Origin of the sequence: Pseudoteredinibacter isoporae (assembly GCF_040372805.1) — a bacterium.
GTDB classification, from domain to species: domain Bacteria; phylum Pseudomonadota; class Gammaproteobacteria; order Pseudomonadales; family Cellvibrionaceae; genus Pseudoteredinibacter; species Pseudoteredinibacter isoporae_A.
In genome coordinates this window covers 1-57,671 of record NZ_BAABWJ010000014.1, presented here as the reverse complement: position 1 = coordinate 57,671, position 57,671 = coordinate 1, and the positions used below count along the sequence as shown (strand labels likewise).

General features: G+C 50.4%; 51 protein-coding genes and 2 tRNA genes (1 of these 53 running past the window's edge). 23 read left to right on the top strand and 30 right to left on the bottom strand.

Annotated elements, in window-relative coordinates; translation table 11 throughout:
• The 6 genes from rodA to ABWW03_RS19395 form a co-directional block, all read right to left on the bottom strand.
• Positions 1 to 841, bottom strand: the 5' portion of a protein-coding gene (gene rodA / locus ABWW03_RS19420; RefSeq protein ID WP_353411247.1) for a rod shape-determining protein RodA. It extends 305 nt beyond the left edge of the window; only the first 841 of its 1,146 coding nucleotides appear in the window; it begins with the start codon at positions 839 to 841; its stop codon lies off the left edge, out of view.
• Positions 841 to 2,766, bottom strand: coding sequence for a penicillin-binding protein 2 (gene mrdA, locus ABWW03_RS19415; protein ID WP_353411245.1), 1,926 nt, complete (start codon positions 2,764 to 2,766; stop codon positions 841 to 843). Before mrdA ends, rodA begins: the two co-directional genes overlap by 1 nt.
• A gap of 115 nt (positions 2,767 to 2,881) precedes the next feature.
• Positions 2,882 to 3,349 carry a 23S rRNA (pseudouridine(1915)-N(3))-methyltransferase RlmH gene (gene rlmH, locus ABWW03_RS19410; RefSeq protein ID WP_353411243.1) on the bottom strand — a complete coding sequence of 156 codons (468 nt, stop codon included), beginning with the start codon at positions 3,347 to 3,349 and terminating at the stop codon, positions 2,882 to 2,884.
• Between the two features lie 7 nt (positions 3,350 to 3,356).
• The gene (gene rsfS, locus ABWW03_RS19405) at positions 3,357 to 3,713 is read right to left on the bottom strand and encodes a ribosome silencing factor (RefSeq protein WP_353411241.1); all 357 of its coding nucleotides are present in this window, start codon (positions 3,711 to 3,713) and stop codon (positions 3,357 to 3,359) included.
• Between the two features lie 18 nt (positions 3,714 to 3,731).
• A complete protein-coding gene (gene nadD / locus ABWW03_RS19400) occupies positions 3,732 to 4,430 on the bottom strand; it encodes a nicotinate-nucleotide adenylyltransferase (RefSeq protein WP_353411239.1) in 699 nt (232 codons plus the stop codon).
• Positions 4,411 to 5,688 carry a glutamate-5-semialdehyde dehydrogenase gene (locus ABWW03_RS19395; RefSeq protein WP_353411237.1) on the bottom strand — a complete coding sequence of 426 codons (1,278 nt, stop codon included), beginning with the start codon at positions 5,686 to 5,688 and terminating at the stop codon, positions 4,411 to 4,413. The genes nadD and ABWW03_RS19395 overlap by 20 nt, the downstream gene beginning before the upstream one ends.
• A 669-nt stretch (positions 5,689 to 6,357) precedes the next feature.
• Between ABWW03_RS19395 and ABWW03_RS19390 the strand changes: the two genes are divergently transcribed.
• From ABWW03_RS19390 to ABWW03_RS19380, 3 genes are all read left to right on the top strand, one after another.
• On the top strand, positions 6,358 to 6,693 hold the full coding sequence (locus tag ABWW03_RS19390; RefSeq protein ID WP_353411235.1) for a hypothetical protein: 336 nt from the start codon (positions 6,358 to 6,360) through the stop codon (positions 6,691 to 6,693).
• Positions 6,694 to 6,761: 68 nt separating this feature from the next.
• Positions 6,762 to 7,442 (top strand): response regulator transcription factor, encoded by a 681-nt coding sequence (locus ABWW03_RS19385; protein ID WP_166843229.1) that lies wholly within the window; start codon positions 6,762 to 6,764, stop codon positions 7,440 to 7,442.
• A gap of 12 nt (positions 7,443 to 7,454) precedes the next feature.
• Complete coding sequence (locus tag ABWW03_RS19380) at positions 7,455 to 8,798, top strand: ATP-binding protein (RefSeq protein WP_353411232.1); 1,344 nt, start codon at positions 7,455 to 7,457, stop codon at positions 8,796 to 8,798.
• On the opposite strand, the gene ABWW03_RS19375 is transcribed toward ABWW03_RS19380, so the two are convergent.
• The 3 genes from ABWW03_RS19375 to ABWW03_RS19365 are packed head-to-tail and all read right to left on the bottom strand — an operon-like array spanning position 8,770 to position 12,472.
• Positions 8,770 to 9,420 (bottom strand): exosortase H-associated membrane protein, encoded by a 651-nt coding sequence (locus tag ABWW03_RS19375; protein WP_353411230.1) that lies wholly within the window; start codon positions 9,418 to 9,420, stop codon positions 8,770 to 8,772. The genes ABWW03_RS19380 and ABWW03_RS19375 overlap by 29 nt on opposite strands.
• Positions 9,417 to 9,929 carry an exosortase H gene (gene xrtH / locus ABWW03_RS19370; protein ID WP_353411228.1) on the bottom strand — a complete coding sequence of 171 codons (513 nt, stop codon included), beginning with the start codon at positions 9,927 to 9,929 and terminating at the stop codon, positions 9,417 to 9,419. Before xrtH ends, ABWW03_RS19375 begins: the two co-directional genes overlap by 4 nt.
• 32 nt (positions 9,930 to 9,961) lie before the next feature.
• Complete coding sequence (locus ABWW03_RS19365; protein ID WP_353411226.1) at positions 9,962 to 12,472, bottom strand: efflux RND transporter permease subunit; 2,511 nt, start codon at positions 12,470 to 12,472, stop codon at positions 9,962 to 9,964.
• 310 nt (positions 12,473 to 12,782) lie between these two features.
• Between ABWW03_RS19365 and ABWW03_RS19360 the strand changes: the two genes are divergently transcribed.
• Positions 12,783 to 13,760, top strand: a complete 978-nt coding sequence (locus ABWW03_RS19360; protein WP_353411224.1) for a D-2-hydroxyacid dehydrogenase — start codon at positions 12,783 to 12,785, stop codon at positions 13,758 to 13,760.
• A 42-nt stretch (positions 13,761 to 13,802) separates the two neighbouring features.
• Here ABWW03_RS19360 and ABWW03_RS19355 read toward each other — a convergent pair whose 3' ends face one another.
• Together ABWW03_RS19355 and mpl are read right to left on the bottom strand one after the other, a co-directional pair.
• The gene (locus ABWW03_RS19355) at positions 13,803 to 14,402 is read right to left on the bottom strand and encodes a flavin prenyltransferase UbiX (protein WP_353411222.1); all 600 of its coding nucleotides are present in this window, start codon (positions 14,400 to 14,402) and stop codon (positions 13,803 to 13,805) included.
• A 1-nt stretch (position 14,403) separates the two neighbouring features.
• The gene (gene mpl, locus ABWW03_RS19350; protein WP_353411220.1) at positions 14,404 to 15,762 is read right to left on the bottom strand and encodes a UDP-N-acetylmuramate:L-alanyl-gamma-D-glutamyl-meso-diaminopimelate ligase; all 1,359 of its coding nucleotides are present in this window, start codon (positions 15,760 to 15,762) and stop codon (positions 14,404 to 14,406) included.
• A gap of 222 nt (positions 15,763 to 15,984) precedes the next feature.
• On the opposite strand from mpl, the gene ABWW03_RS19345 reads away from it, so the two are divergent.
• On the top strand, positions 15,985 to 17,244 hold the full coding sequence (locus ABWW03_RS19345; RefSeq protein ID WP_353411218.1) for a 6-phosphofructokinase: 1,260 nt from the start codon (positions 15,985 to 15,987) through the stop codon (positions 17,242 to 17,244).
• 427 nt (positions 17,245 to 17,671) lie between these two features.
• Here ABWW03_RS19345 and ABWW03_RS19340 read toward each other — a convergent pair whose 3' ends face one another.
• Positions 17,672 to 18,493, bottom strand: coding sequence for a GIY-YIG nuclease family protein (locus ABWW03_RS19340; protein ID WP_353411216.1), 822 nt, complete (start codon positions 18,491 to 18,493; stop codon positions 17,672 to 17,674).
• A 595-nt stretch (positions 18,494 to 19,088) separates the two neighbouring features.
• Complete coding sequence (msrA, locus tag ABWW03_RS19335; protein ID WP_353411214.1) at positions 19,089 to 19,766, bottom strand: peptide-methionine (S)-S-oxide reductase MsrA; 678 nt, start codon at positions 19,764 to 19,766, stop codon at positions 19,089 to 19,091.
• A gap of 247 nt (positions 19,767 to 20,013) precedes the next feature.
• On the opposite strand from msrA, the gene ppa reads away from it, so the two are divergent.
• Both ppa and ABWW03_RS19325 read left to right on the top strand, forming a co-directional pair.
• Positions 20,014 to 20,550 (top strand): inorganic diphosphatase, encoded by a 537-nt coding sequence (gene ppa / locus ABWW03_RS19330; RefSeq protein ID WP_353411212.1) that lies wholly within the window; start codon positions 20,014 to 20,016, stop codon positions 20,548 to 20,550.
• 156 nt (positions 20,551 to 20,706) lie between these two features.
• A tRNA-Asn gene (locus ABWW03_RS19325) sits at positions 20,707 to 20,781 on the top strand.
• A gap of 99 nt (positions 20,782 to 20,880) precedes the next feature.
• Here the strand turns inward: ABWW03_RS19325 and ABWW03_RS19320 are convergent.
• The 3 genes from ABWW03_RS19320 to ABWW03_RS19310 all read right to left on the bottom strand — a co-directional run bounded on the left by ABWW03_RS19320 (position 20,881) and on the right by ABWW03_RS19310 (position 23,258).
• Positions 20,881 to 21,654 (bottom strand): hypothetical protein, encoded by a 774-nt coding sequence (locus ABWW03_RS19320; protein WP_353411210.1) that lies wholly within the window; start codon positions 21,652 to 21,654, stop codon positions 20,881 to 20,883.
• Positions 21,655 to 21,768: 114 nt separating this feature from the next.
• Entirely contained in the window at positions 21,769 to 22,605 is an 837-nt protein-coding gene (cysE, locus tag ABWW03_RS19315) for a serine O-acetyltransferase (protein ID WP_435372769.1), read from the bottom strand.
• Complete coding sequence (locus ABWW03_RS19310; RefSeq protein WP_353411208.1) at positions 22,605 to 23,258, bottom strand: HAD family hydrolase; 654 nt, start codon at positions 23,256 to 23,258, stop codon at positions 22,605 to 22,607. The genes cysE and ABWW03_RS19310 overlap by 1 nt, the downstream gene beginning before the upstream one ends.
• A 214-nt stretch (positions 23,259 to 23,472) precedes the next feature.
• Between ABWW03_RS19310 and ABWW03_RS19305 the strand changes: the two genes are divergently transcribed.
• The 3 genes from ABWW03_RS19305 (at position 23,473) to ABWW03_RS19295 (ending at position 25,449) form a co-directional block, all read left to right on the top strand.
• The gene (locus ABWW03_RS19305) at positions 23,473 to 23,760 is read left to right on the top strand and encodes a TfoX/Sxy family protein (RefSeq protein WP_353411206.1); all 288 of its coding nucleotides are present in this window, start codon (positions 23,473 to 23,475) and stop codon (positions 23,758 to 23,760) included.
• A 283-nt stretch (positions 23,761 to 24,043) separates the two neighbouring features.
• A complete protein-coding gene (locus ABWW03_RS19300) occupies positions 24,044 to 24,379 on the top strand; it encodes a Rieske (2Fe-2S) protein (protein WP_353411204.1) in 336 nt (111 codons plus the stop codon).
• A 140-nt stretch (positions 24,380 to 24,519) separates the two neighbouring features.
• Positions 24,520 to 25,449, top strand: coding sequence for a hypothetical protein (locus ABWW03_RS19295; protein ID WP_353411202.1), 930 nt, complete (start codon positions 24,520 to 24,522; stop codon positions 25,447 to 25,449).
• On the opposite strand, the gene sfsA is transcribed toward ABWW03_RS19295, so the two are convergent.
• Positions 25,428 to 26,156, bottom strand: coding sequence for a DNA/RNA nuclease SfsA (gene sfsA, locus ABWW03_RS19290; protein WP_353411200.1), 729 nt, complete (start codon positions 26,154 to 26,156; stop codon positions 25,428 to 25,430). The two genes, ABWW03_RS19295 and sfsA, sit on opposite strands and share 22 nt — an antisense overlap.
• A gap of 406 nt (positions 26,157 to 26,562) precedes the next feature.
• Between sfsA and dksA the strand changes: the two genes are divergently transcribed.
• The 9 genes from dksA (at position 26,563) to panB (ending at position 36,833) form a co-directional block, all read left to right on the top strand.
• Entirely contained in the window at positions 26,563 to 27,009 is a 447-nt protein-coding gene (gene dksA, locus ABWW03_RS19285) for an RNA polymerase-binding protein DksA (RefSeq protein ID WP_353411198.1), read from the top strand.
• A gap of 41 nt (positions 27,010 to 27,050) precedes the next feature.
• Complete coding sequence (gene gluQRS / locus ABWW03_RS19280) at positions 27,051 to 27,938, top strand: tRNA glutamyl-Q(34) synthetase GluQRS (protein ID WP_353411196.1); 888 nt, start codon at positions 27,051 to 27,053, stop codon at positions 27,936 to 27,938.
• 128 nt (positions 27,939 to 28,066) lie between these two features.
• Positions 28,067 to 28,246, top strand: a complete 180-nt coding sequence (locus tag ABWW03_RS19275; protein ID WP_166843209.1) for a hypothetical protein — start codon at positions 28,067 to 28,069, stop codon at positions 28,244 to 28,246.
• Positions 28,243 to 31,170 (top strand): ATP-binding protein, encoded by a 2,928-nt coding sequence (locus tag ABWW03_RS19270; protein ID WP_353411193.1) that lies wholly within the window; start codon positions 28,243 to 28,245, stop codon positions 31,168 to 31,170. Before ABWW03_RS19275 ends, ABWW03_RS19270 begins: the two co-directional genes overlap by 4 nt.
• 69 nt (positions 31,171 to 31,239) lie before the next feature.
• Positions 31,240 to 32,640: a sigma-54-dependent transcriptional regulator gene (locus ABWW03_RS19265; protein WP_353411191.1), complete on the top strand. Its 1,401-nt coding sequence runs from the start codon at positions 31,240 to 31,242 to the stop codon at positions 32,638 to 32,640.
• 838 nt (positions 32,641 to 33,478) lie between these two features.
• Complete coding sequence (gene pcnB, locus ABWW03_RS19260; RefSeq protein WP_353411189.1) at positions 33,479 to 34,840, top strand: polynucleotide adenylyltransferase PcnB; 1,362 nt, start codon at positions 33,479 to 33,481, stop codon at positions 34,838 to 34,840.
• Positions 34,837 to 35,331, top strand: a complete 495-nt coding sequence (folK, locus tag ABWW03_RS19255) for a 2-amino-4-hydroxy-6-hydroxymethyldihydropteridine diphosphokinase (RefSeq protein WP_353411187.1) — start codon at positions 34,837 to 34,839, stop codon at positions 35,329 to 35,331. The genes pcnB and folK overlap by 4 nt, the downstream gene beginning before the upstream one ends.
• Entirely contained in the window at positions 35,328 to 35,984 is a 657-nt protein-coding gene (locus ABWW03_RS19250) for a deoxynucleoside kinase (RefSeq protein WP_353411185.1), read from the top strand. The genes folK and ABWW03_RS19250 overlap by 4 nt, the downstream gene beginning before the upstream one ends.
• Before the next feature lie 21 nt (positions 35,985 to 36,005).
• Positions 36,006 to 36,833 carry a 3-methyl-2-oxobutanoate hydroxymethyltransferase gene (gene panB, locus ABWW03_RS19245; protein ID WP_353411183.1) on the top strand — a complete coding sequence of 276 codons (828 nt, stop codon included), beginning with the start codon at positions 36,006 to 36,008 and terminating at the stop codon, positions 36,831 to 36,833.
• A 14-nt stretch (positions 36,834 to 36,847) separates the two neighbouring features.
• Here the strand turns inward: panB and ABWW03_RS19240 are convergent, their stop codons facing one another.
• The 10 genes from ABWW03_RS19240 to ABWW03_RS19195 form a co-directional block, all read right to left on the bottom strand.
• Entirely contained in the window at positions 36,848 to 38,722 is a 1,875-nt protein-coding gene (locus ABWW03_RS19240; RefSeq protein ID WP_353411181.1) for an SPOR domain-containing protein, read from the bottom strand.
• A 103-nt stretch (positions 38,723 to 38,825) separates the two neighbouring features.
• Positions 38,826 to 39,131 (bottom strand): SPOR domain-containing protein, encoded by a 306-nt coding sequence (locus ABWW03_RS19235; protein ID WP_353411179.1) that lies wholly within the window; start codon positions 39,129 to 39,131, stop codon positions 38,826 to 38,828.
• A gap of 159 nt (positions 39,132 to 39,290) precedes the next feature.
• Positions 39,291 to 41,426, bottom strand: coding sequence for a polyribonucleotide nucleotidyltransferase (gene pnp, locus ABWW03_RS19230; protein ID WP_353411177.1), 2,136 nt, complete (start codon positions 41,424 to 41,426; stop codon positions 39,291 to 39,293).
• 308 nt (positions 41,427 to 41,734) lie between these two features.
• Complete coding sequence (gene rpsO, locus ABWW03_RS19225; RefSeq protein WP_353411175.1) at positions 41,735 to 42,004, bottom strand: 30S ribosomal protein S15; 270 nt, start codon at positions 42,002 to 42,004, stop codon at positions 41,735 to 41,737.
• 166 nt (positions 42,005 to 42,170) lie between these two features.
• Positions 42,171 to 43,124, bottom strand: a complete 954-nt coding sequence (truB, locus tag ABWW03_RS19220) for a tRNA pseudouridine(55) synthase TruB (RefSeq protein WP_353411173.1) — start codon at positions 43,122 to 43,124, stop codon at positions 42,171 to 42,173.
• Between the two features lie 2 nt (positions 43,125 to 43,126).
• Positions 43,127 to 43,522 carry a 30S ribosome-binding factor RbfA gene (gene rbfA / locus ABWW03_RS19215; RefSeq protein WP_353411171.1) on the bottom strand — a complete coding sequence of 132 codons (396 nt, stop codon included), beginning with the start codon at positions 43,520 to 43,522 and terminating at the stop codon, positions 43,127 to 43,129.
• Positions 43,523 to 43,537: 15 nt separating this feature from the next.
• The gene (gene infB, locus ABWW03_RS19210) at positions 43,538 to 46,219 is read right to left on the bottom strand and encodes a translation initiation factor IF-2 (RefSeq protein WP_353411168.1); all 2,682 of its coding nucleotides are present in this window, start codon (positions 46,217 to 46,219) and stop codon (positions 43,538 to 43,540) included.
• A gap of 21 nt (positions 46,220 to 46,240) precedes the next feature.
• Entirely contained in the window at positions 46,241 to 47,734 is a 1,494-nt protein-coding gene (gene nusA / locus ABWW03_RS19205) for a transcription termination factor NusA (protein WP_353411166.1), read from the bottom strand.
• Between the two features lie 55 nt (positions 47,735 to 47,789).
• Positions 47,790 to 48,242, bottom strand: a complete 453-nt coding sequence (rimP, locus tag ABWW03_RS19200) for a ribosome maturation factor RimP (RefSeq protein WP_353411164.1) — start codon at positions 48,240 to 48,242, stop codon at positions 47,790 to 47,792.
• A 175-nt stretch (positions 48,243 to 48,417) separates the two neighbouring features.
• Positions 48,418 to 48,494, bottom strand: a tRNA-Met gene (locus tag ABWW03_RS19195).
• A 284-nt stretch (positions 48,495 to 48,778) separates the two neighbouring features.
• Between ABWW03_RS19195 and ABWW03_RS19190 the strand changes: the two genes are divergently transcribed.
• The 4 genes from ABWW03_RS19190 to ABWW03_RS19175 all read left to right on the top strand — a co-directional run bounded on the left by ABWW03_RS19190 (position 48,779) and on the right by ABWW03_RS19175 (position 53,274).
• On the top strand, positions 48,779 to 49,900 hold the full coding sequence (locus ABWW03_RS19190) for a matrixin family metalloprotease (RefSeq protein WP_353411162.1): 1,122 nt from the start codon (positions 48,779 to 48,781) through the stop codon (positions 49,898 to 49,900).
• Between the two features lie 351 nt (positions 49,901 to 50,251).
• Positions 50,252 to 51,415: a matrixin family metalloprotease gene (locus tag ABWW03_RS19185; RefSeq protein WP_353411160.1), complete on the top strand. Its 1,164-nt coding sequence runs from the start codon at positions 50,252 to 50,254 to the stop codon at positions 51,413 to 51,415.
• A gap of 33 nt (positions 51,416 to 51,448) precedes the next feature.
• A complete protein-coding gene (locus ABWW03_RS19180; RefSeq protein ID WP_353411158.1) occupies positions 51,449 to 52,048 on the top strand; it encodes a hypothetical protein in 600 nt (199 codons plus the stop codon).
• Positions 52,048 to 53,274, top strand: a complete 1,227-nt coding sequence (locus ABWW03_RS19175; RefSeq protein ID WP_353411156.1) for a hypothetical protein — start codon at positions 52,048 to 52,050, stop codon at positions 53,272 to 53,274. Before ABWW03_RS19180 ends, ABWW03_RS19175 begins: the two co-directional genes overlap by 1 nt.
• A 49-nt stretch (positions 53,275 to 53,323) precedes the next feature.
• On the opposite strand, the gene ABWW03_RS19170 is transcribed toward ABWW03_RS19175, so the two are convergent.
• From ABWW03_RS19170 to ABWW03_RS19160, 3 genes are read right to left on the bottom strand one after another with little or no spacing between them, the layout of a single operon-like run.
• Entirely contained in the window at positions 53,324 to 54,922 is a 1,599-nt protein-coding gene (locus tag ABWW03_RS19170) for a serine/threonine protein kinase (RefSeq protein ID WP_353411154.1), read from the bottom strand.
• A gap of 13 nt (positions 54,923 to 54,935) precedes the next feature.
• Complete coding sequence (locus tag ABWW03_RS19165) at positions 54,936 to 55,748, bottom strand: hypothetical protein (RefSeq protein WP_353411152.1); 813 nt, start codon at positions 55,746 to 55,748, stop codon at positions 54,936 to 54,938.
• Positions 55,749 to 55,775: 27 nt separating this feature from the next.
• The gene (locus tag ABWW03_RS19160) at positions 55,776 to 57,431 is read right to left on the bottom strand and encodes a caspase family protein (RefSeq protein WP_353411150.1); all 1,656 of its coding nucleotides are present in this window, start codon (positions 57,429 to 57,431) and stop codon (positions 55,776 to 55,778) included.
• Between the last annotated feature and the right edge of the window lie 240 nt (positions 57,432 to 57,671).

Below are 57,671 nucleotides of genomic sequence, written 5' to 3'. Positions count from 1 at the left end.
ACACCGCAATAATAAAATCGGTGTGGCTCTCCGGCAGAAAATTCAGCTGTGATTGCGTGCCATTCATCCAACCCTTTCCGTAAATGCCTCCAGAGCCAATAGCAGTTTTCGACTGAATGATGTTCCAACCCGCACCCAGCTTGTCAGCTTCAGGATTAAACATGGTGAGAATGCGTTGCTTCTGATAATCCCGCAGCACAAATTGCCACATCGGCCAGGCGCTCATCAATGCAAGAAAAGCAGCCCCTAAAATGTAACGCCAACGCAAGCCGGAGAAGAACAAACCAATCAAACCGGATGCCGCAATCAGCAGGGAGGTTCCCAAATCTGGCTGCTCCAGAATCAGCACCGTCGGTAAGCCGACAATCATGAGGCTAATCACAATGTGCTTAAAACTTGGCGGCAACACCCGAGCGCCTAAATAGGAAGCCACCATCATAGGGACCGCCAGCTTAATCACTTCTGAAGGCTGAAAACGAAAGCCACCCAGACTCAACCAACGCTGGGCACCTTTTGCTCCGGACCCCATCACCAACACCAGCGCCAGTAGGCCTACCCCCCCCAAATAAAACCAGGGTGACCAGCGCTGCAGAAAACTCATTTTGAATTGCGCGGCCGTGAACATGGCCACATAGCCAAGTGCAATAAACACCGCCTGGCGCTGCACATAAAATTTGGTTTCGCCGCTGGCACTGTAGAGCACAATCAAACCATATGCCGTCAACGCAAACAGTCCAAACAACAATGGGATATCAATATGAATGCGCTGCCAGAAACCTACCGGTTTACGGAGATCCCGACTCGCTTCGGGCATTCGGCGTTGGAAATCCTGCTGCACCATCAGCGCCCAACCTCCACTGCGTCATCTCCAATGTAAGCGGCGGTGTTTTGTTCGGCATCTTCCGGCAGATCACCGTCAAGCTGGCCATGCAGTAAGTATTCATCGAACAGCACACGAGCAATCTTGGCCGCCGAAGAACTTTTTTCACCATTCTCAACAATCACCGCCACCGCAATTTTCGGATCATCCGCCGGTGCGTATCCGACAAACAGGGCGTGATCTCGCTGGCGTTCAGCTAGCGCTTCCGAATCGTACTCGGCATCTTGAGCAATTCCGACCACTTGTGCGGTGCCGGTTTTGCCGCCCATACGAAAATTCGCTTTGCGTGCAATGGATTTCGCCGTACCACGCTGGCCGTGCACAACCTCTTCCATGGCATCCATCACCAGTGCCCAGTTTTTCTCACTGGCATTCACGACTTGAGACGCTTTATCCGGCAACTCTTCTTCGCCAACCCTCTGTACCAACCTCGGCTGGCGACGCACACCTTTTGAGGCCATCGTGGCCGTCATGGAAGCCAATTGCAGCGGAGTTGTTAACACAAAGCCCTGACCAATCCCCATATTCAAGCTGTCACCTGGAAACCAGGGTAAACCTCTCACGCCACGCTTCCACTGGCGGGATGGCCAAAGACCCGAGCGCTCACTGGGCACATCGACACCGGTACGCTCGCCCAAACCAAATTTATCGCCGAAACTGTGCATACGATCAATGCCCATGCGAAACGCCAGATCGTAGTAATACACATCACAGGATTCGGCCACCGCCTGTTTTAAGGCGATGCGATGACCGTGGCCACGTTTTTTCCAATCTCGATAACGGCGCTCTTCACCCTCTAACTGGTAATACCCGGGATCGCGCACAGAATAGTGTTCATCGATAATGTTGGCTTCCAGCCCTCCCAAAGCCAGCATAGGCTTTAAGGTTGATCCCGGCGGGTACCCACCTTGTATGGCACGATTAAACAGGGGCAAATCCGGTGATTCATTCAACGCTTTATAGTTCTTAAAGCTGATGCCCGTCACAAATAAATTAGGGTCATAACTCGGCGCACTCACCATGGCCAGCACGCCACCACTGGCGATTTCAATCGCTACCACTGCACCCCGTCGACCGCCGAGAGCCGACACCGCCTTGCGCTGCAATTGCGCATCCAAAAACAGTTTCAGGTTTTCACCCGGAGTCGGGTCTGTCCGCTCGAGCACGCGAAGCACTCGCCCCCGCGCATTAGTTTCCACCTGCTGATAACCAACTTCTCCCAGCAACAAGGTTTCATACTGTTTTTCAAGACCAATTTTGCCGATGGAATCCGTGCCGTTGTACAGCGCATATTCTTCGCTATCGAGTGCTTTGAGTTCTCGCTCATTAATCCGACCAACATACCCAACATTGTGGGCAAACAAGTCCATTTGCGGGTAGTAACGCACCAATTGCGCCTCCACCACCACGCCTTTCAAGCGATACTCATTCACCGCTATCTTGGCAATTTCTTCTTCGTCCAGCAGGTAACGCAGAGGGATTGGCTCATAAGGGCGGCGACGACGTTTGGGTCGTTTTAAACGTTTGTCAAAGTCTTCCAGCTCATCGTCGCTGATATCCACCAACTGACGAATCAGGCGTAAGGTGGCATCCAGAGATTCGACCTGTTCTTTAACAATCGACAAGGTGTAACTGGGACGATTTTCAGCCAACAGTTCTCCACGACGATCATAGATAAGCCCACGGGTCGGCGGCAAAGGCTGCACCTGGACACGATTGCGGTCGGATTGGGTAACGTAGGTTTGATATTCAACCACTTGCAGAGTGTAAAGCCGGGCGATCAACATAATCACCAGAGCAATGATCAGGCCGGCAACGATAATTGCCCGGCGAAAAAAGATGCGGGCTTCGTTGTAGTGGTCTTTAAATCGCAGATGCTCAGACATACGCACCCATACCGATTGCGCTTGCGATCATTCCACACGCCAGGATTATGTCCATGCCGTCCCCAAGCAGCCAAGTTGCTGCCCTAAAAGCTTTATCACTACGGCACCCAGATATTTATTTATGATATGGGTGATTATTTAAAATGGTCCATGCCCGATATAACTGCTCAATGAGCACAATTCGAACCAATGGATGTGGCAGGGTCAGCGCCGATAATGACCAGCGGGCGTCGGCTCGTTGCAAACATTCTGCGGACAAACCATCCGGGCCACCAATGAGCAAACTATAGTTATCGCCTTCCATGCGCCAATGGGCCAACTTGCCCGCGAGCTGCTCGGTACTCCAGGGCTTGCCCTTTACATCCAGAGCAATCACTTTATCCCCTTCGGGAATCGCCGCAAGCATCGCCTCGCTTTCTTTCGCGATGGCTTTTTCGATAGACGCATTTTTCCCCCGAGGCCCCAGCGGCAATTCTACGACCTCAACCGGGAAATCACGTGGCAAACGTTTGGCGTAATCTTTAAAACCGGTCTCAACCCAAGCCGGCATTTTCGTGCCGACTGCTATGATTCGAGTTCGCATAATTCAATTAGTTCAGATCGCCTTCGTCGCTTTCTTCCTTGCGGCCGGCGGGCTCCATCGACCAGAGCTTTTCCAAATCGTAAAAGCGTCGACTTTGCTCGAGCATGACGTGCACCACGATAGCGCCCAAGTCCACCAACACCCATTCGCCACTTTCCATGCCTTCGACGCCCAGGGGCTGTTCACCCGCGGCTTTCACGTCGACCACAACGTTATTCGCCAGAGACTTTACATGACGACTGGAAGTGCCTGTCACAATGACCAGCGTATCCATGACATCGCTCAGTTCAGCAACATCCAAACTTACAATATCCTGCCCTTTGACATCTTCCAGGGCATTGATGACAACTTGATTCAAATCCAAAAAAACAACCTCTTCGTGTTAAGGCGCACAGTATAAACCATGCGTATCAATATATTTCGCCACAGCCTCCGGCAAATGAGCCACCGCCAACGGTGGCACACCCTCCAATAACTGTTGGCGTATGTGAGTGGAGGATATATCCAACAACGGTGCCTCCAACTCGAACCAGCGACCATTGCGATGTTGTAACAGTTCTTCTTTGTTTTCACAGCGACGCTGCTGTAATTGTGTGCTCAAAGCGTCCGGCAATCCGTTTTCAGTGCGCTGTTCAAGAACGCCATCCCAGGACCACCCCGGACGGGCGAAAACCACAATATTGGCCAGTTCGAACAACTCCGGCCAATCTTTCCAGCGGTGCAGTTGCAATAGCGAATCCAAGCCCATACAGAAACACAGGCAACAGTCCTCACCATGTTCCTGACGCCAATGTCGCAGGGTATCCACGGTGTAAGACGGTCCCTCACGCTGCAGCTCCCGGCTATCTACCTCCAATTCAGGATAGCCCTGAATTGCTAAGCGAGCCATGTCAACTCGCTCCGTGCTACTCGCTCCGGCCCCATTTTTCAGTGGTTGGCGATGAGCCGGGAGCAAAGCCATCTGTTCCAGTGCCAATGTCTTACGAACGTCTTCCGCAAGCGTTACATGCCCATAGTGGACAGGGTCAAAGCTGCCACCCAACAAACCATAGGCCGGTAATTTAGTTACGGATATGGCCATCACCAAACACGATCCATTTTTGAGACGTCAGGCCCTGCAGGCCAACTGGCCCCCTGGCGTGAATTTTATCAGTAGAAATACCGATTTCCGCACCCAAACCGTATTCAAAACCGTCCGCAAAACGAGTGGACGCGTTGGCCATCACCGATGCCGAATCCACTTGAGCAAGAAAGCGTCGAACACGGCTGTAATCTTCCGAAACAATACTTTCCGTATGGCCAGAACTGTGTGCCGCAATATGATCCATCGCCTCGGCCATATCAGCCACCACTTTTACCGCCAAAATGGGAGCCAGGTATTCGGTATCCCAATCAATATCCTGAGCGAGCGTCAATTGCTCAGCACCCGAGCCTTGCGCTTTCAAGGCGGCATAAGAGCGTTCACAGGCCCTTAACTGCACACCCTTCCGCCAATAATCCTGGGCCAGAGTCGATAAAAACTCACCCGCCAAGGATTCATGAACCAACAAGGTTTCCATGGCATTGCAGACACCATAGCGATGAGTCTTCGCATTCAGCGCAATGTTCCGGGCCTTGTCCAAATCCGCCTTGTCATCGATATACACATGACAAATACCGTCGAGATGCTTTATCACACTCACTTTCGCCTCGGCGCTGATGCGCTCAATCAGGCCTTTACCACCACGAGGCACGATGACATCAACATATTCGGGCAGGGTAATCATGGCAGAGACCGCCGCCCGGTCGGTCGTTTCAATGACCTGCACCGCTTCTTCCGGCAAACCTGCGGCCTTGAGCCCTGCCGCAATACAGGCCGCAATGGCCTGATTTGAGTGAAAGGCCTCTTTACCGCCCCGCAGAATCGTAGCATTACCAGATTTAAGACACAGGCTTGCCGCATCAATGGTTACATTGGGTCGGGACTCATAAATAATGCCCACAACCCCCAAAGGCACTCGCATTTTTCCAACTTGAATACCGCTCGGGCGATAACTCATCTCGCTGATTTCCCCGCAAGGATCAGCCAGAGCGGCTATCTGCTCCAGCCCCTCGATCATCTGATCGATGGTTTGCTCCTGAATAGCCAATCGGTCCAATAGCGCCTCTTCCAGGCCATTGTCACGCCCGGCATTCACATCCAAGGCATTCGCCGCCAGAATCGCCTCTTGGCGAGCCTTTAATTCGGTAGCAATCGCCAACAACGCCGCGTTCTTTTGGCCGCTATCGGCAGCCGACAAATGTCGTGAAGCGGCTCGGGCTTTCTGCCCCACCTCACGCATATAGTGTTCAATGTTCATAGTTTTGCTAAAGCCAGATCAATGGGTTTTGAGCTCGTGGGCCGAGCTTATAATGTCTTATCGTCTCTCAGTCCTAAACGACCCATTCGCCAATGAGTTTTGTGCCTTTTGCATTCAGGCCCGCCCAAGATCAGGAGAACTGCGCATTATAGCGCTTTTCGGGCCGACTGGCTGCGCCCTCGACGCCTGATTTGGCCACCTGAAGAGAATAAGGGCTAGCCCAGTTTCAGCTAGGGTTCAGGCAAGCGCTTTTAGCCTCAGAATTAGATCCGGCTGATCAAGTAAAAAGCGCAAGCTCGCATGGAGGCTAAAAGTGTCAACCTCAAGCCATATTGGAGAGGAGTTCACCATGAATGCACTGACCAGATATCCGCAATGGAATCACCGACGCCCTTACAAAGCATACTGCCACAACGCCAAATGCTGCTGCCTTCGCTCGACACCGGAATCAACATAACAGGCCGACATTTCAGATATTCCAGTGTAAAATACCACGACACCGTGGCCACAGACGTCAGCAAAGTATTGAGCGTCAGCAACACTGACTGAATACCCCGCAAAAAGCGAAGCACAGGGAAAGGCAGATTGATTTCTACGGGAAACGCACTGTTCTGAAAACAAAAACAACAAAACCGCTACGGCACAACGAGCTCAAATCGGATAACTTACATGACGATGCATCGAATAATGACAGGCCTGCTCAGCGCTTTTCTAGCGGGCACCGCTACGCTCAGTTTGAACGCAGCAGGAGAGAACATAACGATTGCGGACACCGTCAAAGCAAGCACTCCACCGCCCCCCCAAAGCCGAATTATTTATCAGCTCGCCAAAGCTGGCAGCCAAGACGATGGCAAGGCCAGCCCAGCTGGACAAGCCAAAGCCGCCCAGAAAGCCCTCAAAAAGTCCAAGGGAAAAGTTCTCAAAGTTCAACGAGGACAAGGCGGTTACACTGTGAAAGTGCTTACAGGGTCTGGTAAAGTTCAACAAATCTGGATTGCAGACTAAAATAACAGCACAACCACTGTCGGCTATCGGCAACATAGCCCTGGGATTAAACAGTTACGAGACCTCCTATGCGTTTACTTGTAGTGGAAGATGAGCCTCATATTCGTGAGCAGATTTGCACCCAACTAAAATCCGCCGGTTATGTGAGCGACGCCTGTGGCGATGGCCGTGAAGCCATTTTTCTAGGCACCGAACACCCCTACGATTTGGCCATCATCGATCTCGGCCTTCCTGAGGTTGATGGCCTTGAAGTGGTGAAACAGTTACGTGCAGAAGGTCAGAAATACCCTATTCTCATTCTTACTGCCCGCGGCAACTGGCAAGACAAAGTTGAGGGGCTGGAAGCTGGCGCCGACGACTACGTCGTCAAGCCGTTCCAAAACGAAGAACTGCTCGCTCGAATTAATGCTCTGCTGCGACGTGCCGCTGGCCACGCCAGCCCCAGCCTGGATTACGGCCCATTGGTAATCAATACTGCGGCAAAAACCGTCAGCCGCGATGGCGTAAAACTGGAACTGACCAGCTTCGAATACAACACCCTGGAATATCTGGCTCTGAATGCGGGCAAACTGGTTTCAAAAACCGAGTTGACCGAACACCTTTACGATCAGGATTTCGATCGCGACAGCAATGTCATTGAAGTCTTTATTGGGCGCCTTCGTAAGAAGATCGACCCCAACAGCGATTTAAAGCCCATCGACACCGTTCGCGGTCAAGGTTACCGATTCGCTTTGGAAACACAGAGCTAAGGCCCATCCGCTTTGCGACTATTTCGTTCACTCGCGTCACGCTTTACTCTGGCCTCACTGCTGGTTTTACCAGCGGTGCTTGGACTAAGCGGCTACATGCTCGACCAGGCGTTCCAGCGCAGCCTGACCTCGGCTGAGAAAAACCGCCTCGGCAGTCAGATGTATATGCTGCTAGGCTCCATCGATATTAGTGGCGGGCAGCCTCAAATTTCCCAGGAACTGCACGACCCCGGCTTCAGTCGGCCAGGTTCCGGTCTATACGCTTGGATTTTCACACCGGAAGGCATGCAGTGGCAGTCCCCTTCCGTGCTTTTTCCAACCCCATCGGATTTAAAACCCGAGCGGATCAATGCTGGCAAGGAACATTTTCAGGACCTGATCAGCAGCCAGGGCCGAGTTTTCAGTTTGAGTTTTGATGTTGAGTGGGAAAACAATGAAGGTAATTTACCGGTTCGCTTGATTATTTGGCGCGACAGCTCGGTATGGGACGCAGAGTTGCGCAGCTATCGCCAACAATTGGGGCAGTGGCTTGGCAGCCTCGGCATTTTTATTATCTTTGCCCAATTGCTGATCATGCGCTGGGGCCTTCAGCCCTTAAAGCGTTTGAAATCCGATATCGACAAACTGCGAGAGTCGCCTGACGAACAACTGCCGGGCAACTACCCATCCGAGATCATTCCAGTTACCCAGAGTCTGAATCAGGTGCTCGCCAACCAAACCCAACAAAGTGAACGCTATAAAAATACCCTCAACGATCTGGCCCACAGTTTGAAAACGCCGCTGGCGGTCATCTCTGGCTTCGCTCAGCAAGACCCTGAACTGGAAAAAAAATTGGCCGACCCACTGCGTCGCATGGATGAAATCGTCAGTCATCAGTTGAGCCGCGCGAGCCTGGGAGCCAAGGTCAACATCAACCGCAGCATCAACTTGCGTCAGCTATGTAAGCGACTCATTAACGCTCTGGGCAAGGTTTATGACCGCGATGAAAAGGATTTTTCCCTTTTGATTCCTGCCGACTGCCTGATACAGGGCGAAGAGGCTGATTTTATGGAGCTGATGGGCAACTTCTTGGACAATGCCTGCAAATACGGCCGACGCCAAGTCTTTGTGGATGCCGAGGAAATGGATGGCCAGTGGGTGATTCGTGTTGAAGACGACGGCCCCGGAGTGGCCGGTAATCAACGACAGAGCATTTTGACGCGGGGACAACGGGCTGACACCGCCAACAAAGGCCAGGGTATTGGTCTGGCTGTCGCCATTGATATCGTCAGTGCGTACAGCGGCAGCGTCGAAGTGGGCCGCTCCCCGATCTTAGGGGGTGCGTCCTTTATTCTGACTCTTCCGGTTCAGCGTTAGACTCATCACCGGGCTTGGTCGACATCGACATAAACAGGGACCGCAGTTCTGACTGATTGGTGACAATCCAGCAAAATACAGGCACCAGTACCGGCAGCATCAAGGTTGCCAATTGAAAACCCAAAGCAATAAAATCTCTCGATGCATACCAATGGCGATTGGCTTCCATAAAAGCACCGCCCAGCCCAACCATCACGGATTTTGCACACAGAAATACCATGCTGACTGTAACGACCGAATAGAGAACCAGAAGCGATATCACCATGTTCTTTTTGACATTCCAGTTCCACAAGGCGGTTTGTAAAGCGAAATAAAACGGAACCGAGTAACTCAACACTCGCACATTGGACTCAAACGCCAAGGCATAACCCGCCGCGCGAGCGGGCACAAGTCGACCTTGCACCTCTCCCCAATTGCTCACCACCTGCAAGGTTCCATCGGTCAGCTGAAGACTGTTCACAGAATCGGGCAAGAGCCACTCCAAAATTGCGCCGGCCATATCGCTGGCCGGCTGAAGCCACCCGTCCCCCATAAACCACCACAGAGCAAAGCAGGGAATCATGGCCACAATAATGCGAATAAAAAACGCACCAGGGCCAATATTGGCCGCTCGCTTAATCATGCTGCAACCTCGTCCCCAGAGTCAGAATCCAGTGGGCGGTTAATCACCCGCAACCAGACAAGGAAGACCGCCAACACATCAACCATGATCAGCACAGGCCACAAATACAAATGAGCCCACTCGAACACCTGCATATTCCACTGTCCCAGATAGAACAAACTGATGATGCGCAAGATATTCGCCGCCTGGATAGCAAAAAAGCCGATCACTACCACCGCAAGCTTTTGCTTCAAGGTCGCCGGGAAAGCAACTGCTGCTGCAATCAGCATAATGGTCGCTTCCACGCCATTACAACCTGGCTCAATCGAAACGGCAAAGCCATTTACAGAGCTCTGTAAAATTTTCCCGTAAGCGAGCACGTTTCCATCAAAGGGTGTGACAATGGCGACACACACCTTGGCGATGAAAGCGGTAAAAGGAAGGATGACATTTTCCTGAACTGGCCCCAACATTTCGAGACCAAACAATACGACGAGAACGGCAAAAAACCAGGCACTGTAGCGCAGCATCGATTTTCCTTGGGCGACTTAGGTTCGGCCCCTTATGCTTCAGGGCCGAGAGGTTTAAACAGTAACAACAGTTTTGGCAACAAAACCAGGGAGGCCAAGGTTGCTGCAATCATTGAACCACCGGTCAACAGTCCAAAGTAAATCGAAGGAATAAACTCCGACAAGGCCAGAACCGAGAAACCAACAATAATGGTAATAGCAGTATAGTACAGCGCTCGTCCAATCGTCCCATGGGAACGATGCATCGTCGCCACATAGTTACCGTCTTTTTCAAATTCCCGCTTGAAACAGGTGATGTAATGAATCTCATGATCCACCGCAATTCCGACAGTAATAGCAGCAATCGTGATGGTCATCATATCCAAGGGAATGCCTGCCCACCCCATCCCACCAAGGACCATAAACGCCGCCAGCATATTGGGCACGATGGCAATCAAGGCAAGTGAAACCGAACGAAACAGAATGACAAACATAATCATGATGGCAATAAAGACCGCCCCTAAGGTCATGATTTGAGAGTCAAACAAACTGTTGAGCATATTGTTGTACAGCACCAGCATACCACTGAAGTGGACCTGTTCAGGCGCATAACCCAGCTCGTTGATGGCATGGTCACGAATCTTACTCATGATGGTCATACGATCCAGCTCTGGGCTGGTCTCCACCAGGCGCATGGCGATGCGGGTTTGTTCCTGCTCGATAGCCAGATACGGTTTAACCAAGACGTCATTAATGCTGTCGGGCAAGGCCTGACGGAGAATCGCCAGTTCAAAATCACTCAGGCTGCCGCCATTCACATCTTTGGCCACCTTGTAGGCAATGGCCAGAGACTGGACTTTTCCGACTTCAGGAAGCGACTCAAGATAATCGTGCAGGGATTCGACTTTGCTCAAGCCCGCAGTGGTGAACCAGTAAACAGATTCCGATTCTCCTGATTCATCGGCGAAGACATCATCCCCGAATTCATCACCAAACTCATCGGCGAACTCATCGTCTTCTTCGTTCGTCAGATCCTCGGCTGGCGCCTGTTCCGGCGCGACATCAATGATCAGCTCCAGCGGCATCGTGCCACCCAAACGTCGGTCGATCGCCTCCATTCCCTGATAGATTTCCGTGTCCTTGTGGAAGTAGTCGATAAAGCGATTATCCACTTTCAACAAAGACAGGCCGTAGGCAGAAAACGCCGCCGCGGCAATCGACAACAGAATAACCAATGTGCCACGCTGCTCAGCAAAGCGCGAAAAGCGCAATGTAAAGGCCTTGGATTGATCCCCATTATCTTTTGGATCACCCAAAGGCCAAACCATTAGGCCGGCAGGCAACAGAATAAAAGCCATGCAAAAACCAACGGCCAAGCCCATGGTCATCATCCAGCCAAAATCAATGACCGGGCGAATTCCGCTGACCACCAGAGAAGCAAAAGCAACCACCGTTGTCAGGGCTGTAAACAGGCAGGGGCGCAGCATATAGTGCACCATATCCATGACCAGCTGATCTTTACTCCAATGCGGGTGCTCACCATAGGACTCGCGAAAGCGAACCACCAAGTGAATGGTAATTGCCAAGGTAGCGATCAGCAGCAACGCCACAAAGTTGGATGAGATGACCGTCAAACGCCAATCCAGCCAGCTCAACATACCGAGCATCAAAACCGCCGTAACCAGACAGGTCGACAGGGGCAGAATGATAAAACGCCATTGGCGAAAAATTACCGCCAGCAGCAAAATAATAAACAAGACAATACCTATCCCGAACACCACCAAGTCGCTGCGAATAAAATCGATCATGTCCGCCGTGATCATGGTGACCCCGCCGACAAACATTTCCGCACGACCTGAATAGGCATCGACAATCTCGCGAACCTTGGCCACGCGGGCTTTGTCTTTTACGGCAGCCTCAGTGCGATAGGCCAGAAACTCTGCACTGACTTGTTCATACTCAATCTGTTGTTCGGGGCTGAGCGCATTGTTTTTAAATAAGGTGCGCAATTCATCGCGCTTTTTAACCAGCGCAAGGTAGGTATTATCAACTTTCAGATTCGCCAGGACGGCGGTGGTGCGTCCATCCGGGCTCAATAACATGTCTCGGTAAATCGGACTCTGCCAAAACTCCTGCTTGGCCAACGCGCGATCGACCCCGTCACTCATCAGCGTGCGGGGTTCAGCGCTGAGATCCGTCAAACTCAACTTCGGGCTGTACAATAGCGGCACATTCAGCATGCTCAGTACAGAATCAACCCCATCAACCTGAGCCAGGTCATTGGATAAACGTCGCAAATTTTCAATGGCTTCGTCTGAAAACAAATCGGCATTGGGACGATAAGTAACGACTAAAAAATCACCACTTTGATAGCGGCCATAGACTTCGCGGAAATAATCCAGGTCTTTGTCATTTTCAAGAGTCAGAGATTCGGATGACGCATCCAATTTGAAATTTGGCAGGCCAGCGGCGGCCGCAGCCGTCAACGCCAACACCAGCAACAGGCTAAACCAGGGGCGCTGAATGACAATTCCCTGGTAGAACGCCGCTAAACCTCTTAGCATGATAAATCCTAATAGACCTTAAATATTTACATGAGCCTTCCCTTTGAAGGCAACTTTCATTAAAAAAGGCGAATAATATCCTATCGGAACAGTAATAACCTGAAAAAGCCTGAAATTGACTGAACTTTACACCTGTAAAAACAGCCACTTAGCTTACGCCATATCGCGCACAAGAGACGATTACAGGGCCTTACTCGCGTATACTGCCGCTCTTTGAACACAGTCTGAGCTTGGGGTTCCTGAGTGCGCCTTTCAGACCCGAAAAACGCGGAACCGAAACGTACCTTAAGTAAGACCCCAAGCAACTTGAATGGACCATCGCATGCAAAACGCCGTTATTCTCGACGCCGACAGTTTAGGCCCCAATGACTTAAACCTCAGCCCACTACTCGATCAAGTCGAGCATTGGCAGATACACGGCAGCACCCTACCCCAGGATCGCATTGAGCGCTGCAAGAACGCTGAATTGATTGTCAGCAATAAGGTCGTGATTGATGCCGAGTTACTCAGGGCCTGCCCAAGACTCAAGTTGATTCTGATAGCGGCCACGGGCAGCAACAATGTCGATTTACCGGCGGCCGCGGCTCAAGGTGTTCAGGTCTGCAATGTTGCTGGCTATGGCACGGCCAGTGTCGCTCAGCACTGCTGGGCCATGATCCTGAATCTGGCAACGCAGCTACAACGCTATGACGCCGCCGCGAAAAATGGCCAATGGAGCAAAAGCCCCTTTTTCTGCCTGCTGGATTACCCCATCACAGAACTACAAGACAAGACCCTCGGCATCATCGGCCACGGTAGCATCGGTAAAGCCGTCAGCAATATTGGCGCAGCATTTGGCATGAACGTTTTAATTGCCGCCCGCAAAGGGCAGAACAACGATGACATCGAATCGGGCAGAACCGCCTTTTCTGAAGTGATCGAACAAAGCGACGTGATCAGCCTACACTGCCCCCTCACCCCCGCAACAAGCCACCTCATTGCCGAAGCCGAACTGCAAGCAATGAAGGCCAGCGCCTTGCTGGTCAACGTGTCTCGTGGCGGCCTAATTGATGAGCGTGCTTTGCACCGAGCATTGGACGAAGCCTGGATCGGCGGTGCCGCACTGGACACCCTGAGTCAGGAGCCACCTCCCAGCGATCACCCACTGCTGTCTTTGCAAGACCGCAATTTGATTCTGAGCCCGCACTCGGCCTGGGGCAGCCGCGAAGCCCGACAACGCCTCCTCAATATCATGGCGGACAATCTGACGGGTTTCTTGAAGGGTGCACCACAGAATCGCCTCTGCTAGTTATGCCGCCCTTCGCCGCAGATGTCACTCATTCGCGCGGAGCTACTCTCCCCAACGCGGCATGAGATCCTGCTCAATTCCCAATTGATCGAGAATTCTAGCGACCACAAAGTCGATCAACTCTTCGATCGATTTTGGGGAATGGTAAAAGCCGGGACTGGCCGGCATGACAATCGCGCCCAACTGGGTCAGCTTGAGCATATTTTCCAGATGTATCGCTGAATACGGCATCTCTCTTGGCACCAGCAACAGGGGTTTGCGTTCTTTCAGCACGACGTCTGCTGCACGCTCGATCAAATTGTTACTCGCACCACAAGCAATCGCGGAAAGCGTTCCGCCACTCGCCGGGCAAATCACCAAAGGGGCACAACGGCTGGAGCCAGAGGCGACGGGAGAAAACCAATCTTCACGACCGTAAAAGCGCAGGCGCTCTGAGCTCACCTGGTGTTGCTCACAAAACCAGGCACCCCAATCCGCTTCATTTTCAGGCAACTGCAAATCGGTCTCGGTATTAATCACCACCCCGGCCGCCCGGGACACCATAAGATTGACTTGGCATCCCGCCGCCAACAAGCACTGCAACAAACGCAATGCATACTGCACACCTGAGCCACCGGTTATCGCCAAGCTGATAGTCTGCATATCAACGCTCCTCACGTTTGCCTAGTTTGTCAAGCAGGCGCTGATGAATACCAGCAAAGCCACCATTACTCATGATCACAACCTGATCACCTGACTGGACCTGTGCCAACAGGTTTTCCAGCAAATCATCAACTGAATCCGACACGGTCAAAGCCTGCGCAATATCGCCTGCATAGTCTTCCAGCCGCCAATCCAGCCCTTCGGGTTGCAGACAGAAGACCAAATCTGCTTCTGCGCAGGCATCAAACAAGGTTTCTTTATGCACACCTAGCTTCATAGTGTTGGAGCGCGGTTCAAGAACCGCCACGACGCGCTTGCCTCCTACTTTATTCCGCAAGCCCTCAAGAGTCGTGGCGATAGCCGTCGGGTGATGAGCAAAGTCATCATACACCGTGACACCATTAACTTCGCCGAGGTTCTCCAGGCGACGCTTCACGCCCTCAAACTGCCCCAAGGCCTCAGCTGCATGTGCCAGCTCAACACCAACATGGCGCGCAGCTGCGATGGCCGCCATACCATTGGCAACATTATGCTGGCCGCTGAGCTCCCAGATAACGCGAGCTTGCTCACCGTTGGGATCTTGAACAACAAACTCGGAGCCATCGGCCTGGGCATCCAGCAGCTGCCAGTCGCCACCCAAACTCTGAGTTTCGCTCCAGCATCCCTTGTCCAGAACCTCATCAATGGCAGGAACGTTCTCGGGGTAAATCACCTGCCCTACGCTGGGGACGGTTCGCACAACATGATGAAATTGTTTTTGTATATCGGCCAGGCTGTCAAAAATGTCGGCATGATCGAACTCAAGATTGTTAATCACCAAGGTTTGCGGACGATAGTGAATAAACTTGGAACGCTTATCAAAAAAGGCGCTGTCGTACTCATCTGCCTCAATCACAAAAAAGTCCGAACCGCCAAGGCGTGCCGAAACCGGAAAGTTGCCGGGCACCCCCCCAATCAGAAAGCCCGGTGACATGCCAGCATATTCAAGAATCCAGGCCAGCATCGAGCTCGTGGTAGTTTTGCCATGAGTGCCGGCCACCGCCAAGACCCAGCGACTCTGCAATACATGGTCACATAACCATTGCGGACCGGAGCAATACGGCATTCGCTTGTCGAGAACATACTCCACAGCCGGATTCCCGCGCGACATGGCATTGCCAATAATCACAAGATCCGGCGCTGGCGTGAGAGCGTCTGGATGATAACCTTCGTGCAAGGCGATACCCGCCAGCTCCAACTGGGTGCTCATGGGGGGATAAACGTTGGCATCGCTGCCACTCACTTGATGGCCAAGTGCCTTTGCCAACTGCGCCAAACTCCCCATAAAGGTGCCACAGATGCCTAAAAAATGAATATGCATAACTTCCTCATAATTCTCCCCTGAAATGGCCCCTTAAATTACCGCCAAAGCCCCCGATAACAGGGAGGCCGAACGGCTTGGCAATGGCGCGCATAATCGATGCAATTGTGATCAGTTTACAGTATGATGCGCGCCTCTGAGCACGCTGACAGAGCGGGCCAGTTCCACAGGACGATGTATCTGCTCCATATTTTTCACTAAAAACGAGTTTGAGAGAAGCCAATGGCTAAAAAGAATGCCTTTTATGCCCAATCTGGTGGTGTTACCGCCGTTATTAACGCCAGTGCTTGCGGGGTCATTGAAACAGCCCGCGCCAGCAAAAAAATTGGAAAGGTGTACGCTGGACATAATGGAATTATTGGAGCCTTACGCGAAGAACTCATTGACACCAGCAAAGAAAGCGCGAAAACCATCGCAGCCTTGCGCCACACCCCATCCGGTGCATTTGGTTCATGCCGTTACAAGCTGAAGAGTGTCGAAGAAAATCGCGCCGAATATGAGCGCCTGATCGAAGTCTTCAAAGCTCACAATATCGGCTACTTCTTTTACAATGGTGGTGGTGACTCTGCGGATACTTGCCTGAAGATTTCTCAACTCTCTCAAACCATGGGCTACCCGATTCAAGCCATTCATGTTCCCAAAACCGTGGACAATGACCTGCCCATCACGGACAACTGCCCCGGGTTTGGCTCAGTCGCCAAATACGTTTCTGTTTCCATCAAAGAGGCCGGCCTCGACATCGCCTCCATGTGCGAAAGCTCGACCAAGGTTTTCATCATGGAAGTCATGGGTCGTCACGCTGGCTGGATTGCCGCTGCCGGTGGCTTGGCCGCCCAAGAAGAAGGCGATGCGCCACACATTATTCTCTTCCCGGAAATCGCGTTCAACAAAGAGAAATTCCTCAAACGCGTAAAACAATGCGTTAAAAAATACGGCTTCTGCGCGATTGTTGCGTCAGAAGGCGCGCAATATAAAGATGGCACTTTCCTGGCAGATGCCGGCACCACCGATGCCTTCGGCCACAAACAGCTGGGTGGCGTTGCACCAACGCTAGCCAACATGGTGAAGGATGAACTGGGGTATAAGTATCACTGGGCCCTGGCCGATTACCTGCAACGTGCCGCTCGCCACATCGCCTCAGCAACGGACGTTGAGCAAGCCTACGCCGTCGGCCAAGCCGCAGTTGAAATGGCGGTTGAGGGTAAAAACGCCGTCATGCCAGCCATTGTTCGCGGCAAAGGTAAAAAATACAGCTGGAGTATTGGCGAAGCGCCTCTTGACCAAGTCGCCAATGTTGAAAAAATGATGCCGCGCAATTACATCAGCAAAGATGGCTTCGGCATCAGCGAAGCCGGCCACGATTATTTGCTCCCCTTGATTCAAGGCGAAGATTTTCCACCATTCAAAAATGGCCTGCCACAATACGCCAAACTGAAAAAAGTGATGGTAGAGAAAAAGTTGAAAAAGAAGTTTAAGGTCTAAGTCCGACTTCTGTTTTAGAGGCAGTGCATAAAAGCAAGCGAGAGCTCTATATAGGGCTCAACGCTGTACAACTCTGAGGACAACCTCCTGTATGGGAGGTTGTTTTTTATTGGGCGTTACTTAGCATACAGAAGCAATTTAAAACTAACAACGTCGACAACCCACCCAAAGGAGGTAAGCGATTCGTATTATTTATGAGTACTTGACGTTTACTAAACACACCTAGTTGTGCATAGATCCTAGCACGACTAACAGAAGCGCAAAGAATATCTATTACACTGAATAAATTTTAGCAAATAACAAAAAAACGCATAGTCTCAACTTCGGATTTACCTCACTTTGTTAGCGTTAGGCAATTTTGCACATCCAAGTCAATGTCTTCCTCGAACCTTACGCTCAAATCAATGCCCAAGCATTCATTATGCATTTAATTTTTGTTGTACCCAAATTCACCTCTCGATAACAGGGCCTCTTTCCAATAACTCTCCCTTGCAATAATCTCAGCATCACCTGTTTTCATTGGCCGATATTCGAGCAATGAAAATCGAAAATTATCTCGGGCATACTGCTTACCCTCGGTCTTTATGAGTTTTGTCAGCTCGTCGTTGTGCCCATGTCCGTTGCCAATATAACAAGACCAGCGAGACCAAATACCCGAATCCCCGTAGGCAGAGCCAACATACTTTTTGCCATTCGATTTATCCATGATTAGATATACGCCTTTCACATTGATGAGAGCTGCCTTCCAATCTTGCTTATCTGCAATGAATATATTCTCTAGGATCTTGAACTCATGATTGATTTGTTCATAACCGCAGAAAACTTCCCCAGTGTATTCTTCCTTTAGGATTTCTAAAAGTACAAATTCATCTAAGCAATTTTCCAACTTCCTAGCCTTTTTGCGCCCAACTCTTTGCCAACTAATTTTCAATCGGCCAACATAAGGTTTGAATTGATCCGTTAGTTCAACTTCGTAGCCTTTTGTTCTAGTTTTATTGAGTCTTTTTACAACTTCAAATACTCCGCCGAACAGCCAAGTATTCGGCTCGTGATAGTAATCTATCAAAGAGAATATATATTGACGGTTAAAATCATCCTTTTCGCCTCTCCAAGAATTCCACCCTTTCCAGTCTTCTTTAGAACTTACAAATACATCTAAAGGTTGATTACGACCATTCCAGTTTGCCAAATGAACCTTATAGTCTTTCTCGTTTTCAAAGGTAAGAATATCTCTTATTTTTATGCTCATAACTTCTCTTTAAAGTGTTTAACAGTATATCAGGCGGATTTTTGTTAAATCCCCCTACAGAGTTTTTTTGGCCGAACTTACCAGAAAGAATTTATAAACATCAGTTATAACAACCAAAACCCAAAGTCGAAATAACAATTACGAGAAAAAAAGTCTGCAGATTTAGCGGGCCCGTATAAGTACTTCCATATAGCTCATCGGTCGGTGAATGGTATTAATTATGATTAATCTAAAGGAAACGCTTTAAAAAGTGAAGCCCTAGCCGTTTAGCTCTATTACCACTTTCGCAGGTACCCCCACTGCTTAACTGTCGCCCCAAACACCCCCTTCAACCCTTCAACCCTTCAACCCTTCAACCCTTCAACCCTTCAACCCTTCAACCCTTCAACCCTTCAACCCTTCAATCCTTCAATCCTTCAATCCTTCAATCCTTCAATCCTTCAATCCTTCAATCCTTCATGATGCTTGCACACTTTGTAAAAACATGGCTCAAAAAAACACCCCATAAGCAATAGCCTATGGGGTATGTTTAATTCTGGCCGAAGAAAGATACCAATGTCTGTACACTCCCTTAGCCGCTTTTTACTATCTATGTCTATTCCGACCTAGGCTTGTTGCCTTTCTCCGCCGGCCCCCAAACCGCTTCTAAACGTGCATCGCGACCACAGCGGTAGCGATAGTAGTTGTAACGCACCGGGTTCTTCTGATAATAATTCTGGTGGTAATCCTCAGCGTCGTAGAATGGGCTCGCCGCCGTGATTTCCACTTCAATGTTTTGGCCGCTTTCCAGAGCCGATTTTAATTCACCTTGTTTCAATGCTTTCAAGCTTTTAATTGCGCTTTTTTCCTGAGCGGCATCGTGGAAGAAAATGCCAGGGCGGTACTGGCTGCCCTTATCACAGAATTGCCCTTTGCCATCAAAAGGGTCAACGTTCTTCCAAAACACTTGCAACAGTTCTTCAAAGCTGACCTTAGCCGGATCGAATTTGATCTCCACGGCCTCCGTATGGCCCGTGGTGCCGGCGGAAACCTGTCGATAGCTCGGGTTGACCTTGTGCCCACCGATGTAACCTGAAACGGTGCTGTGGACCCCATCTATTTGGTCAAAGGGCTTTTCCATGCACCAGAAACATCCACCCGCAAAGGTAGCGGTGGCCAATTCATCTGCCGCTGCGCTGAATGCGCCCAATATGCTCGCTGCACCTAGGCATGCCGATACAGCCCATATTTTAAGGTTTGCTCGGCCTGACTTACGCTTAATTTCATTCTTCATTCCATCCCCCAATGGCTACGCTGCCCTGTCAATGATTCATTACACTCTAATATAGCGGTAATGTACCCGCTTCCCGCGACTTTGTTATCCAGAAATTCTCACATCTTTATATCCAAGCTGAGCGCACCCGATCACGGTGATTAAACCTTAATCTATATAGCCACAGCCCGCGCAGGACGTATATAATTCGCCCCCAACTTATTTACGCCCCAGCATTTCGGGGCCAAACCAACCAGTAGAGTACATCATGAGCTTCGACAAGATCCCCGCTGGCAACGATTTGCCAAACGACATCAATGTAGTCATCGAGATCCCTGCTAATGCAGATCCCATTAAATATGAGATTGAAAAAGACGCTGACGCAGTCTATGTCGACCGCTTTGTTGCGACGCCGATGTTCTACCCTGCCAACTACGGTTACATTCCAGCAACTCTGTCTGAAGATGGTGACCCACTGGATGTGCTGGTTGTTAGCCCTTACCCGGTTATGCCAGGTGCCGTTATTCGCAGCCGCCCTATCGGTGTGTTGAACATGACCGACGAATCCGGTCCAGATGCAAAACTGCTGGCGGTTCCACACAGCAAATTGACCAAATTATACGATGACGTAAACGAAATTGCCGACCTGCCAGAGCTGCTGATTAAGCAAATCGAGCACTACTTCGAACACTACAAAGCCCTTGAGCCTGAGAAGTGGGTAAAAGTTGACGGCTGGGACAATGCAGAAGCTGCACGCAAGGAAATCATGGATTCTCGCGAGCGCCACCTGCAGCAAGAGAAGTAATTTTTGCTTTAGGCTCAGTAACTTAGTTTCAAAGCCGCTCGATTTGTACAAACATTCAGCGGCCTTGAAAAAAAGTGAGTGAATTGCAAAAAAAAGCTTTTCAAAAGCCATCATTGTGGTAATATGCGCGCCGCTGTCGACGAAGACAGACGCAATTCCGGCATAGCTCAGCGGTAGAGCAGTAGACTGTTAATCTATTGGTCCCTGGTTCGATCCCAGGTGCCGGAGCCATACAAGCCCAAGCGGGCAACGAAAAAAGGCCATCTCAGGATGGCCTTTTTTTATGTCTGGCATTCGCCCTAACCTCGCAAGAGGCTCGGGGCAAACCCGCTAGCGCTCCATTAATTGAATATCCGAAAGATCAAAATTCAGAGGCGCTACTTCAACTTTCCGCTCCCCCAAATCTGAGCCTACTGGTGCCAAGTCAATTTCTGGCGCGTCAACCTCTGGGACTGGCAGGGGCTTATGAGCCTCATCAAGAAGATCTTCACCGGGCTCAGCCAAACTGATGCCACTCAGATCCACGCCAATAGGCGGAACCTCTTTTTTCATTTCTTCCTCATCCAGGAGGTTTCCCTGCATAGGGCGAATGTCGGCTTCAACGGGCTGAATATCAGGGGCCGGCTCATCATCGCGATACTGGTCCGCTAGCAGGATGCTACCAACCGGAGCCAACACTAACCCTTCCTCTAAGTTTTCCTCGGGCTCCGATTCGTCTACCGTCGGGACGGGTATATTGTTTGAAGCAAAGGCCACCGCAGCACTGGGCTTCTGCAAGCCGCTTGCAGCCTGCTGTTCAGCCAATCGCTCAGCCAAAGGTTTCTTCTTGCCGCCGCCTCCCGCCGGTTCGATGGGGGCAGCGGAGGTCTTGTTGATTGCCTGGACTTCGACTTGGGCACCCGCCTGATGCAAGGCATCCGTGTATCGATCGGCCTCAGCTTTGAGGAGACTCTTTTTGATCACCACCGGGCGACCTGAAAACAGGCGTTCCAGCTGAGCTTCATTGACTTTGAAAAGTTTTCCAAGACGCAACTTCACGTCAACGATATTGTGCCCCAGCACAATGTCACCGCGAAACACCAAGTTGTATCGTTCGTTTGCCATAAACACCCTAGGGCGAAGCCCTGTTCTACGAGCCTTATATATTGCTCTTAAAATATAAGCTAGATCTTATTCAGCGAAAGCGCAATAAAATAAATAGTGCCCTACGGCCAGCACCTAATCGCAACAATCATCCAATTGCTGATCCATGTCCAGCGCGGGACGCCCAGATGACGCGCCCACCGGTTTAGCGGGCACACCCGCCACGGTGGTATGCGCAGCAACCGATGACAACACGACACTGCCAGCCCCGATTTTCGCCTGTCGACCAATGCAGATATTCCCCAAAACCTTGGCACCCGCACTGATTAACACCCCCTCGCAAACTGTGGGGTGGCGCTTACCGCCTTCACAACCCGAACCGCCGAGTGTCACCGAATGCAACATGGAAACATCGTTGTGAATCACCGCTGTCTCACCGATAACAACCCCGGTCGCATGGTCGATCATTATGCCCTTCCCTAAGCTGGCCGCGGGATGAATATCGACACCAAATTCCTGGGAAATTTGATTTTGAAAGTACAGCGCCAAAGTCTTGCGATCTTGTCGCCATAAATAGTTGGCCACCCGATAGGATTGCACAGCTTGGTAGCCCTTGAAATATAAAAAGGGCATGAGGTATTGATCACAGGCGGGGTCACGCTCGTAATAGGCTTTCATATCGGCAATGGCCGCTGAAATCATCTGGGGCTCTTCGCAGTAAGCGCTTGAAATCACTTCGCGTAACATCATGGCCGGTACGGCGTGGGAATCCAGCTTATTCGCCAGATGAAAACTCAGTGACGCCGGCAAATCCCGGTGGTTCAGCACAGCGCCGTGATAGTAGCTGGCCAAGCAAGGCTCGGTCGCACTCGCCGCCTGGGCTTCATTCAATAATTGGGACCAAATTTGATTTGCTTCGGCCCGAGCTTCTGCCGCCATCGAATCACCATCACAATCGATCATGTTAATCATTACACCACGTTTAAAAGAGTCGGGAGCTGCTCCATTTGGCAAAAAGGGTGAACCTTTTCATGTTCAAGCAATGCCTGGGTTCGCATCCCTTCGCCCAGGGGGTCGTAAAAATACACTGGCATATTCGCCGCCAAGGCGGCCTCGACACCAGCTTGGGAATCCTCGATAACCACGCATCGCTCGGGGGAGACCCCCTCCTGTTTCGCTGCATGGAGAAAAATATCAGGAGCGGGCTTACCGTTCGATACATCCACGGCACTGTAGATCCGCCCTTCAAAATGTTGCCACAGCCCGACTTTACCAAGGGTAACGCGCATTTTTGAATGGCTACCGCCTGAAGCGATGCAGGTACGCCAGCCCCGGTCTTCTACCCCAGCAATCGCCTGTTCAATTCCGGCAACTGCCTGCAGCTCGGACTCGAAGCGCGCAAAAGTATCGGCCTGCATCCCGCGTAAAAAGCGCTCCGGAATCGGGCCACCCAGCATTTCCACCAATTCTTTCATGCAGGTTTTCATTGAATAGCCCTTAAAGCGCGCAAAGCACTCCTCAGGCGTGACATTCAAATCCAATCCCTGAAGATGTTCAGCAAAAACCTGAGCTGCGATGACTTCACTGTCCACAATGACGCCATCACAATCAAAAATCACCAGCATAAAAAGGTCCACATTCTTAGCAGGAACCGCCTGTTGAAACGCCCCATATCGATACCTGTTCAGCGCTGTGACGCCTTAGTCCACCATGGCTGTCGCCGCAATCAGGATAAAATTTGCGCTCTGGGGCACAGGATGTATTATAAGGCTTAGCTTTCTCCATTAAGACCCGCTGGGTTATTAACAATAAATATAACGAAAATGGGAATCTAGCCTTATGTCCGACCGCGATAGTGAGCTACTTCAGCTCAAAAATCTAGGGATTGCTACGGTCAACATCCTCAACGCCATTGGCGTGCACTCTCGAAATGAGCTGCAGGCCATGGGGCCTGTGCAAGCCTATGTGCGCATAAAACAACGTGGAATTCACGTCTCCAAAGTTATGCTTTACGCCCTGCAAGGCGCTTTAGACGACAGACATTGGAACGAACTCAGCCAAGAGGCCAAAGATCAGCTTGTCCAAGAGGCTGACAATCTATGCCTGGAAGAAGATACACCCCACTAATCCCGGACTTCGTTTCTTGATTTCAATCTCATCTCCCGCCGGCAAGCCGGGCGGGACTTTCTGCCGCACCCTCTAATCATTGAGCCAGATCAAATTAATAAAAATAATTCCCATTTGCAGTTGACATGAAATTGATAATCATTATTATTAACACCGTTGAACGGAAACGCTCAACACGAAGCGGCTTTTCGAGTCACTTCTCCTTATCAGGCTAATCACGGTTGTCGGCTACCTTCGGGTAGCCGTTTTTTTATGTGTTACAGTTTGGCTTTTGAGTGACGTCATGAGCTGGCACCCCCTCCCCTTTAACCCTGATACATTGAATGAAGGCGACTGCAAAGGCTTTGAAATGCTTGGCGGGCATTACTTCTTGGTCAGGAAATTTGAACAGTTTTACGCCTATCACAATCGTTGCCCACACCAGCAAATCAATCTGGAATGGAAAGCCGATACCTTTCTGGATATCGACAAAAGCCTCATCCAATGCGCCAGTCACGGTGCTTTGTTTACCATCAAGGATGGACGCTGCGTAGCCGGCCCCTGTGTCGGCCAACATTTGCAGACCCTGTCGCTTCGCAAGCAAGACACTCAATGGCAGGTACTTCTGGAAAGTGGATAAAGCAATAAACCACGCTTTTGTAAGCAAAAATGAGTATTTACCCTGACGCGAGCATGGCCCTACAATGAAGAATTGAAACAGCGCGAGCTATTGATCGCCAACGGATTTACCCAGGAAGGGAAACGCAGCAGGAGTCAAGGATGCCACAACATGCACAACGCCCAAGTCCCTCAAGCTTTATCGGACAAGTACGCCAACAACTGAAGCAAGAGTTGGAAGCCCAGTTTTGTTCTTTTCTTTACCAGGGGAAACCCCCTGCTCCCGGCAGAAGCCATGTCTGGATTGAAGAAAGCCATCGCGACCTACACCTGCTTTTACGCTCCAGCAAGGCACGCAAAACCTACGAACCACTGTGGCCAAAATCGCTCTTTCAGCTCGAGCACCTGAATCTTATAGAACGCGCCGAGGCCCTGAATCGGTGTTTGAAAGAAGATGTCCTGCCTTACAACCCCAACTGCAAGGTGAACGCATTGGATGTGGAACGAGCATCGCAGAACAGCATTGACCTGCAAGCCAGCAAACTTATGCTACCGGCACTGAAGACCAGCTTTCAAAGCAGCCGAAGCATCGCTCCCGAGCTGCATCAGCAGCACTGGCTGTATTTAAATTTTGCGATCAGTATTGGGCGCCATCTGGCCACCAATAAATTGAAAGGCACCCACACCCTTTGCACAATTCTCTGCTTAAGGTTAGCGGGGCTAATCAGTTGCTTCCGTTTCTTGCACGCCTCGCTGGGTCGCCGCCCGGACCAAGCCGAGGCCATCGAATGGTTAGCCTATCAGTGCACGGAACAAACCGCTCCCGAGTTATCTTACAAGATCGCCAAGGATTGGCAGTTAACACCCGCAGTTGTGGATACGTTGATACCCAATAGAACGAATCATAACGATCCGCTATTGGAAAAAACCTTGGAAGAGTGTCTCATTGCCACTTATAGCTGCCTGCTATTTAACCAAGGCCTATTGGACCAGAAAAAAGCGCAACACATCCTTACCCAGTGGCAGCTTCCTCTGCAATTGCTGATTCAGTTTAAACCTCAGAACTCAGCTCATGCGTCACCAGGACACTGACGTCTTGGCAACGAGCGGGAAGTCAGTGTGATTTCATTGTCGGTAAAGTCAACACAATAGGCGAGCAACTCAACACCGGCTTGCTCAGCCTCTGCCAAGGCTCGGGCATAATCCGGGTCAATATCGGCCGCGACGTCAAATCGCTCCGCAGCACTGTGTTGAACACAAAAAAACAGAATTGCCCTGGCCCCGCTCTCAACCAGCTTTTGCAACGCAATCACATGCTCACGTCCGCGCTGGGTTACGGCATCCGGAAACTCAGCCAAACCCGCCTCACGCATCAAGGTCATACTCTTGACCTCCAGATAACAAGGCCGGGAATCGCTGGCGTTGCCCTCCAGAAGGAAATCCAGACGCTTGCCTTCCGGCAGCTTCACTTCACGACGAATCTCCTTATAAGCCGCGAGTTCCTGAACAAGCCCCTTTTGCAAAGCCTCTTCGAGAAGCGTATTTGCTGCGGCACTGTTCACCCCGATGAGATCCCCCTGTTCATTCTCGGAAATTTCCCAAGTGTGTGGATATTTGCGCTTGGGATTATTCGATGTGGAGTACCACACCCGGCGACCGGCCATCATACAGTGCCTCATAGAGCCGGTATTTGGGCAATGAATGGTCAATTCTTCGCCGTTTGGGCCGATAACATCCGCAAGGAAGCGTTTATAGCGACGAATGAGCTGCCCCTGGATCAAGGGTGGAGAAAACAACATAAATAACACTCTATAATTAGGAGCCGTTAACGGTAGCGTGTTTGCCCTGTCGCTTCTGGCACAGAGTCACCGTCGCGCAACACATGATGAGCGGCCTTTATTAGGGCTCGCGTCGAAGGGCGAGAGCCATTGTGCCTTCAGAGTCATTGAATGGCGAGGGTTAGCAGAAGACTGCAAGCACCAAACTCGCACTGACGGGACCCGAACGAAAGATAGTGCAATGTTGTTGCCTCAACCGGCATAATCAACGAAGTTATGCATACCAAGAAAACACCCATTAGGCCAAAAATTGCTGGCACCCGGGTTTGACTTCTGGTAGCTTGCACCGTTCGATTTAGGGACCCTTGAATTAAGGAAAACAGCCCCCAACTATGCGGGTCTGTAGAAATAAGTAGAGGCGCATGATATGCCCAGTAACAAAAAAGAGGCCGCTGCTGGCTTTACCTTGAGAGGATTCGAGCCTTACAAAGAAAAAAAAGGCGAAGAATACATGAACGACAAGCAGGTCGAGCATTTTAAAGGCCTGCTACAAGCGTGGAAAACCGAGCTCATGGAAGAAGTTGATCGCACCATGAGCCACATGAAGGATGAAGCTGCAAACTTCCCTGACCCAGCTGACCGCGCCAGTCAGGAAGAAGAGTTCAGCCTGGAACTGCGCACCCGTGATCGCGAACGTAAGCTCATCAAAAAGATCGACTCCACCATGGAGCGCATCGAAAATGATGACTACGGATTCTGCGACGCCTGTGGCGTAGAAATTGGCATTCGCCGTCTGGAAGCCCGCCCAACCGCTACTTTATGTGTCGACTGCAAGACTCTCGACGAAATTAAAGAAAAACAAATCGGCGGTTAAGCCCAAATCCAATGCAGCCCACATCGGGCTGCATTTTCCCCATGCCTATTCAATACGTCGGTCGCTTCGCACCCTCTCCTACCGGCCCACTGCATCTGGGCTCACTGCTCGCTGCCCTGGCCAGTTTTCTTGATGCCAGATCACAACAAGGTCAGTGGTTACTGAGAATCGAAGATCTCGATCCGCCTCGAGAACAGTCAGGCGCTCGAGACGAGATTCTTCAAGCACTTCGTGTTCACGGCTTGGAACACGACGGCGAGATTTGCTTTCAAAGCCAACGCAGCAAGCGTTATGTAGAGGTATTGGAACAGCTTCTCAGCCAACGAAAACTGTTTCCTTGCCGTTGCTCCCGACAGACGCTTAATGCCAGTGGCGGCATTCACAATGGCCGCTGTGAACACGCCAACATTCCTTTAAACAGTCCCAACTGGGCTTGGAGATTGGCCTGCGACAATCAAACCGTTGTGTTTACAGATGCCTTGCAAGGTACACAGAGTCAATCTCTTCAGAATGACGTCGGCGATTTTGTGCTGTTACGCAAAGACGGTTTATTTGCCTACCAGCTCGCCGTGGTGGTTGATGATATCGATTACGGCGTCACCCACATCGTACGAGGCCGTGATTTGATGGATTCCACTGCCCGCCAGATTTTTCTCTATCAGACCTTGGGGCAGCAACCCGTTCAGTATTCTCATCTTCCTCTCATTGTGAATGCACACGGGCAAAAGCTCAGCAAACAAAACCACGCACCTGCACTGAAATTCGAACGAGCTACTGAAAATTTGCATGACTGCCTACACATGCTTGGCCAAAACCCACCCCCAGATTTGCGCCACAGCGACTGTGAAACCCTGCTGCACTGGGCAATAGAACACTGGAATTTACATCGTGTTCCTCAACAGCTGCCAAATGACACGAACAACGCATAGCCCTTAGGGAAAAGACCCTATGTTTAAAAAGCAGACGGCATCCAGTACTATTCCAATGTCAGCCTGCATTGTGAAAACGGCGACACCGATTTGGCAAACTTCACTATGAATCATCGAGTTTTATCGGCATGAACAATCAACAGCTTTTAATCGCCGTACTCATCATTGCCTACGTGTTTTCACCCACCTTACTCAATTGGATGATTAACCCTGAGGGAAGCTGGTTAAGACCCTACATCATCTGGTTCTTTATGATCCTGGCCGCTGTATTTGTTTACCAACCCTGGCGGAAAGACGATCAACCATGACGCTCAATGAAACCTGGGTTATAGCAGCCACAGCGGCTTACCTGTTATTTTTATTGGGCCTGCTGTTTGTTGCTGGAAAATTTCGCTGGGCGAAACGCTTAAGCCAACACCCACTCACCCACACCCTGGCGCTGGGCGTTTTCGCCAGCGCCTGGAGTTTATACGGTTCAAGTCAGCTCGCTCTGGAATACGGGTATGGTGCTTTCGCTTATTATCTCGGCACGGGTACGTTATTTTTATTTGCACCTCTGGCCTTGGCTCCGTTGGCAGAGCTGTGCCGGCGATACCAGCTGCAATCCTTAGCAGACTTGCTGGTATTTCGATATCACAGCAACGGTGCCGGGCAACTCGCCACCATTTTTTTAGCCTTGGCTTTAATGCCTCTGCTTGCCGCACAGCTGCAAAGCTTGTCGATCAGCTATGAGTTAATTACTCACGGTCAGCATTTCAATGAAGATACGTTGCATCGTAACGATTTGGTCACCCTTGGCTTTGCCATTTTTGTTCTGACAATCAGCCTGATCGCGGCCAATAAGCAGCACTACTCACGACTGCCTTTAATTTTGGCTTTCGATACCATTGTCAAAGTATTCGCCTTTAATGCCATTGGGTTATTGGCAATTTTTTCGGTGTTCGGCGGCTTGGAAGAACTCGATACTTGGCTACTGGAACATCCGGACAACGTCGCACTGTTGTACTCTCCCCTGCGGGAAACTTCCTCACATACCTTACTTCTAGTCTTTATAGCCAGCTCGTTGATTACACCCAATTTATTTCACAGTGCCGTTATTCAGCAACCGAAGGGTAATATCAAACGTATTCTTCCCTGGGCATTCCCAAGTTTATTGTTGTTGCTGGCCCTGCCTATTTTCCCCATTCTATGGGCCGGGTTTGAGCGTGGTGTATTAACCGCGCCAGAGTACTTCGCGATTGGTTTACCCGCCTCCATGGAACGACCAGTCTGGACCTTAATGATGTTTATCGCGGGCGCCTCGGCATCGGCCACCGCATTGATCACCATACTGATCAGCCTCAGCACCATGGTGGTGAATCACTGCCTGCTTCCCCTCACCGGTATTCGCCGAGGCAGTGGCCTCAGCCGTCAGCTGAAGCGCTTACAGCAATTCGCAATCGTCAGCCTAACGGTACTTATTCTTGGCTTGTACAGCCTATGGAAAGGCCAACACAGTTTGACAGAAATGGCTCTGCTCAGTTTTATTGCGGGCGCCCAGTTTGTCCCTGGTTTAATCGCAATCAGCTATTGGCCCAGCGGGAATCGCCAGGGCTTTTTAGCCGGCCTAAGTGCCGGCGCCGCGATCTGGTTGTTTGGCCTAGCCTTGCCCACTCTATTTAATATTAAAAGCATCAATCTGGGATACGGTCCACATCTGCAGTTGGGACTTGAGCATTGGGACACGGTTGCGTTGCTGTCCTTGACGATCAACAGCATCATTTTTGCCTGGGTCTCTTTACGTAGTCAGGCGACCGCAGAAGAAATTTACAGCGCGGAACTCTGTGCTGAAAATGAGTTAAGCCAACCCATGCGCAGCAGCTTGGATGTGTTTTCCGTACCGGATGTTGAAAAAAGATTGGGGCAGGCCCTCGGCAGCGGCCCCAGTCGCGAAGCCATTCGCAAGGCCCTATTACAACTCAAGATTGACGAAAACGAACGTCGCCCCTACGCACTTCGACGCCTGCGGGATCAACTGGAAGCCAACTTGAGTGGCATCCTTGGGGTCAATATGGCTCAGGAAATCATCAGCAAACACATTCCCTTGCGAAAGCATAAGAGCTCATCAACCGACGTTACCCTGATGGAAGAACGACTGGCCCAGAACCAGAACGAGCTGCTGGGGCTTCCCGCTGAACTCAACAAACTCAGGCTCTACCACCGCCAAACCCTTCAGGAACTGCCCATGGCGGTGTGCTCAATTGGCCAGGATTTGGAATTTGTTCTTTGGAACAAAGCCATGGACGCTCTGACCCGCCTGCCCGGAAAACAAATCAACGGCTCCCATCTGGATGAACTACCCCCGCCTTGGGGCCCTGTGATTCGAAACTTTTACCACAGCGGAAATGACCACTGGGCCAATCAGGAAGTACAAATTGGCGATACCCCGCACTGGATCAGTCTTCACAAAGCGAAAGTGCAGACGCCGATGGAAGGACGCTCCCAAGGCACAGTGATTTTGCTGGAGGACGTTACCGAAACACATCGTCTGGAACAGGAGCTCATGCACAATGAACGCCTTGCGTCGGTCGGCCGACTGGCGGCCGGGGTCGCTCATGAGATCGGCAACCCGGTAACCGGTATTGCCTGTCTGGCACAAAACCTGCGTTATGAAACCGAACCCGAAGACACCCAGGACACGGTCGATCAAATCCTGTCTCAGACGGACCGCATCACCCGCATCGTGCAGTCTCTGGTGAACTTTTCCCATACCGGGCAAGCCGATCAAAGTCAGCTCCAGAACATATACATTCACGAGTGCGTGGAAGAAGCTATTCACTTGCTGAAACTGCATACTGAGAAGCCCGAACTGCAATTTGTGAATACGGTGCCCCAAGACGTTCAAATTCAGGGGGACAGTCAGCGATTAATCCAGGTCTTCATCAATCTGCTGAGCAATGCCCGCGATGCCAGCCCGGAAGACGGCATTGTGCATATTGATGCCGAACATTACACACAACAGCTGATACTTAGAGTAACGGATCAAGGCCCCGGCATCTCCGGTGCGATTATGGACCGAATTTTGGAACCGTTCTTTACCACCAAAGACCCCGGAGAAGGCACAGGCCTAGGGCTGGCAATGGTCTTCAGCATTATGGAAGAGCATTCCGGGAGTGTGGAAATACGCAACCTTGGACCGGAAAGTGCCCCGTCAGGCGCGCAATTCATCTTAAAATTTCCTCTTAAGCCTTGAATCTGAGCGCCATGAAGGTAACACTAGCAGATTAAGTAACAGTAACACTGATCGACCGGGCAGCTAACTATGAGCAACATTTTGATTGTTGAAGATGAGGCCATCATCCGCACCGCATTGCGTAAATTGCTGGAGCGGCACAAATACACCGTTAGCGAAGCCAGCTCAGTCAAAGAAGCCACAACCAAATACAAACTCACCAACTTCGAATTGATCATCAGTGATTTGCGCTTACCGGGCGGCCCAGGCACCGATCTGATCCAGCTCGCGGGAGATATTCCCGTACTGATTATGACCAGCTACGCCAGCCTGCGCTCCGCGGTCGATTCCATGCGAATGGGAGCGGTGGACTACATCGCTAAACCCTTCGATCACGATGAAATGCTGGCCTCCGTGCGTCGAGCGATAGGCCGTGCCAATGCGGCAGCTAAAGCACTCAGCAAGTCTAAGTCATCCAGCCAGGCCATTGCCGGAATGATTGGCAACAGCCAGGCAATGAAAGCCCTCTATAACCGCATTCATAAAGTCGCCCCTACCGACGCTACCGTGCTGGTGCATGGAGAGACTGGAACCGGTAAGGAACTGGCAGCCAAAGCCATCCATCAAGAAAGCCCCCGCGCCCAAAGCCCACTTATCAGCGTGAACTGTGCTGCGATTCCAGAAACGCTGATTGAATCCGAATTGTTCGGGCACGAAAAAGGCGCATTTACCGGTGCTGACAGTCACCGTGAAGGATTAATCGCCGCCGCCGATGGCGGAACCCTGTTTCTGGACGAAATTGGCGAACTGCCTTTAGAGGCCCAGGCCCGGCTCCTGCGAGTATTGCAGGAAGGCGAAGTGCGCCCAATTGGTTCAATACACTCCCAAAAGGTTGATGTGCGTCTGGTTGCCGCCACACACCGCGATTTACGTAAACTGTCTGATGAAGGACGATTTCGCCAGGATCTGTATTTTCGAATCAATGTGCTTCAACTGAACCTGCCGCCACTGAGAGAGCGAGGGAAGGATGTGGTCGCCCTGGCAGAACACATGTTGAAACGGTATTGCGAGTCTTTCAAGAAGCCTCTGCTGCGCCTGAGCCCGGAAGCCATTCAAGCTATCACAACCTATACCTGGCCTGGTAATGTGAGGGAAATGGAAAATGCCATCCAGCGCAGTGTGATACTTTGCGAAGATGAAAGCGAAATTTCCCATGACCTTCTCGGTATTGACCTGGATTTGGTCGAAATTGATGACCCTACCGACCTGAAAATCATTCAATCTACTCTCCACCCCCGCACACCCACCCAAGAACCCGCTGAAGACCTATCTCTCGAGGATTACTTCCAGCGCTTTGTTCTGGAACATCAAGACACCATGAGCGAAACAGAACTCGCCCGGAAGCTCGGCGTGAGCCGCAAATGTCTTTGGGAGCGACGCCAGCGCCTGGGCATTCCTCGCAAAAAAGCCAATCAGCAGGCCATGAAGTAAAACGCCTTCATAGCGCCCAACACCGGAGACAGCCTCATCATTCGGAGGCAAATTGCCCACCCTGCAGGCCGTTTCGACTGAGTTTCTCAGTCAGTCGACCCAATAAAATGTCGTTAAGCGTTTATTTTTCAGGCTGATCCTCTGAGCGCTACCTAGAATTGACGAAAAAGTTCCCCAAACTAGACTAAAGTGTTACCTGCTTTCGACAGGATGTAACAATCGACGAGGCTTTAGGTAACGAATCTGAGTAGCAAACAATCTGAATTTTGCAAGATTTTTCCATAAGCCATTGTTTTAATTATAGTTTTCACTTTTGGCACGGTAAGTGCTTTTATAGTCGCCACATAACAACAACAAATAATAAAAATAAATCAACAGCAACAATAATAATAACGATAGTTAATATGCATGGTTAATGCATAACAGATTACAGTAGTGACCATATTGATACTGCTGACCTCTAAAAATAAGCACAACAACAAAAAATAACAATAACAAGCGTAAAACTGACTGACTGCACTGGACAGGGTTTGCCAGAAAAGCAAGTTGCTAATGGGGGCAGGGATTAGCCCCGCTAATAACAATAACGAGGTATTCGTTAATTAATTACCATCTTGCTTGAACGGGAAGTTTTTACTTCCCGTTTTGCTATCTGCGTTTTTTGTTTTTCCTGATATCACGACATCTCCCTGATGCTACCGATGTTCCCCAAAATGGGCCTGACACGATAACCGTGTTACACTTCGCCCCATTCTAAAAAACGCAATATCACGCTTGCCCGAGAGCAGCTCCTTATTGCCCAATATAGCCGAGAATCTGGCCCTGCCCTGCTGACATTATGTTTACACGCGTTATCCGCTCTATTAACAACCTATTCAAGTCTCCCAATTCTTTTGACTATCCAGAAAAGGCGCGGGTTATTCCTCGCGATCAGCACAGCATCTCGCGTAAGCAGATTAGCCGCAGCGCCCTTAAAGTCATGAAGATCCTCAATGAGGCCGGCTTTGAGGCCTATTTGGTCGGGGGCGGTGTACGCGATACTCTGATGGGCGGTAATCCCAAAGACTTTGACGTCGCGACCAACGCCACACCTGAACAGGTTCGCAAATTATTCCGTAGCGCGCGTATTATCGGCCGCCGCTTCCGCATTGTTCACGTCCGCTTCGGCCGTGAAATTATCGAAGTGACGACCTTTCGAGCCAATCACGACAGCGCCGCCAACAGCGCCGAATCCCGCCAATCAAAAGAAGGGATGTTGCTGCGAGACAACGTCTTCGGGGATTTACGCTCCGATGCCCTACGCCGTGATTTCACCGTAAACGCCCTCTACTATTCTTTGGACGGTTTTACGCTGCATGACTACACCGACGGCATGAGTGACTTGGAAAACCGCCTCATTCGAATGATTGGCGATCCGCAAACTCGTTATCAGGAAGACCCTGTTCGTCTGCTACGAGCGGCCCGTTTCGCCGCCAAGCTTGATTTTGATATTGAAGCCAACACGGCTGCTCCCATTAAAGAACTGGCACCTCTGCTGGAAAACATTTCCTCTGCACGCTTATTTGATGAATGCCTGAAATTATTTTTAGGCGGCTACGCCACCGCGACCTTTAAGCGTCTTTGTGATTATGAACTGTTGGCGCCTTTGTTTCCGGCAACAGCAAAACGATTGAAGCAAGGCGAGAATATCGACGAAGCTCTGCTCGTACGTGTCATGCAAAATACCGATCGACGCCTGGCCAATGAGCAACGAGTTACACCGGCGTTTATTCTGGCCGCGCTACTGTGGGGCCCCCTGCAGGATGCTTTGGAAAAGCAAGATGAAAAAAGCCCTCCAGCCATGCGCATGCACAAAGCTTCCCAACAGGTCATTGATGCTCAGCAGAAGCACACCGCCATTCCAAAACGTTTTCTGATTACCATGCGAGAGATTTGGGATTTGCAAGGTCGCTTGCCCATGCGCTCAGGCAAACGCGCTCTGCGCCTGATGGAGCATAAGCGCTTCCGAGCGGCTTATGACTTTCTGCTCTTGAGAGAAGCCGCCGGAGAAGATTGCCAAGGCTTAGGACGTTGGTGGACAGAATTCCAGGATGCCGAGGAAGAGCGCCAAAACGAAATGCTGGAAGCGCTCCCCAAACCCAAACGCCCGAGAAGACGGCGCCGTAAACCCAGCGGAAACTCTGACAAGCCCGCGTCATGATCGTCTATATTGGACTCGGCGGAAATCAGGGCGATATGCAGTGCAATCTGCAAACAGCCCTGAAACTGATCGATGCCCATGAAGCCTGCCAACTCATCACATGTTCAAGCTGGTATCGCAGTAAAGCCCTGACCCTTGACAATGAAGAGCAGGCCGACTACTTAAATGCCGTTTGCAAAATCTCAACCGACCTTGAGGCGGAACGATTACTCGACCTCTTGCAATCCATCGAACTGAAGCTGGGCCGGACACGCAAAAAACGCTGGGGCGCCCGAACCGTCGATCTCGACATTTTGCTGTATGGTGATGCTCGGATAAACAGCCCGCGCTTGACGATCCCTCACCCCCAATTGCAGAATCGAAATTTTGTCGTGCAACCGCTGATGGAAATCGACGGCGCGCTCGAGATACCCGCAATTGGATCTTTAAAAGTCTTGGCAAAGGCATTAGGCTGGGAAGGGCTGCAACGTGTGAACGAGGAGACTTTATGAGTCATGCGGACGACCTATCTCGCCGTCTAGTCGCGATTGAAGGACCTATTGGTGTTGGCAAGACCGCCTTTGCCAGCAAGCTCGCTCAACATTTGGGCGCAAGCACACTTTTGGACAACACTCAGAACAATCCTTTTTTATCCCGGTTTTATTCCGATCCCAAATCACTCGCCCTGCAAACCCAGCTGTTTTTCCTCTTCGAGCGCATCCAACAACTGGAAGGCCTACAACAAAACGATTTGTTCGCGGGCAACACCATTTGTGATTTTCTTATCGACAAAGATCAGCTTTTTGCCCATGTGGTACTTGATGAAGATGAATTGAAAATCTACCAGCAGGTGTTCAGCCACCTGAAGTTTAAAGCGCCGACGGCCGACCTGGTCGTTGTGTTGCAGGCTCCCGCTGAGGTTCTGTTTGAACGCATCAATCAACGAGGCCTTGAACAGGAACAAGGCATTAGCCTGGAGTACCTCCAGCAACTGAACGACGCTTACACCCAATTTTTCCATCACTATCAGTCTTCACCATTATTGATGGTCAACGCCAGTGAAATTGATCCTGTTAATAATGATGAACACTTTTTCGAGCTGCTCGAGTATATGCAGAATATTCGCTCGGGCCGCCACTACTACAATCCTAATCCTACTCTTTGATACTTCGCTAAGGAGCCAATCATGCCCTATGCCAGCCCCCAAGCCGACAGCAAACTAACATCGGCCGTTACAACCAGTACGCTGCGCAAGATGAAAGCCGAAGGCGAAAAATTTATTACTGTCGCGCTGTACGATGCGCCGATGTCTGCCATGGCACAACGCTGTGGTGTGGAAGTGCTGCTGGTCGGTGACAGTCTAGGCATGACCGTCCTTGGGTATGACAGCACCATTCCCGTTACCATGGAACAAATGATTTATCACGTCGAAGCGGTCAGGCGTGGAAACGATAAATCACTGATCATGGGCGACATGCCCTTTATGACCTATTCCACACCAGACCTGGCCATGGAAAATGCCACTCGTATAATGCAGGCCGGTGCACATATGGTAAAAATCGAGGGCGGTGAATGGTTGGCACCCACTGTAAAAATGCTCGGTGAGCGCGGCATTCCAGTGTGCGCGCATCTGGGACTGACGCCTCAATCCGTCAACAAACTCGGTGGTTTTAAAGTTCAAGGGCGCAGCGACGATCAAGCCGACACCATTTTGAAGGACGCTATGCTTCTTGATGAGGCCGGTGCAGACCTGTTGGTTCTAGAATGTGTTCCAAGTGATTTAGCCAAGCGCATCACTGAGTCCGTTTCCATGCCTGTTATTGGCATCGGCGCTGGCCGAGACACCGACGCACAGGTACTGGTCATCAATGATATTTTAGGGCTGACAGAAAAACCGCCGAAATTCTCGAAGAACTTTTTAATTGAAGCTGGTGATATTCCCAGTGCGCTCAACAAATACGCTGCCGATGTAAAAGCCATGCGATTCCCGGCAGACGAACATTGTTTTAAATAGTGTTTTTTTGCGAATTATATACTGCAAGGTGGAAGCAATTCCCCTTGCAACTTAACCACATAACCATCCAATTCCTGCTCAAAACTTCGTAGATAGTTTCTCGCCTGTTCGTATTCCAGGAACTTACCTGAATAAATGGCCATCTGGCCATTACTTCTAAGCTTGCACAGAAGCTCAAGATTTTGATGCTGCTTTACGAAGCGACCTTCGTTCACAGCCTCTTTGAAAATCGCCAATTGAACCGTGTAAAAAATCTCTCCGACATCCGGCTGCCAATCATTCGCCAAACGCCCATCGATGCCCGCCGATTGAGCCGATACGGGGTTTTCTTTTACTTGCGGAGGTTGGTTGACTTGCTGTCGTTGGGCGAGCTGACTCTGTTGACGCTGATAATAAGCCGGCAATACCGTCGCCTCTTCCTCCACAACAGAAGAGGCGGCCTTATCAAGGTTCTTTTCTGGAGCGATGACGTTCAATTGCACGACATTATTGCGTCTTGGCCTTGGTTTATCCGCTTCCGCGGTAAGCTGAGCATTGTCCATCGCCGCGAGCGCCTGACTAATGGATGAATCTCCGAGATTAATATTGGCCAGGCTTTGCAAGCCGGAGACCCTCTCGGCAGGCTTAGCGCTCTTTTTATTTTGACTTGCCGTCACAGGAACCGGCGGCAACGCAGGTTTATTCGCCACCGGAGCTGCGGGCCGACTTTTCGAATACACAACAATCTTCTGGCGATCCAGGCAATCATGCATATCTTCATTCTGCAATTTTAACTCGTAGGCCTTCAGGCCTTTTTGACGCAAGCCCTGGATGTGTGATCTCAATTCCTGGCGGTTCGAAAATGCGCCACTGTACGCTACTAACCTTCCATTGCGGCGAGTTCGACACATAAAATCCACACCAGGATAACCCTGAATAAACGCTCGACGCTTTTTATCACTGGAAAAGCTGGCAATCTGAGCCGTGAAATAGCGGTTCAGATGAGTCGCGTGATTCGGCTTGACCTTCGAGATTGAATCCGGATGTGACAACACCAATAATTCCCGTTTGCTGTCACAACTGAACATGTCTTCCTGCTTTAAACGCAGGACATACGCATCACTGAAACGGCTTTTCAATTTGTGTTTTTGTTTTTTTGCAGCGGCAGCGGATCCAAAGGCACCGCTGTAAATGGTAAAACGACCATTGCGTCGCTGGCGACACAACATATCGTCGACTGAATTTTCGGAGACAAATTCTTCCTGCCCCGCCACATCTTCAAAGCTTGCGATTTGCACCGTGTAGTAGCTGGGCATAAACCGCCCATCACCCACATGATCCCCTGCAAAACTCAATGGGTCGCTTGCGGCTTCTGACACCGCCAGGTGGCTAAAGCTTTTGTCTTTATACATCTGTACCAGGCGAACGCCGGGCACCTGCCGACTCTTGTCAATCTGAACAACTCCGGGCCGCCAACGATCTGGGTCTAAAGCGCCGACCATCACCAGAGCGGTCATGGTATCCAACGCTTCCTGTTGCTGGGTAAATTCACCCACGTAAACAAACGCCTGATTGCCCGACAGCTGGGTTCGATGGAAAACAGAGAGGGCTTCTGGCAACTCAGGCATTTGATCGTCCATACTCAGAAGCTGAATAGAGTAACGTTGCCCAGCGGCGATTTGTGCCTCAATCGAATTGCTGTCACAACGGTAATGCTGGAGCAAGCCGGCACTTAGACAGAAACGGTCTTTATCCTCAGCCGTGGAGACACTCTCATTGGCACTGTCTTCGGCAGCAGACCGCCGCGAATCTTGATCGGTATTCTCAGACACTTGCACCGCTGATACTGCAGCCACAGTGTGGCAGCTCAAGGCCGTGATCAGCCAACAAACGCCCTTCCCTAAACCCATACGCCTTCCTAATGTTAAGTAAGCCGACAAGGCCTTGAAACAGGTAAGCTTCAGGCCGATAAGAGCCCCCTTGACCCAAGCCAAGAATTCAAAGAACTCGAGTTCAAATCAGGCTTTGGAGTTTGGATGCCAAGTTAATGCAGGGCTTCAGACTTACATTGTCTAATTTCACAATATAAGCGCCTAATTTATCCTGCCCAGGCAGGTCCTGCAAATGTGGATGGGCATCTTTGTAACTTTCGAAAACACCATAGTAAACCACAAAGGCGTTCCGGCTATTTCGACGACAGTACAGGGGGAATTGCCGGTACTTTTCAATGAGCTCGGCCCTGGCTTCCGCAGTGCGATACGCCCCAAGCTGAATAGTGAAAACCCGGTCATACTGAGCCGCCTGCAGATCCGAACTCATCAGGCAGGCCAATAATACAATGGATATCCATACTTTTATTGTCAACAGCACCGTAGAACCTCAACGACTATCAGGCATTATTCAATGGATGCTCAAATCCAAAGGCACAAAAAAGCCCGCCAACGGCGGGCTTAACTTTACCAACTAAGGAAAAGTGGCTTATTCGGCGTCGGCCTCAGGGGCTGATTCACCGGATTGGGCTTCACCCGCTTCTGCCGCAGCTTCCTTAATGGACAGCTTGATGCGGCCACGCTGGTCAACATCCAGGCATTTAACCTTAACCATTTGACCTTCTTCAAGGTAATCGGTCACAGCATTTACACGCTCTTCCGCAATCTGGGAAATATGAACCAGACCATCTTTACCTGGCAAGAAGTTTACAAATGCACCAAAGTCCACGATGCGAACCACTTTACCTTCATAGATAGCACCGATTTCAGCTTCAGCGGTGATCGCCTGGATTTTGTCCAGAGCCGCTTTCAATGAATCCGCATCATCACTGTAGATCTTCACAGTGCCATCATCTTCAATATCGATAGACGCGCCAGTTTCTTCGGTCAGGGCACGAATGGTCGCACCGCCTTTACCGATGATATCGCGAATCTTGTCGGGGTCGATTTTGATGGTTTCAAAGCGAGGCGCATTGTCGTTCACTTCTTCGCGAGCGGTTTCGATGACCTTGTTCATCTCGCCCAGAATGTGCAAACGTGCCGCCAGTGCCTGCTCCAAAGCGATGCTCATGATCTCTTCGGTAATACCTTCGATCTTGATGTCCATCTGCAGAGCAGTGATACCAGAAGAGGTGCCCGCTACTTTAAAGTCCATATCACCCAGGTGATCCTCATCACCCAGAATATCGGTTAGAACCGCAAAACCTTCGTCTTCTTTCACCAGACCCATAGCGATACCGGCAACAGGGGCTTTCAAAGGAACACCTGCATCCATCAACGCCAAGCTGGAACCACATACGGATGCCATGGAGGAAGAACCGTTGGACTCGGTAATCTCACTCACTACACGCATGGTGTATGGAAACGCCTCTTCGGTTGGCAGAACGGCAGCAACACCACGACGCGCCAAACGACCGTGGCCAATTTCGCGACGACCTGTACCGCCCATACGGCCGGCTTCGCCAACAGAGTATGGAGGGAAGTTATAGTGCAACATAAAATTGTCACGGCGCTCGCCTTCCAGAGCATCGATGATCTGGGCATCACGGGCAGAACCCAATGTGCTGACAACGATCGCCTGGGTTTCACCACGGGTGAACAGAGCCGAACCGTGCGCCTTCGGCAACACACCAACCTCCACTTCGATGGCGCGAACCGTTTTGTTGTCACGGCCGTCAATACGTGGCTCGCCGGCAACAACGCGGGAACGAACTGTTTTCTTTTCCAGCTTGCTGAAAATAGAGCGGACTTCATCAGCGCTTACACCAGCATCTTCGTTTGCCAGAGTCTCAGCTGCCTGATCACGCAAAGCACCCAAGGCGTTGTAACGCTCCATCTTATCGGTGATGCGATAAGCGTCGCCAATACCGCCACCAAACTGCGCGGCCACTTGCGCGCTCAATTCTTCATTTACAGCAGGAGCAGTCCACTGCCAAGCTTCCTTACCCGCTTCTGTAGCCAACTCGGCAACGGCCTGAATAACCGCTTGCAGCTCTTGGTGAGCGTACAGTACTGCGCCCAACATGATGTCTTCTGGCAATTCAGCCGCCTCAGATTCCACCATCAGAACCGCGTCTTGGGTACCGGCTACCACCATGTCCAACTCAGAACCTGCCAGAGCTTCATAAGTGGGGTTCAACAAATAGCCATCGGCTTCGGTATAACCGACACGAGCCGCACCAATCGGGCCGGCGAAAGGAATGCCAGAGATGGCCAAAGCCGCTGAAGTACCAATCATGGACGCAATATCCGGATCAGTTTTCTTGTCGGTGGACATCACGGTACACACGACCTGCACTTCATTCATAAAGCCGTTCGGGAACAGCGGACGAATCGGGCGGTCGATCAAACGAGAGGTCAATGTCTCTTTTTCAGATGGACGACCTTCACGCTTGAAGAATCCACCTGGAATCTTGCCAGCCGCGTAGGCTTTCTCGATGTAGTGTACTGACAGTGGGAAAAAGTCCTGGTCTTCACGAGCGCTCTTGGCACCAACTACGGTGGTCAATACGCTGGTTTCACCAATGGTTACCATAACCGCGCCTGTCGCCTGACGGGCGATTCGGCCGGTTTCCAGAGTTACGGTCTCATTACCGTATTGGAATGTCTTGATTACTGGATTCACGACGTTTCCTTCTTTTATCTTCTATATATGTCTTCTCTGCCCTCGGGCCCCATTGCCAGAGGGATTGATACAATTCGAGTGTCAGCTTTTATCAACGGGAACGAATCTCCTCCCGCCAATAAGTTCTGAACACCCTATACCGACACAGTCGGATTAACCAAACAGGCACCTTGCCCATTTGGGAAATTCAGGATAAACCCGCCGATCATCCTCGGGATGCGGCTGCTTTATCGAAACGAGGCCAAGTGGCCACATTTTTCAGAGGGGCAAAATAAAAAAGTGCCCGCAAGCGGGCACTTTCGAAGGTCTTATCGACGCAGACCCAACTTCTTAATCAGGGCGGCGTAACGATTCAAGTCCTTACCCTTCAAGTAATCCAGCAACTTGCGACGCTGGTTTACCATGCGGATCAGACCGCGGCGAGAGTGGTGATCTTGCTTATGATCAGAAAAGTGACCTTGCAGCTTGTTGATGTTGTGAGTCAACAGAGCTACTTGAACTTCTGGAGAACCAGTGTCACCTTCACCACGAGCATGTTCTTCAACAATCGCAGCTTTTTCTTGAGCACTTAGTGCCATAGTCATATCCTCGTTTAATATGCAATAAAGTCATTCAGCCCAGCCGTGCATATTTACAGCGGGGCTAAGCCCATCAGGGCATGCTGCCCGGCGATACATCTGCCAGGCGACCAACACGAGGTTGGATTCTGTATTTTAGCCGCTTTTAGCGACTAAACCTAAATAATTAGCTGGCCAATAAGCGCTTGGGCGCCACTCGACCATCATCCGTTAACTCAGCAACGCCTAAAAAACGTTCTGCGGAGTCAAAAACCCGCACCATATCACCTTCATCGCCCAGACGATAGACCTGGGCATCCATCACTGCATTGCCCTGCTTAAAGTAATAGGCAGAGTCATCTGGCAGCACCAGGCTCGGTAACTGAGCAACAGGTGCATCGACGGCCAGCAGGTGATGATCTAACTGCTCAGCCAATCCGTCACCACGCTCCTCGCCAAGCTTATCAAGGCTGATTGCCTGAGACTCTTCAAACGGACCTGCAGCCACGCGATGCAACACACTGACATGAGCACCACATCCCAACAATTCCCCTAAATCTTCAGCAATGCTGCGAATATAGGTTCCTTTGGAGCAGAAAACTTCCACATCAAGCTCGGCATAATCTTCACTCAGGCATTCTGAACTGCGATAGTCCAGCAGCTTCAGCTCATAAACCGTGACAGAACGTGGCTCACGCTCAACCACAATTCCCTGACGGGCGAGCTTATAAAGTGGCTGCCCCTGATGCTTTAGTGCCGAGTACATAGATGGCACTTGCTTGATATCGCCCCGAAAGTTTTCCAGGGCTGTCGCAATTCTCTCCTCGGTCAACTCATTGACCGAATGGCGAGCCCGGACTTCACCGTCCGAGTCTCCTGTTTCCGTACTGACGCCCAGGCAGAACGTGCTGCGGTAACGCTTGTCGGCATCCAAAAGATACTGGGAAAACTTGGTGGCTTCGCCAAAACACAAAGGCAAAACACCTGTTGCCAAAGGATCCAGAGCACCGGTATGCCCGGCTTTAGCAGCGAAAAACAAACGTTTTGCTTGTTGCAACGCATCGTTGGAGGTCATGCCGCCATCTTTATGCAGGACCAACACGCCATCAAGCGCGCGTCCTTTAAATCGTTTACGCCCCATAACTACTCTGCGCTTTCAGATTCGTCGCCATGATGAGCACGATCCTTGGCAACCGCATCGTCAATCAGTCGACTCATGCGGTTTCCGCTCAACGCGGTCGGATCATAATGGAACTGCAAACGAGGGGTAGTGCGCACATCTAGCTCGCGAGCCAACTGGCTGCGTAAGAATCCAGCGGCATTATTCAAAGCCAACGCCGCCTCTTCACACTTTTTCGGATCATCCTCGCCAACAAAAGCGACATACACCTTAGCCATGGATAGGTCACGACTGACTTGCACGTCGTTAACGTTCACCATCGGAACACGAGGGTCACGGACTTCAAACTGTATCAGCTGAGCCAAGCTACGCTGAATAGCATCGCCCAGCCGATCGGTACGCTTAAATTCTCTTGCCATTACTCGGGCGCCAGCTTACAGCTCGCGCGCAACCTCTTTCACGTCGTACACTTCGATCTGGTCACCGACTTTAACGTCGTAGTCTTTCACGCCGATACCACATTCCATACCATTACGGACATCCTGCACATCATCTTTAAAGCGACGCAGAGACTCCAGCTCACCTTCGAAGATCACAACATTGTCGCGCAGTACACGAATGGGCTTGCTTCGGTAAACTGTACCTTCGGTAACCATACAACCTGCGACTTGGCCAAACTTCGGAGAGCGGAATACTTCACGCACATCCGCAATACCGACAATTTCTTCGACGCGTTCAGGCTCCAACATGCCAGACAATGCGCCTTTCACTTCATCAATCAGCTGATAAATAATGCTGTAATAACGAATTTCAATGGATTCAGCTTCCGCCAGAGCACGAGTTGAGGCCGCCGCACGAACGTTAAAACCAATAATAATAGCGCCTGTGGTCAGTGCCAGGTTCACGTCGTTCTCGGTAATGCCGCCAACACCTGAGGAAACCACATTAACTTCGACTTCGTCGTTACCCACATCGGCCAATGCTGCCGCGATAGCTTCAAGAGAACCACGCACATCGGTCTTCAAGACAACAGGCAGGATTTTCTTATCCGCAGCACCCATGTTGGCAAACATGTTTTCCAATTTAGCCGCTTGCTGACGCTGCTGACGCTCCTGCTGAGCTTTATCAGCACGCTCAGTAGCGAGTTCACGTGCCTGACGCTCATCGGCCAGAACAGCAAACTCGTCACCCGCATTTGGAGCGGAATCCAAGCCCAGGATTTCAACCGGGGTTGATGGACCCGCGTCTTTTACTTGCTTGCCATGTTCATTCACCATGGCACGAACACGACCATAACTTTGGCCAGCCAGGATAACATCACCGCGCTTCAGACTACCGCCTTGAACCAGCAAGGTAGCGACAACACCGCGGCCTTTTTCCATACGAGATTCAACAACTACACCGCGAGCAGGTACGTTGATCGGCGCTTCCAATTCAAGCAGTTCAGCCTGCAAGGAAACCGCTTCAAGCAGCTCATCAATACCCTGACCTGTGTGGGCAGACACACTAATGAACTGAGTGTCGCCACCCCAATCTTCAGGAACCACTTCTTTCGCGACCAATTCGTTCTTAACACGATCAGGATCAGCGGTTTCTTTATCAATCTTGTTGATCGCTACGACCAAAGGCACACCAGCAGCACGAGCGTGTTGAATAGCCTCTTCGGTTTGTGGCATCACACCATCATCTGCAGCTACAACCAGAATAACCACATCGGTACATTGCGCACCACGCGCACGCATTGCAGTAAAGGCGGCGTGGCCCGGAGTATCCAAGAAGGCAATTTCACCATGACTGGTAGGCACACGGTAGGCGCCGATATGCTGGGTGATACCACCAGCCTCACCGGAGGTCACCTTTGTCTTGCGGATGTAATCCAGCAATGACGTTTTACCATGGTCAACGTGGCCCATGACTGTAACTACAGGTGAGCGTGGTGCTTTTTCACCATCTTCTGTAGACAAGCTTTGTTCCAGCTGGGTCTCAAGAGTGTTTTCAACTTTCTCAACCGCTTTATGGCCCATCTCTTCCACCAGCAAAGTGGCCGTTTCACTATCGATGGACTGGTTCAAGGTTGCCATTACGCCCATTTTCATCAGCGCTTTAACAACTTCGGCACCTTTCACCTTCATTTGCTGAGCCAGCTCAGAAACTACAATGTTCTCGCCAATCTCTACTTCGTGCACAATTTTTCCTGTTGGCCGTTTAAAGCCATGTTTATTACCAGCCAACTTAATCGATGCGCGCTTCGCGGGCCTACCGCTTGGCTTGGATCGACGCGGGGCTTCTTTCAGTACCGGCTCAATTTCATCATCCAATACTGACAAATCAACCTTCGGAGCCTTCTTGGTGCCAGTAGGCTTCTTAACAACCTTTTTAGGCTTATCAATCTCTTCCGGCTCTTCTTCGTGCTTAGCACGTTTCTTCGGAGCTTGACCGTGCTTACCCTTGTCTTCATCTTTGCTAGCCGCTTCAATCGCCGCGCGATCAGCTGGAGAGGCATCAGATTTAGGCTTACTGGACGTTTCCTGCTTTTTCTTTTGAGCAGTTTCTTCCTTGTTTCGCTGTGCTTCTTCCTCAGCCTTTCGGCGAGCTTCAATTGCAGCCATACGCTTCTGTTCTGCTTCATCAACAAAACTGGATGCCTGCTCTTCCTGTTTAGGGGCTTCCTCAACAGGACTTTCTTCTACCACCGACTCGGGTGTTTCCTGAACAGTTTCAGCAACAACGGGTTCTGGTTTTGGCTCCGGCTCAACCGCTTCAACAGCGACCTCTTCAACTGCTTGTACCTGCTCTTCCAGTTCCTGCTCTTCAATCGGGTCACGCTTAACATAAGTACGCTTCTTACGAACTTCAACGTTGACCGTTTTACGTGCAGCACCGCTGCCTGTTTTTAACGTGGTCGTGGTTTTACGCTTCAGAGTAATCTTTTTCGGCGCTTCGCCAGTATCACCATGACTGCTCTTTAAAAAAGCCAATAGGGTCTGCTTTTCTTCATCAGTCACTGTCTGCTCAGCAGACGTCTGCTGCAAACCTGCATCTTTCATTTGAGAGAGGAGCCTCTCAACTGAGGCACCTACGGATTTGGCAAGTTCGCTTACTGTTACTTCAGCCATTATCTTTCCTCAGTTATTCAATTATTCCGCGTCTTCTGCAAACCAGGGTTCACGCGCTTTCAAAATCAGGGCCGCGGCACGCTCTTCATCCATGCCGTCAATTTCCATCAATTCATCAACGGACTGCTCGGCAAGATCTTCCATCGTTGGAATACCACGACTGGCCAACTGAACGGCCAAGGCCTTGTCCATGCCTTCCATTGTCAACAGGTCTTCAGCAGGCTGAGCACTTTCGATGGCTTCTTCCGTCGCCAATGCTTGTGTTAACAAGGCATCTTTCGCACGCGCACGCAGCTCTTCAGCAATGTCTTCATCAAAGCCTTCAATGTTCAACATTTCTTCCAGAGGCACATAAGCAACCTCTTCCAAAGAGGTGAAGCCCTCTTCAACCAAAACGCCAGCAACATCCTCATCAACATCCAGAGCTTCCATAAAGAGCTCCATGTAGTTGCCACTTTCGGCCTGCTGTTTTTCTTCCCACTCGGCAACGCTCATGACGTTGATTTCCCAACCGGTGAGCTCAGAAGCCAAGCGAACATTCTGACCAGCACGACCAATAGCCTGGGCCAAATTGTCATCTTCAACAGCGACATCCATTGAAGAAGAATCTTCATCAACGACAATGGATTCAATCTCAGCAGGAGCCATCGCATTAATAACAAACTGAGCCGGGTTGTCATCCCATAAAACGATATCGATGCGCTCGTTGCCCAATTCATTGGACACGGCCTGAACTCGAGAACCGCGCATACCCACACAAGCACCAACTGGATCGATTCGTCCGTCGTTAGTAGAAACCGCAATCTTCGCTCGAGAGCCTGGATCGCGTGCAGCACCTTTGAGGTCGATAACTTCTTCTGAAATTTCAGGCACTTCGATTTTAAATAATTCGATCAGCATACCCGGCGCAGAGCGGCTTAGGTACAGCTGTGGACCACGAGCTTCGGGGCGAACATCCATCAGGAAAGCTCGCACTCGATCTCCCATACGGAAAACTTCGCGACCGACCAACTGATCACGCGCAAGCAAACCTTCAGCATTATTCCCCAAGTCAACAATGATGTTGTCGCGAGTAACTTTTTTGACGGTTCCACTGATCAACTCGCCAACTTTATCGCGGTACTCATCAACAATCTGGGCGCGTTCAGCTTCGCGCACTTTCTGCACGATGACCTGCTTAGCAGTTTGTGCTGCGATTCGACCAAAATCGACGTTTTCGATTTGCTCTTCATGCACATCACCAATGTTCAATTCAGGATTAGCTTCAGCGGCCTCTTCCGTGGTGAACTGCGTGCCCAAAATTGCCAGAGTATCATCGTCAACTACTTCCCAGCGGCGGAAGGTTTCGTAATCACCCGTGCGGCGATCAATCACCACATAGATATCTGATTCTTCTTCGTAACGTTTTTTAGCCGCAGTCGCCAGAGCCAATTCAATAGCTTCAAAAATGATTTCCCTGTCGACGCCTTTCTCATTGGAAACCGCATCAGCTACCAATAAAATTTCTTTACTCATAAGTGCCTCTTAATCCACCACTTAATTGCAATCGCATTAGTTAATATCGAAGCCTTTAAAAGCTTGGCTCGACATTGGCTTTTTCAATCCACTCAATTGGCAGTACATACTCTTCGTTATCGACTACCAACAAAATTTCGTCGCCTTCAACACCATTCAGCAGCCCCTGAAACTTACGACGGCCTTCAAAGGCTTGACGCAAACGCAGGCTAACCTTTTCACCAACATACTGCTGATACTGCTCAATGGTATATAAAGGACGATCCAAACCCGGAGAAGATACCTCCAGGGTGTACTCGCCGGTAATAGGATCTTCAACATCCATCACCGCGCTTACCTGTCGACTGACCTGTTCACATTGCTCCAAGCCAACTCCATCAGGCGACTCGATATAGAGTCTTAAGGTTGTGTGACGACCCTGTGACAAATACTCCAGGCCCCACAGCTGGCAACCAAGGGATTCTACCACTGGCCGCAGTAGCTCCTCCAATTGCTGTTTAGATGCCATAAATCTTTTTCCCGGCGGTCAATACCACCTATAGACAGCTACAAAAAATGGGCCTAAAGCCCATTTCCATCATTTGGCGCAAAATTCGCCAACGCTCAGATACGAAAAAGCCCCTAATAAGGGGCCTATCGAAGGCGTCCACACTACCAAATTAAGTAATGCCACGCGCTGAATTTGGTAGCGGGGGCTGGATTTGAACCAACGACCTTCGGGTTATGAGCCCGACGAGCTACCAAGCTGCTCCACCCCGCATCAACATGGTTAAAAGGGCTTGCCCTCAACCAAGGCCGCGAATTATAGGGAGGCCCATGGGGGGCGTCAAGTCCTTTATTACAGTTTTGTCTTATTTCTCAATACCTTGTCTATTATTAAAGCAAAATGTAAAAAGGGCGCCCTATTCCGCCTAACGGCGCGTAGATGGCGCCACACGGTCAAGCATTAACGCAAAGTCGCGATATCATTATATAGTTATCAGATTCATTCTTTGCCCTTGGTATACAATTCCGGGGTTATTTGTCAGTTTGCGGATCCGAATTATGTTAAAACGTTGCTTATTGCCTCTCACTGTTGGCTGCCTTGCTCTCAGCGCCCCAAGTTTTGCCTTCAAGCTAATTGGCCCCAAGTGGGAAAATGGTAATGTCAGCTTTGATACCTCATTTCCAGGCAATCACAACCCCAACGGTTTCAATTGGGGCACAGCCATGAGGGAAGCAGCGAACAAATGGGGAACCCAAGTTGATGGCCTGAACCTGAATTACAGCTCAAATGGTGGCCACCCCTGTGCGGGCTATGTCTCAGCATTTCCGGAAGACAACCAAAATGCCAGCGGCTTTTATACAGACTCCTGCGGAGAAGCCTTTGGTACCGACGTTATAGCAGTCACGCTGTCTCGCAGCATTGGCTCCCGCTACAGCGAATCTGACATCGTCTTTAACAGCAGCGAATCCTGGAGCGTATATGACGGCAGCACTCGATCATCCCTGGATTTTCGCCGAGTAGCCGTGCATGAGTTTGGGCATTTAATTGGTCTGGACCATGAAGAAACCAATGCCGCTATTATGGCCCCCTTTATTGGCAGCATATTTGACCCGACAACGGACGACCTCACAGGGGCCCGCACTATCTATTCACAAGCAACCGGTGGTGGCGGTAACACTCCTGCTATTCGCGCCAGCCTGGAAGAGCCGTCATCCAGTCAAGCTGCCAACGGTGTCACCAATATCCGAGGCTGGGCCGTCGGCCTTAACACGATTCAGCGTATCGCCCTCTATATAGACAATGCTTATGTGAGCGACATTCCCTATGGAGGCGAGCGCGCCGATGTGGGCCAAACGTTCTCCAATTACCCGAATGCCTCAAAGTCAGGCTTCTCCATGATCTACAACTGGGGCAACCTGTCTACCGGTCAGCACACAATGGAGATTCGTGCGTTTGACAGTTCAGGTGGCGTGGAATCTCAAAGCACCACCTTTACCGTACACGCCTTCGATAACGCCTTTATCAGTGACCCAAATCAAGTAGAAATCCTCAGTGCCGCGACAGTTACCGATCCTCGTACTATCACGCTTGACCAAGTCAGGGCAGACGGCAAAACGTACAAGGTCGTCTTACGCTGGAATACCGCCACACAGAAGTGGGATGTCGCCGAAATTAACTAGCATCCCCTAAATCGAGCCGACCAGGGCTATTTATCTGCCAATGATCAGTAGTTGCTGGAACCGGCCAGAGATTCCGCTAAATTTGCCTATGCCCATATAAAAAGCATCAAATTTGGGATTTTTAACCCTCGAAATAGAGACTTAAACATCAAAATTTGGCCTTTTAGTGAACTAACATACGCTTTTCGCCTTGGATAAGATTGCATTATCCGCATAGATGGCCAATAATCGACCATTGTGTTTTTTTGGGATTTTCAGACCCTGAAACTCCCGCAAAATCAGGCGCTTAGAAAGCAAAGTTTGCAAACTACGTCTATAATTGACTCAGGCTCAAATGGATAACGTGAGACCATGAAGAAATCAGCTAGAGTTTTACTGGCAGGGGCACTCGGTGCCGCTATTGCTTTTCCTGTCCAGTCCTTCGAATTAATCGGTCCTCGCTGGCGCGATAACCAAGTAACGATTAACTATATTCCTATTGTTCCAGGTGCACCTTTGCAAGGCCTGACCATCTGGAACGATGCCATGTCTGAAGCCATTGATTCCTGGGCTCAGGGGTCGTCCGGCCTCCAGATTAACAAAGTGGCTGCAACAGCAGACCCTTGTGCAGGCATTGCCAACGCTTCTGGTGGATTTGTGTCCCCTCATGATGGCAACCTTTCAGGTGTATCTTTTGCCGGGACCGTGTGTGGTACAGCGTGGAATGCTGGCACCCTAGCCGTAAACGTTCAGTTTTCAAGCGGTGGCTTTTATAGCAATAGTGACATTCTGTTTAACTCCGGTGTCAACTGGGATGTATACAGCGGTCCAATCCGGACCAATATTTTCGATTTTAAGCGAGTTGCAGTTCACGAACTGGGGCACTTATTTGGCTTGGACCACGAAACAACCAACTTGTCGATTATGGCGCCGTTTTACGATGACGCTATCAATATTAACGACGCCAATATGGAGCGTCCAACCCCCGACGATTTCGAGGGTCTAAACGCCCTATATGCAACCCCGAATTCTCCCCTAGTCGTTAATCTGGAAGAGCCAAGCACCAATCAAATTTCTTCCGGTGTCGGTAATGTTCGAGGCTGGGCCGTAGCGGCATCAGGTATTGCGGAAGTTGAGATTTATATTGATAACGACCTTCAGGGCAACAGCCCATACGGCAGTGCCCGAAGCGATGTCGGTTCCAACTACCCAAGCTACCCCAATGCCGGCAATTCCGGTTTTTCAATGACCGTAAACTGGTCAGAGTTCGATGAAGGTCCGCATACGGTAATTGCGCGTGCAATTGATAAGCTTGGAAACATTGCCACTGACAGCGGATTAGCCATCGTTAAAAAGTTTGGCACCAATTTTATTTCTTCATCAAACCTTGTGAAACTGGCCGGCTCTGTGAGCACCGCCGGAGATCAGGTGACCCTTGACGATGTCATGGTAGAAGGCAAGCCTTACCGGGTAATTTTGAAGTGGAACACGGCCAGCCAGCAATTCGACATCATTAACATCATCAAACTATTTTGAGAGCCAGGCTCTAGGATATTAAAGGTATAAGCAATGAACACTTTACGTAGCACTTTCACAACCGCCGTACTGGCATGTGCCATGATCCTACCTGCGACTAATGCCTCTGCTAGCAGCGTAGCTCAAAAAACCGTCAGCGAATTGGCGACCACCTCCGACATGATTTTTGAAGGCCAAGTTGTTGGCATTCGCTCTGAAACCGTCGGCAAAAAGGTATTCACCTATGTGACTTTTGAAGTTGCCGATGTCGTTCGGGGCAAGTACGCACAAAATACTGTAGAACTGCGCTATCTTGGCGGTACCGCCAATGGCGTCACCATGCGAGTCGGCGACATGAAACTGCCTTCTTTTGGTGAGCGCGGTGTTTATTTTGTTGAAAAAATGGATGGCAGTACTGTTCACCCTCTACGAGGTTGGGGCCAAGGTCACTTTATCGTCAAACCCGGCAGTGCTGGAGACAGTATGTATAACAGCCTGGGCCAGGCCATCACGTCGATCAGTACCGGCAAAACCGCCGACAGCAGCCAGCTTAAGATCAACAATCATACCGCTGCCGGAGTATCGACGGATACCGGTGCAAAACAGGTTATGGACCTGACTTCATTTAAGGATGCTATTCGAGGCCTGAAATAATGAAAATTTGGCAAGCAGCGGCACTAACGCTCAGTGCCGCCATTGCCTCTACCGCTAGCGCCTATCAAGTCAGTGGCTCAAAGTGGGAAGACGGCAAATTTAGATTGTATGTAGGTATTCCAGCGACCGTACCTTCACTGGATTTGGATAACAATCCAATTACATGGAATTTTATTGTTCAACAAGCCGCAGTGGCTTGGGACAACCCCGTTCAGGGGCTCGACATTACGATTATCAATGAAACCCGTAATCCATGTGACGGATACACCGGGACAGCAGGCGCTGTTATTGGCACTCCTGTCGTTAACCCTAATGCCAGCAACCCAGCACGTGGCACCACGGCAGCCGTTGAAAACGGTATTGGACTCGACGACGATGTTTGCGGTAGCGAATTTGGCAGCGATGTATATGCCGTTACCTTGCTGAGAAGCATATCCAATCAGCCCGCTCGCTATCAGGAAGCGGATATCATATTCAATAACAGCTTTCAGTATGATATCCACAACAATAGCTTTTCCTCTTCAGCGACACCAGGCTCAGCAACCACCCCACTGGATGCAAGGCGACTCGCGATCAAACAAATCGGCTTTGCCCTAGGCTTGATAGAAGAACCTAATATTCCATCTATCATGCACCCGAACTCGGCAACACGTTCGATCACCAATCCGACAAGCGATGACCTTCAGGGTATGCGGATCCTGTACCCCAACCCGGTCACCAGCACCGATCCGGACATTCGCTTAGCGGTAGAAGAGCCGAACAATAGCCAGATCAAAAGCGGTATCAGCAATATCCGTGGCTGGGCGATTGGCTTAAAAGATATTCGATTGGTTGAATTAAGCATCGACGGTGGAGCCTTCCAACCGGTTCCTTACGGCAGTGTACGATCCGATGTAGCTAGTACGTTCAGCCAGTACCCCAAGTCAGGCAATTCGGGATTCTCGATGATCTTTAACTGGGCATCGCTCACTAATGGTCAACATCAGATATCAGTTCGCGCCTACGATGTGGATGATAATGTCGTAACAGTAAACCGCAGCTTTACCGTTGCACGCTTCAACGACAGCTTTATCGACAATGTTAATATTGCGGGTAGCAGCTCTATTAGCAACCAGAAGACCGTAACGTTGAATAACGTGAACGCTGACAATGTCAACTACACCGTTAGATTGGAATGGGACAACGCCGCCCAGAAATTTAACGTCATCAGCACCCAAGCTGAGTAATAGCCACTCTCTGCGAATAAGGAACCACAGTTCCTTATTCGCTATCTTCTTACCTTTCCAATGTATTCTTTAAATCGACCAAACCCTTATTTTGAGACAGCGACTCATACTTCAAAAGCTCGGTAATAGCGTCAATCTGTTCCTGCTTCGATAACCCCAGGGTCGCAAAGTCAGCCACCAATTTATCAACCAGTAACTGCAACTCTGCAACTGCTTCTTTGTTTCTAGGATGCTCCTGATACGCCGCATCAAAATAGAACAGCGCACCGTTCACATCGCCGAACTGCATCGCCTGACGCCCTTCCTCCAGTTTCGCCAGAATACTCTGTTGCTGCGCAGGAGGTAGATCCGCAAAAGGGATATCCGGGCCCGCCTCAGGCTGAAAGAACGCCACATAAACAGCAAACCCTGCCAGCATAGCCGCCATAGCAAAACTGAGACGTTTAACCAAAAGCCCGGAGCCCGAAAACTTGCGTTGAAACGTAATAGCGTCATCAAAGCGCCCTTCGCGCTTAAATTGAAGGGCAGTACTTATGGCTTGCCATTGATAACCCTTCAAATTTTTGAGTTTCTTAACGTTAAGCTTTTCCTTTTCAGCTTCCAGAGCAGAGCGACGTCCAAATGGATGGTTTCCATTAAGAAGCTCGTAAGCGATCAACCCCAAAGCGTATACATCATCGCTAGGGTGTGGATCTTCTCCGCCAAACATTTCATAGCTGGCGTAAGTCGGCGTCAACCCTACCAGTTCATCGGGGTCAGCGGCCTGCTCTTCCCCTTGCGCAAATGCTCTCGCAATACCGAAGTCCAGGATTTTTATTTCACCAGCCTCGGTCACGAACACATTTTCCGGCTTCAGATCGGAGTGAATGATATTGCGTTGATGCGCATAAGACACACCATTGGCGATATCATTAATAAAGCGAATTTTTTCCTCCGCACTGCCCTCCCCGGCTTGAATGTAATCGTCAAGAGTTTGCCCCTTCAGGGACTCCATTGTCATATAGTAGATGTCATCATCTCGATCAAAATCGTAGACGGTAATAATATTCGGGTGTGCGAGTGTCTGTGATTTTTTGGTTTCTCGTTGGAGAGCAATAACGGCTTTTGAATTTTTCTGTAAAAGCCCGGTAATCACCTTGATGGCAACATACGGATTGGGGTCACGCGCTTCTTCTTTACGCAGATCCCTTGCATGGAATACGGCCCCCATCCCCCCTTCACCCAGCTTACGCTCGAGAACAAAGCGATCCTTAATCACATACCCTTTAACCATTTTGGCCAAAGGCGACGCCGATGGTGCATTGTTGGAGATACCTGGCGCTCGAGTACCATCAGACACCAAGGTCTGAGCAGATGTGCCGACAACCGTCGAGTCATCAGCCAGAACCGTTGCTTCCTGACCGGCGACCACCGTCGCATCATCAGCGGGACCGGAAACAACAACCGTGGTTTCATCCGCCCCACCCGATGAAGAGTCTGCCAGAATGGTCGTTTCATCCCCAACGATTCGTGTTTTTTCCTCGGATTCAGCCCTCTCCTTGGGTAACACGACCGTTTTATCTTCATCAAACTTATCTGCTATACGGGTTTTATCGGCATCGCCGGAGACCACAGTTTCGTTTGTAATTTTTGTTTTATCGTCACTCATATCAAAATGATCTCTAATGTAAACGGTCAATTTTTTTCAGTAAATCGGGCCAGTTCTTCAGCCAACAGCAGGAGTGATCAACCTTTTCCAACACGAGAAGTTCACCGCCATGCTTCTTCACAAAAGCCTCAACAAACTCAGGCTTGATATTTTTATCCTCAGAGCCAACGATGTGTAAGGCTGACACCCCATTGAGCTCAGCATCATTCATCGGATTCAGGGAGTCCGTCAAGGGTAAATAAGAGAAGCTTTCCGTCCAGGCTTGATGATCAAGGTTACCCGCAAGGGTGATCACTGTTGATACAGCCTCCAATCGTTCAGCCAGCAACACGGCAAGGGCTCCTCCGCCGCTATAGCCTATCAGTTCCAGGCGTTTAATCGTGCCGCCGTACTTCTGATCCAAAAAACGCTTCAGGGACGAGGTCATGGAGTCCACCACCTCTTTTGAATATCGCCGGTCAGTCCATAGCGAAGGATCGCAGGCCAACTCGAGACCATGATAACAGGGGCGCCCTAGATACAGCGCGGGAGAAGGATCAAGCCCCATTAATCTCAGAGCGACTGGCTTAGCTGGTGTTGGATCATCGTTGACATATCGGCCATGCAACCAAGGGCTTCCGTCGCCGCTGAGGTACACCCTTAACACGTCGCTTACATGCCCGGGTTTAAACACCAGCCAATGTCGATACCCCTGACCATCCAACCAAAACGATTGCAAGTTATGCTGCTCAACATAAACCGAGTAATCAAATCGCTGATTGCTGCACGACGGTATGAAAAGAACCAGGAAGAGCATCAGGCAGCGTCGAGTTTTGGACACCGCCATTATTGACTTCCATAGCTCCAATTGGGTTTAGCTGCCCTTAGGAACAAAGAAAAAATCACCAATTTCATGGCCTGCACCCTTGATGGTTTTGTAGACCGGTTCCTGAAGAAATTCATATTTCCCAGCCTCATCTGTCACCTTGGACTTAATGCCCTGAAACAATTCTGGTGCAGCGAGGATTCGCTTGTTGTCTTTCAATTTATCCAACAACGCTGTCGCAAAAACCGAGTGGCCGTTGTCACCATTATCAATCACCGGACGATCGCCCCCCGATGTCAGCAGCAAACGTGAACGGCGCGGCAGCTTATACTTGATGTATTCCTTCGTTTGCTGCTCAGTTTTCTTATCACCCGCAAAGAACAAATAGCCAGGTGAACTGGACAATAAGCCCGCATAGCAAGAATCTGAAATGACAAACACACGGCGGGCTTTCAACCGTGCCAAATGATTGGTTACGAACTCATTCGGCACCCAGCTACTATCATCTGGCGGTGGGTTCGCATTTACCGGCAACCAGTAACCCGCTTCTCGTTCACCGGTACTGATGCGGTTGCCATGGCCAGCATAATAAATCAGCAAGTTATCGTTCTCTTCGAGTTGTTCACTGAGTGCATTCACCGCTTTCATCACACTGAGCCGATCGCCATTGAGAAGAAGCTGGACCTCAAAGCCATACTGCTTATCCAGTAGCTCAGCCAGCTCTTTAACGTCGTTTCGCACCGTACTGAGATCATTCAGCATGGCATAATCTTGGTTACCAATGATAAGGGCGTAATATTTTCCGAAATTCAAATCGTCCAATTTAATGTCATTAGCGCTGCCACTTTTTTCCATTTCTAATGTTGGCGCGGAATCGTACTGGCTCACCGCAACAGGTGTCCGTAATACCAAGCCTTCCAATTTGGTTTTGGCCGCCTTCTGAGATTCCCTCAACCCCTTAACCAAACCTTTCAGAAGGCTTAATTCAGACTTCTGCTGCGCATTCAACGCCTGCGTGTTTTTCAAGCCTTTGTTCTTTTCTTCCAGGCTCTCTATTTGCGTTTCCAGCAACTTTAACTGAGCATCCTTTTCAGCGAGTTCAGCCTCCAACTCTTTTCTAAGCGCAGCTTGCTGTTCATTTGCCACAGACTGAAACATCACACTATCTTCAGGCAGTCCCCAAGCTTTGCGGTACCAGTTAAGCGCCAGCACCTGGTTCTTTTCTACTCCGAGGCCCTGCTCATATAGTGTACCGAGATTAAACTGCCCACGTTTATTTCCTTGCTCTGCAGCCTTGGTATACCAAACCAAAGCGGCCTCGTAATTCGGATCGCCTCCGAGGCCTTTTTCAAAGATTTCCCCCACATTGACCTGAGCTTCCGCATCGCCTTGCTCGGCTGCTGGCATCCAGACCTTCAGAGCGGTCTTATAGTTCGCTCTGTCATAAGCGGTGTATTCGCCGCCACGGATATTGCAATCGGCCGCGGTGGTCTTTATGGGGCGCCTGGCCGTCATATACGTTGTGCGCCCCAGCTTTCGAAGCTGCCCAGGCAGAAGACAATCAACAACGTACAAGCCGCTGATTTCGTCCTGAACACTGGCGGGTTTGGCGAGTAGCTCGGTTGCGGGCAACAACAGAGAGCCCAGCGCAGCGGCCAACAATTGGTTGAGCGGCCTTTTCCACTGAATTGAACGAGAAAACATATTCGATACCTTTGGCAATATTGCACGTCTAAAATAGGGCAGCATCAGGATAAGCGCCATTACGAGCGCTTACCAGTCTAATAGACTGATATATGGCGATATACCACCAAAACTTAGTATGAATGATAGGCTTGTATAAGTCTCAGAGACAACCGTATTCCCTAGGCTTTCGGGGCCCGGGCGGCGGATTCTAACAGGGAAACTTCTATGAAAGGCGTGCCTAAAAGTACCCAAAGGGGC

Bases quoted from the DNA above. Each gene is read 5' to 3' on its own strand.
- mrdA (WP_353411245.1), bottom strand. From the start codon at position 2,766: ATGTCTGAGCATCTGCGATTTAAAGACCACTACAACGAAGCCCGCATC.
- rlmH (WP_353411243.1), bottom strand. From the start codon at position 3,349: ATGCGAACTCGAATCATAGCAGTCGGCACGAAAATGCCGGCTTGGGTT.
- nadD (WP_353411239.1), bottom strand. From the start codon at position 4,430: ATGGCCATATCCGTAACTAAATTACCGGCCTATGGTTTGTTGGGTGGC.
- ABWW03_RS19395 (WP_353411237.1), bottom strand. From the start codon at position 5,688: ATGAACATTGAACACTATATGCGTGAGGTGGGGCAGAAAGCCCGAGCC.
- ABWW03_RS19390 (WP_353411235.1), top strand. From the start codon at position 6,358: ATGACGATGCATCGAATAATGACAGGCCTGCTCAGCGCTTTTCTAGCG.
- ABWW03_RS19385 (WP_166843229.1), top strand. From the start codon at position 6,762: ATGCGTTTACTTGTAGTGGAAGATGAGCCTCATATTCGTGAGCAGATT.
- ABWW03_RS19375 (WP_353411230.1), bottom strand. From the start codon at position 9,420: ATGATTAAGCGAGCGGCCAATATTGGCCCTGGTGCGTTTTTTATTCGC.
- xrtH (WP_353411228.1), bottom strand. From the start codon at position 9,929: ATGCTGCGCTACAGTGCCTGGTTTTTTGCCGTTCTCGTCGTATTGTTT.
- ABWW03_RS19365 (WP_353411226.1), bottom strand. From the start codon at position 12,472: ATGCTAAGAGGTTTAGCGGCGTTCTACCAGGGAATTGTCATTCAGCGC.
- ABWW03_RS19360 (WP_353411224.1), top strand. From the start codon at position 12,783: ATGGACCATCGCATGCAAAACGCCGTTATTCTCGACGCCGACAGTTTA.
- ABWW03_RS19355 (WP_353411222.1), bottom strand. From the start codon at position 14,402: ATGCAGACTATCAGCTTGGCGATAACCGGTGGCTCAGGTGTGCAGTAT.
- mpl (WP_353411220.1), bottom strand. From the start codon at position 15,762: ATGCATATTCATTTTTTAGGCATCTGTGGCACCTTTATGGGGAGTTTG.
- ABWW03_RS19345 (WP_353411218.1), top strand. From the start codon at position 15,985: ATGGCTAAAAAGAATGCCTTTTATGCCCAATCTGGTGGTGTTACCGCC.
- ABWW03_RS19340 (WP_353411216.1), bottom strand. From the start codon at position 18,493: ATGAGCATAAAAATAAGAGATATTCTTACCTTTGAAAACGAGAAAGAC.
- msrA (WP_353411214.1), bottom strand. From the start codon at position 19,766: ATGAAGAATGAAATTAAGCGTAAGTCAGGCCGAGCAAACCTTAAAATA.
- ppa (WP_353411212.1), top strand. From the start codon at position 20,014: ATGAGCTTCGACAAGATCCCCGCTGGCAACGATTTGCCAAACGACATC.
- ABWW03_RS19320 (WP_353411210.1), bottom strand. From the start codon at position 21,654: ATGGCAAACGAACGATACAACTTGGTGTTTCGCGGTGACATTGTGCTG.
- cysE (WP_435372769.1), bottom strand. From the start codon at position 22,605: ATGATTAACATGATCGATTGTGATGGTGATTCGATGGCGGCAGAAGCT.
- ABWW03_RS19310 (WP_353411208.1), bottom strand. From the start codon at position 23,258: ATGCTGGTGATTTTTGATTGTGATGGCGTCATTGTGGACAGTGAAGTC.
- ABWW03_RS19305 (WP_353411206.1), top strand. From the start codon at position 23,473: ATGTCCGACCGCGATAGTGAGCTACTTCAGCTCAAAAATCTAGGGATT.
- ABWW03_RS19300 (WP_353411204.1), top strand. From the start codon at position 24,044: ATGAGCTGGCACCCCCTCCCCTTTAACCCTGATACATTGAATGAAGGC.
- ABWW03_RS19295 (WP_353411202.1), top strand. From the start codon at position 24,520: ATGCCACAACATGCACAACGCCCAAGTCCCTCAAGCTTTATCGGACAA.
- sfsA (WP_353411200.1), bottom strand. From the start codon at position 26,156: ATGTTGTTTTCTCCACCCTTGATCCAGGGGCAGCTCATTCGTCGCTAT.
- dksA (WP_353411198.1), top strand. From the start codon at position 26,563: ATGCCCAGTAACAAAAAAGAGGCCGCTGCTGGCTTTACCTTGAGAGGA.
- gluQRS (WP_353411196.1), top strand. From the start codon at position 27,051: ATGCCTATTCAATACGTCGGTCGCTTCGCACCCTCTCCTACCGGCCCA.
- ABWW03_RS19275 (WP_166843209.1), top strand. From the start codon at position 28,067: ATGAACAATCAACAGCTTTTAATCGCCGTACTCATCATTGCCTACGTG.
- ABWW03_RS19270 (WP_353411193.1), top strand. From the start codon at position 28,243: ATGACGCTCAATGAAACCTGGGTTATAGCAGCCACAGCGGCTTACCTG.
- ABWW03_RS19265 (WP_353411191.1), top strand. From the start codon at position 31,240: ATGAGCAACATTTTGATTGTTGAAGATGAGGCCATCATCCGCACCGCA.
- pcnB (WP_353411189.1), top strand. From the start codon at position 33,479: ATGTTTACACGCGTTATCCGCTCTATTAACAACCTATTCAAGTCTCCC.
- folK (WP_353411187.1), top strand. From the start codon at position 34,837: ATGATCGTCTATATTGGACTCGGCGGAAATCAGGGCGATATGCAGTGC.
- ABWW03_RS19250 (WP_353411185.1), top strand. From the start codon at position 35,328: ATGAGTCATGCGGACGACCTATCTCGCCGTCTAGTCGCGATTGAAGGA.
- panB (WP_353411183.1), top strand. From the start codon at position 36,006: ATGCCCTATGCCAGCCCCCAAGCCGACAGCAAACTAACATCGGCCGTT.
- ABWW03_RS19240 (WP_353411181.1), bottom strand. From the start codon at position 38,722: ATGGGTTTAGGGAAGGGCGTTTGTTGGCTGATCACGGCCTTGAGCTGC.
- ABWW03_RS19235 (WP_353411179.1), bottom strand. From the start codon at position 39,131: ATGAGTTCGGATCTGCAGGCGGCTCAGTATGACCGGGTTTTCACTATT.
- rpsO (WP_353411175.1), bottom strand. From the start codon at position 42,004: ATGGCACTAAGTGCTCAAGAAAAAGCTGCGATTGTTGAAGAACATGCT.
- truB (WP_353411173.1), bottom strand. From the start codon at position 43,124: ATGGGGCGTAAACGATTTAAAGGACGCGCGCTTGATGGCGTGTTGGTC.
- rbfA (WP_353411171.1), bottom strand. From the start codon at position 43,522: ATGGCAAGAGAATTTAAGCGTACCGATCGGCTGGGCGATGCTATTCAG.
- infB (WP_353411168.1), bottom strand. From the start codon at position 46,219: ATGGCTGAAGTAACAGTAAGCGAACTTGCCAAATCCGTAGGTGCCTCA.
- nusA (WP_353411166.1), bottom strand. From the start codon at position 47,734: ATGAGTAAAGAAATTTTATTGGTAGCTGATGCGGTTTCCAATGAGAAA.
- rimP (WP_353411164.1), bottom strand. From the start codon at position 48,242: ATGGCATCTAAACAGCAATTGGAGGAGCTACTGCGGCCAGTGGTAGAA.
- ABWW03_RS19190 (WP_353411162.1), top strand. From the start codon at position 48,779: ATGTTAAAACGTTGCTTATTGCCTCTCACTGTTGGCTGCCTTGCTCTC.
- ABWW03_RS19185 (WP_353411160.1), top strand. From the start codon at position 50,252: ATGAAGAAATCAGCTAGAGTTTTACTGGCAGGGGCACTCGGTGCCGCT.
- ABWW03_RS19180 (WP_353411158.1), top strand. From the start codon at position 51,449: ATGAACACTTTACGTAGCACTTTCACAACCGCCGTACTGGCATGTGCC.
- ABWW03_RS19175 (WP_353411156.1), top strand. From the start codon at position 52,048: ATGAAAATTTGGCAAGCAGCGGCACTAACGCTCAGTGCCGCCATTGCC.
- ABWW03_RS19170 (WP_353411154.1), bottom strand. From the start codon at position 54,922: ATGAGTGACGATAAAACAAAAATTACAAACGAAACTGTGGTCTCCGGC.
- ABWW03_RS19165 (WP_353411152.1), bottom strand. From the start codon at position 55,748: ATGGCGGTGTCCAAAACTCGACGCTGCCTGATGCTCTTCCTGGTTCTT.
- ABWW03_RS19160 (WP_353411150.1), bottom strand. From the start codon at position 57,431: ATGTTTTCTCGTTCAATTCAGTGGAAAAGGCCGCTCAACCAATTGTTG.